The 55,555-nt window shown below is 70.8% G+C and carries 50 protein-coding genes, 5 tRNA genes and 3 pseudogenes; 24 read left to right on the top strand and 34 right to left on the bottom strand.

Translation table 11 applies throughout. The annotated features are described in order from the left end of the window. Positions 1-77: 77 nt before the first annotated feature. On the top strand, positions 78-1,154 hold the full coding sequence (gene purM / locus ACFY00_RS32845; RefSeq protein ID WP_388036445.1) for a phosphoribosylformylglycinamidine cyclo-ligase: 1,077 nt from the start codon (positions 78-80) through the stop codon (positions 1,152-1,154). Positions 1,155-1,293: 139 nt separating this feature from the next. Here purM and ACFY00_RS32840 read toward each other — a convergent pair whose 3' ends face one another. Both ACFY00_RS32840 and ACFY00_RS32835 read right to left on the bottom strand, forming a co-directional pair. Next, a complete protein-coding gene (locus tag ACFY00_RS32840; protein WP_033217334.1) occupies positions 1,294-1,533 on the bottom strand; it encodes a DUF3073 domain-containing protein in 240 nt (79 codons plus the stop codon). Between the two features lie 372 nt (positions 1,534-1,905). Further along, positions 1,906-3,048 carry a Glu/Leu/Phe/Val dehydrogenase dimerization domain-containing protein gene (locus ACFY00_RS32835; RefSeq protein WP_388036442.1) on the bottom strand — a complete coding sequence of 381 codons (1,143 nt, stop codon included), beginning with the start codon at positions 3,046-3,048 and terminating at the stop codon, positions 1,906-1,908. Positions 3,049-3,218: 170 nt separating this feature from the next. On the opposite strand from ACFY00_RS32835, the gene ACFY00_RS32830 reads away from it, so the two are divergent. Both ACFY00_RS32830 and bldC read left to right on the top strand, forming a co-directional pair. Next, positions 3,219-4,121, top strand: a complete 903-nt coding sequence (locus tag ACFY00_RS32830) for a hypothetical protein (RefSeq protein WP_388036439.1) — start codon at positions 3,219-3,221, stop codon at positions 4,119-4,121. Positions 4,122-4,618: 497 nt separating this feature from the next. Further along, the gene (bldC, locus tag ACFY00_RS32825; RefSeq protein WP_030459248.1) at positions 4,619-4,825 is read left to right on the top strand and encodes a developmental transcriptional regulator BldC; all 207 of its coding nucleotides are present in this window, start codon (positions 4,619-4,621) and stop codon (positions 4,823-4,825) included. Between the two features lie 359 nt (positions 4,826-5,184). Here the strand turns inward: bldC and ACFY00_RS32820 are convergent. Continuing rightward, positions 5,185-5,258, bottom strand: a tRNA-Asp gene (locus tag ACFY00_RS32820). Positions 5,259-5,386: 128 nt separating this feature from the next. Continuing rightward, positions 5,387-9,358 carry an ATP-dependent RNA helicase HrpA gene (gene hrpA / locus ACFY00_RS32815; RefSeq protein WP_388036437.1) on the bottom strand — a complete coding sequence of 1,324 codons (3,972 nt, stop codon included), beginning with the start codon at positions 9,356-9,358 and terminating at the stop codon, positions 5,387-5,389. A gap of 216 nt (positions 9,359-9,574) precedes the next feature. Between hrpA and ACFY00_RS32810 the strand changes: the two genes are divergently transcribed. The 3 genes from ACFY00_RS32810 (at position 9,575) to ACFY00_RS32800 (ending at position 11,684) form a co-directional block, all read left to right on the top strand. After that, positions 9,575-9,919 carry a hypothetical protein gene (locus ACFY00_RS32810; RefSeq protein ID WP_388036434.1) on the top strand — a complete coding sequence of 115 codons (345 nt, stop codon included), beginning with the start codon at positions 9,575-9,577 and terminating at the stop codon, positions 9,917-9,919. Positions 9,920-9,961: 42 nt separating this feature from the next. After that, positions 9,962-11,080, top strand: a complete 1,119-nt coding sequence (locus ACFY00_RS32805; RefSeq protein ID WP_388036432.1) for a hypothetical protein — start codon at positions 9,962-9,964, stop codon at positions 11,078-11,080. 169 nt (positions 11,081-11,249) lie between these two features. Beyond that, positions 11,250-11,684, top strand: coding sequence for a PGPGW domain-containing protein (locus ACFY00_RS32800; protein ID WP_388036429.1), 435 nt, complete (start codon positions 11,250-11,252; stop codon positions 11,682-11,684). 238 nt (positions 11,685-11,922) lie between these two features. Here the strand turns inward: ACFY00_RS32800 and ACFY00_RS32795 are convergent, their stop codons facing one another. The 4 genes from ACFY00_RS32795 to ACFY00_RS32780 are packed head-to-tail and all read right to left on the bottom strand — an operon-like array spanning position 11,923 to position 14,834. Beyond that, positions 11,923-12,603, bottom strand: a complete 681-nt coding sequence (locus ACFY00_RS32795) for a DUF2236 domain-containing protein (protein WP_388036426.1) — start codon at positions 12,601-12,603, stop codon at positions 11,923-11,925. Further along, positions 12,600-13,832, bottom strand: coding sequence for an MAB_1171c family putative transporter (locus ACFY00_RS32790; RefSeq protein WP_388036423.1), 1,233 nt, complete (start codon positions 13,830-13,832; stop codon positions 12,600-12,602). Before ACFY00_RS32790 ends, ACFY00_RS32795 begins: the two co-directional genes overlap by 4 nt. Then, complete coding sequence (locus tag ACFY00_RS32785; protein WP_388036420.1) at positions 13,825-14,382, bottom strand: hypothetical protein; 558 nt, start codon at positions 14,380-14,382, stop codon at positions 13,825-13,827. The genes ACFY00_RS32790 and ACFY00_RS32785 overlap by 8 nt, the downstream gene beginning before the upstream one ends. A gap of 14 nt (positions 14,383-14,396) precedes the next feature. Next, the gene (locus ACFY00_RS32780; RefSeq protein ID WP_388036418.1) at positions 14,397-14,834 is read right to left on the bottom strand and encodes a helix-turn-helix domain-containing protein; all 438 of its coding nucleotides are present in this window, start codon (positions 14,832-14,834) and stop codon (positions 14,397-14,399) included. Between the two features lie 452 nt (positions 14,835-15,286). Between ACFY00_RS32780 and ACFY00_RS32775 the strand changes: the two genes are divergently transcribed. Further along, positions 15,287-16,318 carry a glycosyltransferase family 2 protein gene (locus ACFY00_RS32775; RefSeq protein ID WP_388036415.1) on the top strand — a complete coding sequence of 344 codons (1,032 nt, stop codon included), beginning with the start codon at positions 15,287-15,289 and terminating at the stop codon, positions 16,316-16,318. 7 nt (positions 16,319-16,325) lie between these two features. Here the strand turns inward: ACFY00_RS32775 and ACFY00_RS32770 are convergent, their stop codons facing one another. The 3 genes from ACFY00_RS32770 to ACFY00_RS32760 form a co-directional block, all read right to left on the bottom strand. Then, on the bottom strand, positions 16,326-16,961 hold the full coding sequence (locus tag ACFY00_RS32770; protein ID WP_388036412.1) for an SMI1/KNR4 family protein: 636 nt from the start codon (positions 16,959-16,961) through the stop codon (positions 16,326-16,328). A 38-nt stretch (positions 16,962-16,999) separates the two neighbouring features. Next, positions 17,000-18,856: an N-acetylmuramoyl-L-alanine amidase gene (locus tag ACFY00_RS32765; protein ID WP_388036483.1), complete on the bottom strand. Its 1,857-nt coding sequence runs from the start codon at positions 18,854-18,856 to the stop codon at positions 17,000-17,002. Between the two features lie 175 nt (positions 18,857-19,031). Further along, positions 19,032-19,418, bottom strand: coding sequence for a VOC family protein (locus ACFY00_RS32760; protein ID WP_388036409.1), 387 nt, complete (start codon positions 19,416-19,418; stop codon positions 19,032-19,034). Positions 19,419-19,527: 109 nt separating this feature from the next. Between ACFY00_RS32760 and ACFY00_RS32755 the strand changes: the two genes are divergently transcribed. Further along, positions 19,528-20,301 carry a TetR/AcrR family transcriptional regulator gene (locus ACFY00_RS32755; protein ID WP_388036407.1) on the top strand — a complete coding sequence of 258 codons (774 nt, stop codon included), beginning with the start codon at positions 19,528-19,530 and terminating at the stop codon, positions 20,299-20,301. On the opposite strand, the gene ACFY00_RS32750 is transcribed toward ACFY00_RS32755, so the two are convergent. From ACFY00_RS32750 to ACFY00_RS32715, 8 genes and pseudogenes are all read right to left on the bottom strand, one after another. Beyond that, positions 20,298-20,465 carry a hypothetical protein gene (locus ACFY00_RS32750; protein WP_388036405.1) on the bottom strand — a complete coding sequence of 56 codons (168 nt, stop codon included), beginning with the start codon at positions 20,463-20,465 and terminating at the stop codon, positions 20,298-20,300. The genes ACFY00_RS32755 and ACFY00_RS32750 overlap by 4 nt on opposite strands. Before the next feature lie 110 nt (positions 20,466-20,575). After that, positions 20,576-21,226 carry an SMI1/KNR4 family protein gene (locus tag ACFY00_RS32745; RefSeq protein WP_388036402.1) on the bottom strand — a complete coding sequence of 217 codons (651 nt, stop codon included), beginning with the start codon at positions 21,224-21,226 and terminating at the stop codon, positions 20,576-20,578. Between the two features lie 435 nt (positions 21,227-21,661). Beyond that, positions 21,662-22,318, bottom strand: a complete 657-nt coding sequence (locus tag ACFY00_RS32740; protein ID WP_388036399.1) for a YdcF family protein — start codon at positions 22,316-22,318, stop codon at positions 21,662-21,664. Positions 22,319-22,666: 348 nt separating this feature from the next. Next, entirely contained in the window at positions 22,667-23,047 is a 381-nt protein-coding gene (locus tag ACFY00_RS32735) for a hypothetical protein (protein ID WP_388036398.1), read from the bottom strand. A 389-nt stretch (positions 23,048-23,436) separates the two neighbouring features. Then, a complete protein-coding gene (locus ACFY00_RS32730; protein WP_388036395.1) occupies positions 23,437-28,296 on the bottom strand; it encodes a DEAD/DEAH box helicase in 4,860 nt (1,619 codons plus the stop codon). A gap of 176 nt (positions 28,297-28,472) precedes the next feature. After that, complete coding sequence (locus ACFY00_RS32725) at positions 28,473-28,988, bottom strand: NUDIX domain-containing protein (protein ID WP_388036393.1); 516 nt, start codon at positions 28,986-28,988, stop codon at positions 28,473-28,475. Beyond that, entirely contained in the window at positions 28,985-29,362 is a 378-nt protein-coding gene (locus tag ACFY00_RS32720) for a hypothetical protein (protein ID WP_388036390.1), read from the bottom strand. Before ACFY00_RS32720 ends, ACFY00_RS32725 begins: the two co-directional genes overlap by 4 nt. Before the next feature lie 323 nt (positions 29,363-29,685). Further along, positions 29,686-29,769: pseudogene (locus ACFY00_RS32715) on the bottom strand (hypothetical protein); the annotation flags it as partial. Between the two features lie 156 nt (positions 29,770-29,925). Here ACFY00_RS32715 and ACFY00_RS32710 point away from each other — a divergent pair. After that, on the top strand, positions 29,926-30,576 hold the full coding sequence (locus tag ACFY00_RS32710; protein WP_388036387.1) for an HAD family hydrolase: 651 nt from the start codon (positions 29,926-29,928) through the stop codon (positions 30,574-30,576). Next, on the top strand, positions 30,573-31,415 hold the full coding sequence (locus tag ACFY00_RS32705; protein WP_388036384.1) for a DUF1932 domain-containing protein: 843 nt from the start codon (positions 30,573-30,575) through the stop codon (positions 31,413-31,415). The genes ACFY00_RS32710 and ACFY00_RS32705 overlap by 4 nt, the downstream gene beginning before the upstream one ends. On the opposite strand, the gene ACFY00_RS32700 is transcribed toward ACFY00_RS32705, so the two are convergent. Both ACFY00_RS32700 and ACFY00_RS32695 read right to left on the bottom strand, forming a co-directional pair. After that, positions 31,412-31,975, bottom strand: coding sequence for a guanylate kinase (locus ACFY00_RS32700; RefSeq protein WP_388036381.1), 564 nt, complete (start codon positions 31,973-31,975; stop codon positions 31,412-31,414). The genes ACFY00_RS32705 and ACFY00_RS32700 overlap by 4 nt on opposite strands. Beyond that, entirely contained in the window at positions 31,972-32,937 is a 966-nt protein-coding gene (locus tag ACFY00_RS32695) for an AAA family ATPase (protein WP_388036379.1), read from the bottom strand. The genes ACFY00_RS32700 and ACFY00_RS32695 overlap by 4 nt, the downstream gene beginning before the upstream one ends. 361 nt (positions 32,938-33,298) lie before the next feature. On the opposite strand from ACFY00_RS32695, the gene ACFY00_RS32690 reads away from it, so the two are divergent. From ACFY00_RS32690 to ACFY00_RS32675, 4 genes are read left to right on the top strand one after another with little or no spacing between them, the layout of a single operon-like run. Beyond that, entirely contained in the window at positions 33,299-34,300 is a 1,002-nt protein-coding gene (locus ACFY00_RS32690) for a hypothetical protein (RefSeq protein WP_388036376.1), read from the top strand. Further along, positions 34,297-35,298: a hypothetical protein gene (locus ACFY00_RS32685; protein WP_388036373.1), complete on the top strand. Its 1,002-nt coding sequence runs from the start codon at positions 34,297-34,299 to the stop codon at positions 35,296-35,298. The genes ACFY00_RS32690 and ACFY00_RS32685 overlap by 4 nt, the downstream gene beginning before the upstream one ends. Next, a complete protein-coding gene (locus tag ACFY00_RS32680; RefSeq protein ID WP_388036370.1) occupies positions 35,295-36,206 on the top strand; it encodes an NAD-dependent epimerase/dehydratase family protein in 912 nt (303 codons plus the stop codon). Before ACFY00_RS32685 ends, ACFY00_RS32680 begins: the two co-directional genes overlap by 4 nt. Beyond that, a complete protein-coding gene (locus tag ACFY00_RS32675) occupies positions 36,190-37,233 on the top strand; it encodes an NAD(P)/FAD-dependent oxidoreductase (protein ID WP_388036367.1) in 1,044 nt (347 codons plus the stop codon). The genes ACFY00_RS32680 and ACFY00_RS32675 overlap by 17 nt, the downstream gene beginning before the upstream one ends. 12 nt (positions 37,234-37,245) lie before the next feature. Here the strand turns inward: ACFY00_RS32675 and ACFY00_RS32670 are convergent, their stop codons facing one another. Beyond that, positions 37,246-38,268: a tryptophan--tRNA ligase gene (locus tag ACFY00_RS32670; protein WP_388036365.1), complete on the bottom strand. Its 1,023-nt coding sequence runs from the start codon at positions 38,266-38,268 to the stop codon at positions 37,246-37,248. A gap of 32 nt (positions 38,269-38,300) precedes the next feature. Between ACFY00_RS32670 and ACFY00_RS32665 the strand changes: the two genes are divergently transcribed. Beyond that, complete coding sequence (locus ACFY00_RS32665) at positions 38,301-39,560, top strand: hypothetical protein (RefSeq protein WP_388036363.1); 1,260 nt, start codon at positions 38,301-38,303, stop codon at positions 39,558-39,560. An 8-nt stretch (positions 39,561-39,568) separates the two neighbouring features. On the opposite strand, the pseudogene ACFY00_RS32660 reads toward ACFY00_RS32665, so the two are convergent. Then, a pseudogene (locus ACFY00_RS32660) lies at positions 39,569-40,075 on the bottom strand (transposase); the annotation flags it as partial. A 691-nt stretch (positions 40,076-40,766) separates the two neighbouring features. Between ACFY00_RS32660 and ACFY00_RS32655 the strand changes: the two are divergent. Then, positions 40,767-41,549, top strand: a complete 783-nt coding sequence (locus tag ACFY00_RS32655; RefSeq protein ID WP_388036360.1) for an HNH endonuclease — start codon at positions 40,767-40,769, stop codon at positions 41,547-41,549. A gap of 154 nt (positions 41,550-41,703) precedes the next feature. Here ACFY00_RS32655 and ACFY00_RS32650 read toward each other — a convergent pair whose 3' ends face one another. The 5 genes from ACFY00_RS32650 to ACFY00_RS32630 all read right to left on the bottom strand — a co-directional run bounded on the left by ACFY00_RS32650 (position 41,704) and on the right by ACFY00_RS32630 (position 43,929). Beyond that, complete coding sequence (locus tag ACFY00_RS32650) at positions 41,704-42,138, bottom strand: SMI1/KNR4 family protein (protein ID WP_388036358.1); 435 nt, start codon at positions 42,136-42,138, stop codon at positions 41,704-41,706. 1,041 nt (positions 42,139-43,179) lie between these two features. Further along, positions 43,180-43,256, bottom strand: a tRNA-Phe gene (locus ACFY00_RS32645). A 27-nt stretch (positions 43,257-43,283) separates the two neighbouring features. Next, positions 43,284-43,357 (bottom strand) — tRNA-Asp (locus ACFY00_RS32640). Positions 43,358-43,399: 42 nt separating this feature from the next. Further along, positions 43,400-43,472 (bottom strand) — tRNA-Glu (locus tag ACFY00_RS32635). A gap of 115 nt (positions 43,473-43,587) precedes the next feature. Continuing rightward, the gene (locus ACFY00_RS32630; protein WP_285734396.1) at positions 43,588-43,929 is read right to left on the bottom strand and encodes a metallopeptidase family protein; all 342 of its coding nucleotides are present in this window, start codon (positions 43,927-43,929) and stop codon (positions 43,588-43,590) included. Positions 43,930-44,032: 103 nt separating this feature from the next. On the opposite strand from ACFY00_RS32630, the gene crcB (ACFY00_RS32625) reads away from it, so the two are divergent. Further along, positions 44,033-44,512 (top strand): fluoride efflux transporter CrcB, encoded by a 480-nt coding sequence (gene crcB / locus ACFY00_RS32625; protein ID WP_388036356.1) that lies wholly within the window; start codon positions 44,033-44,035, stop codon positions 44,510-44,512. Beyond that, on the top strand, positions 44,509-44,868 hold the full coding sequence (gene crcB / locus ACFY00_RS32620) for a fluoride efflux transporter CrcB (protein WP_388036354.1): 360 nt from the start codon (positions 44,509-44,511) through the stop codon (positions 44,866-44,868). The genes crcB (ACFY00_RS32625) and crcB (ACFY00_RS32620) overlap by 4 nt, the downstream gene beginning before the upstream one ends. A gap of 293 nt (positions 44,869-45,161) precedes the next feature. Here crcB (ACFY00_RS32620) and ACFY00_RS32615 read toward each other — a convergent pair whose 3' ends face one another. Beyond that, positions 45,162-45,389, bottom strand: a complete 228-nt coding sequence (locus ACFY00_RS32615; RefSeq protein ID WP_388036351.1) for a hypothetical protein — start codon at positions 45,387-45,389, stop codon at positions 45,162-45,164. Between the two features lie 344 nt (positions 45,390-45,733). Between ACFY00_RS32615 and ACFY00_RS32610 the strand changes: the two genes are divergently transcribed. Together ACFY00_RS32610 and ACFY00_RS32605 are read left to right on the top strand one after the other, a co-directional pair. Further along, positions 45,734-48,052 carry a DEAD/DEAH box helicase gene (locus ACFY00_RS32610; protein ID WP_388036348.1) on the top strand — a complete coding sequence of 773 codons (2,319 nt, stop codon included), beginning with the start codon at positions 45,734-45,736 and terminating at the stop codon, positions 48,050-48,052. Between the two features lie 111 nt (positions 48,053-48,163). Next, positions 48,164-48,982 carry a TIGR02452 family protein gene (locus ACFY00_RS32605; RefSeq protein WP_388036346.1) on the top strand — a complete coding sequence of 273 codons (819 nt, stop codon included), beginning with the start codon at positions 48,164-48,166 and terminating at the stop codon, positions 48,980-48,982. Positions 48,983-49,054: 72 nt separating this feature from the next. Here the strand turns inward: ACFY00_RS32605 and ACFY00_RS32600 are convergent, their stop codons facing one another. Further along, the gene (locus tag ACFY00_RS32600; protein WP_388036343.1) at positions 49,055-49,354 is read right to left on the bottom strand and encodes a hypothetical protein; all 300 of its coding nucleotides are present in this window, start codon (positions 49,352-49,354) and stop codon (positions 49,055-49,057) included. Positions 49,355-49,470: 116 nt separating this feature from the next. Between ACFY00_RS32600 and ACFY00_RS32595 the strand changes: the two genes are divergently transcribed. Continuing rightward, positions 49,471-50,691 (top strand): low temperature requirement protein A, encoded by a 1,221-nt coding sequence (locus ACFY00_RS32595; RefSeq protein WP_388036340.1) that lies wholly within the window; start codon positions 49,471-49,473, stop codon positions 50,689-50,691. Positions 50,692-50,737: 46 nt separating this feature from the next. Here the strand turns inward: ACFY00_RS32595 and ACFY00_RS32590 are convergent, their stop codons facing one another. Next, complete coding sequence (locus tag ACFY00_RS32590) at positions 50,738-51,436, bottom strand: tyrosine-protein phosphatase (RefSeq protein WP_388036337.1); 699 nt, start codon at positions 51,434-51,436, stop codon at positions 50,738-50,740. 139 nt (positions 51,437-51,575) lie between these two features. Then, the gene (locus ACFY00_RS32585; RefSeq protein ID WP_388036334.1) at positions 51,576-52,337 is read right to left on the bottom strand and encodes an SDR family oxidoreductase; all 762 of its coding nucleotides are present in this window, start codon (positions 52,335-52,337) and stop codon (positions 51,576-51,578) included. A 100-nt stretch (positions 52,338-52,437) separates the two neighbouring features. Between ACFY00_RS32585 and ACFY00_RS32580 the strand changes: the two genes are divergently transcribed. From ACFY00_RS32580 to ACFY00_RS32570, 3 genes are all read left to right on the top strand, one after another. Continuing rightward, entirely contained in the window at positions 52,438-53,055 is a 618-nt protein-coding gene (locus tag ACFY00_RS32580) for a transglutaminase family protein (protein ID WP_388036332.1), read from the top strand. A gap of 414 nt (positions 53,056-53,469) precedes the next feature. Then, positions 53,470-54,141, top strand: a complete 672-nt coding sequence (locus ACFY00_RS32575) for a DNA polymerase beta superfamily protein (RefSeq protein ID WP_388036329.1) — start codon at positions 53,470-53,472, stop codon at positions 54,139-54,141. Between the two features lie 123 nt (positions 54,142-54,264). Next, a tRNA-Lys gene (locus ACFY00_RS32570) sits at positions 54,265-54,337 on the top strand. Between the two features lie 133 nt (positions 54,338-54,470). Here the strand turns inward: ACFY00_RS32570 and xerC are convergent. Together xerC and ACFY00_RS32560 are read right to left on the bottom strand one after the other, a co-directional pair. Further along, positions 54,471-55,463, bottom strand: a pseudogene (gene xerC, locus ACFY00_RS32565) (tyrosine recombinase XerC); the annotation flags it as partial. 5 nt (positions 55,464-55,468) lie between these two features. Further along, a complete protein-coding gene (locus ACFY00_RS32560; protein ID WP_388031919.1) occupies positions 55,469-55,537 on the bottom strand; it encodes a hypothetical protein in 69 nt (22 codons plus the stop codon). Between the last annotated feature and the right edge of the window lie 18 nt (positions 55,538-55,555).

Below are 55,555 nucleotides of genomic sequence, written 5' to 3'. Positions count from 1 at the left end.
CCCGGCACGGGGCCGGGGGCACCCTCCCGGCCGCGGCCGGGGGAGGCAGCACCACCACTTCGAAAGGGCCACATCGAGTGACCAGCAACGAGACCGGGGCGACCTACGCCGCCGCGGGTGTCGACATCGAGGCCGGCGACCGTGCCGTCGAGCTGATGAAGCAGTGGGTGAAGAAGAGCAACCGGCCCGAGGTGGTCGGCGGGCTCGGCGGCTTCGCCGGACTGTTCGACGCCTCCGCCTTCAAGCGCTACGAGCGCCCGCTGCTGGCCACCGCCACCGACGGCGTCGGCACCAAGGTCGCCATCGCCCAGGCCATGGACAAGCACGACACCATCGGCCACGACCTGGTCGCGATGGTCGTCGACGACCTGGTGGTGTGCGGCGCCGAGCCGCTGTTCATGACCGACTACATCTGCGTCGGCAAGGTCGTCCCGGAGCGGGTCGCCGCGATCGTCAAGGGCATCGCCGAGGGCTGCACGCTGGCCGGCTGCGCGCTGGTCGGCGGCGAGACCGCCGAGCACCCGGGCCTGCTCGGCCCGGACGAGTACGACGTCGCGGGCGCGGGCACCGGCGTGGTCGAGGCCGACGCGCTGCTGGGCCCGGACCGGGTCCGCGCGGGCGACGTGGTGATCGCGATGGCCGCCTCCGGCCTGCACTCCAACGGCTACTCGCTGGTCCGGCACGTGCTGCTGAACCAGGCCGGCTGGTCGCTGGACCGCCGGGTCGAGGAGTTCGGCCGCACCCTCGGCGAGGAGCTGCTGGAGCCGACGAGGATCTACTCGCTGGACTGCCTGGCGCTGACCCGCGCCACCGAGGTCCACGCCTTCTCGCACGTCACCGGCGGCGGCCTGGCCGCCAACCTGGCCCGGGTCATCCCGGACGGCCTGCACGCCCGCCTGGACCGCGGCACCTGGACGCCGCTTCCGGTCTTCCGCACCATCGCCGAGGTCGGCGCGATGCGGACCCTGGAGATCGAGAAGACCCTCAACATGGGCGTCGGCATGGTCGCCGTCGTCCCGCCGGAGTCGGTCGACACCGTGCTCGCCGTCCTGGAGGACCGCGACGTGGAGGCCTGGCTGCTGGGCGACGTGGTCGAGCGCACCGACGAGCACGAGGGCGGCGCCGCGCTGTACAACGCCTACGAGGCGTTCTGAGCCGAGGCACGTCGAGGGGGCCCCGTCGCGCTGCGGCGGGGCCCTCCGCGTCCGCCCTCCGGCCGGTGCCCCGCGCGGGGACGCCGAAAACCGGCCCGGCGCTCACGGGGAGCGCTCGGACCGGCCCGGTCGGAGAACGTCAGGCGCGGCGACGAGCCGGAGGGGTGTCCTCGTCGTCATCGTCGTCGTCGTTGTACCTGTCGGCGTACGCCGCGTAGGGGTCGTCCTCGTCGTCGTCCTCGATCGGTTCAGGCTCGATCGCGGTGGACGGAGATACACCCAGCTCGTGAGACAGACGGTTAGCGTCGAACCCGCCGCTGTTGTACTTCAGCTCGCGGGCGACCTTCGTCTGCTTGGCCTTGGCCCGGCCGCGCCCCATGGGTCGACCCCCTCAACGGTGGGGCTCACGGCCCCGAGTCTGACACGTGTTGATGATCAGGTCCGGTCTGCCCGAAGTGGGAAACCGTCCCTTGGAGCATTAACGGTACCTGTTTCCGCCGCCGGACGGTACGTCGCCGGTGTCACGTGGCGCGCACCCTGGCCCCCCCGAACCGGGTCGGCCCAGGTCAGAGGGGAATTACGGGGCTTTCGCAGGCTGTCCGGCACGTGGCCGGACCCGTCGTTCCTGCAGAGATTATCCCCCGAAGGGGGCGCGGTATCGCCCGATCGGGGGACGGACTGAGAATCCGGTTCCACATCGTGATGCGCGGGGCCGGGCGGTGCCGGCCCCGCGCGCACGGGCGGTCGCGGGTCAGCCCCGGCGGGCGCCCGGGAGCAGCACCGAGCGGAGCGCGCTGATCTCGCGCATCCGCTTCTCGGCGAGCCGGTCGGCGGCCACCGCCGGGGGCACGCCGTCGGCGGCGGCGCGGGTGAAGATCTCCAGCGTGGTGTCGAAGATCCTCGTCGCCTTGTTCTTCGCCCGGTCGAAGTTGAAGCCCTCGATCTCGTCGGCGACCTGGATCACGCCGCCGGAGTTCACCAGGTAGTCGGGGGCGTAGAGGATGCCGCGGTCGGCGAGGTCCTTCTCGACGCCGGGGTGGGCGAGCTGGTTGTTGGCCGCGCCGCAGACGATCGAGGTGCCGGCCGCGCCGAGCGCCGCGACGCTCTCGTCGGTGAGCGCGCCGCCGAGCGCGCACGGGGCGTAGACGTCCAGCGAGGCGTTCAGCAGGGCGGCGGTGTCGGCCACCACCTCGACCTCCGGGTGGGCGGCCCGGACGCGGTTCACGGCGGCCTCGGAGACGTCCGTGACGACCACGGTGGCGCCGTCCTCCAGCAGGTGGCCGACCAGGTAGTGGCCGACCTTGCCGACCCCGGCCACGCCGACCCGCCTGCCGCGCAGGGTCGGCTGGCCCCAGCGGGCCCGGGCGGAGGCGCGCATGCCCTGGAAGACGCCGAAGGCGGTGAGGATGGAGGAGTCCCCGGCGCCGCCGTGCTCGGGCGAGCGGCCGGTGACGAACTCGGTCTCCCGGGCCACCACGTCCATGTCCTGGACGTAGGTGCCCACGTCGCAGGCGGTGACGTAGCGGCCGCGCAGGGACTGCACGAAGCGCCCGTAGGCGCGCAGCATCGCCTCGTTCTTGTCCTTGTTCGGGTCGCCGATGATGACGGCCTTGCCGCCGCCGAGGTCGAGCCCGGCGAGGGCGTTCTTGTAGCTCATCCCGCGCGAGAGGTTCAGCGCGTCCTGCAGCGCCTCCTCCTCGGTCGCGTACGGGAAGAAGCGGGTGCCGCCGAGGGCGGGGCCGAGGGCGGTGGAGTGGACGGCGATGATCGCCTTGAGGCCGGAGGAGCGGTCGTGGCAGAGCACGACCTGCTCGTGGCCCTCGCCGTCCCGGTCGGTGCCGAAGACTCGGCCCAGCACGCCTGGTGCGGGGTGCGTGGTGTGTACGTCGGTCACTGTGGTGACTCCAGTAGGGATGGCCCGCGGCGGTGGTGCGGGCGTCTGGACAGAAGCCTAGTGCCGGGGTCGCCTTCGAATCTGCCCCCGGAGGCCCCGGGAACACAACGACCGAAGCCGTTCGCACGACACCCTGACGGTTCCTGCGGGCGCGTGCGACGATGCGGAGCGTGACCGCTTGGCGCACGACCGTGCTTCCTCCGTACACCGCGCAGCTTCGGGTCTACGAGCCGCTGGCGGCCTTCCCCGAGCCCGACCGCGCCCGCTGGCAGGCGTACGCCGCCGAGCACGGCCCCGACGCGGAGGGGCCGGGGCGGCCGGTCACCGCGGCGGCGCTGGCCGAGCAGCGGGCCGCGCTGGCCGGTCTGGCGGGCCTGACGCCCCGTCCGCTGCCCGAGAAGGAGGACGAGCGGGCGTACGTGCGGGTGCTGGACGGGGTGGTCTACGTCTGCCCGTGGACGACCCGGCTGCGCGGCTGGCTGGCCCTGCAGGAGCTGCAGCGGACGCTGCCCGCGCACCTGGTGGACACCGTGCTGCCCCCGGCCCTGCGGGCGGCCGCGGAGGCGGACCGGGCGCAGTGGCAGCTGGAGCACCCGGACGCCCGGCCGTGGATCGCCACCAGCCGCTGGGAGGTGCCGCTGCGCTGGTTCCTGCCGTTCGGCGAGGAGGACCGGCAGCACGTGCCGGAGGGCGAGTACGGCTCCTCGGGGGAGGGCGAGCGGCCGGAGCCGGCCGCGCTGTTCTACCTGACGTCGATGGTGCAGGCCCGCCGCCGGGTGGCCCGGGCCTACCGGGTGCTGCGGGAGCGGACGCCGGGCGGGTCGCTGGGGGACGGCGCGGAGGAGGTCGGGCGGTGGCTGGAGGAGTTCCACCCGCGCTCGCTGGTGGAGCTGGACTACGGCGGCCTGGCCCGGCTGCTGGGCCCGCGGGGGCTGGCCCAGGAGCGCTCGGTGGGCGAACTGGCGGACGGGCTGGGCTCCTTGCGGGCCGGGGACACCGGGGCGGCGCTGCGGGCCTACGAGGGGCTCACGGCGCGCTGGCGGCGGGTGCTGGCGCTGCGGCAGGCCTCCTGAACCGGCCGGGGGAGGCGGGGCGCGGGAGGGCGGCGGGGGTGACGGGGCGTCAGGAAATTGCCCCTGGCCGAATGTCGGTGCGGCGGGGGAGGATGGTCCGTACCATTGCCACGGTTTCCGGGACCATGGTCCCGGATCGGGTCAATCCCCATGGAACGTGATACAACTCACCGTTGACGCGAACTCAGACCTATGTGCCAAAATGGGACAACCAACCCAAGGCCGTACAGCGTGTCGCACCGTGACCGGACGTCACCACTGCGTGACTGTCCGCTATGGGGTGGTCCGGGGCCTTCCGTCGCTCTTGAACCCGTGAGGGGTCAATTTTGACGGTTTGGCCGATGGGGCTGGACGGATGGTGTAGTTGTAGACACCAGGACAAGCCGTTCGTCCTATAACCGACTCGGCCCGTCCGTGCCATTTCGGGCATCGCGGGCCAAGGTGCAGAATTTGAAGGATAGAACCGCCCTGGTTCGGTTCTCCCGAGGAGGCCGCTCATGACCGCTCGTACCCCTGACGCCGAGCCCCTGCTGACGCCGGCAGAGGTCGCCACCATGTTCCGCGTGGACCCGAAGACCGTGACCCGCTGGGCCAAGGCAGGCAAGCTCACGTCGATCCGGACTCTCGGCGGCCACCGCCGCTACCGCGAGGCGGAGGTGCGTGCCCTGCTGGCCGGTATTCCGGCCCAGCGCACCGAGGTCTGATTCCCGTTCTTCCAGGCAGCCCCCCGACTCCGCCGGGCCGGGGTGCCGCCGACAGCCCGAGGGCCGCGCCCTTCCGACTCCGCCGGGTCGGAAGGGGCGGCCCTCGGTCGTGTCCGGGGCCGGCCGGACGGGCGGCCGGGCGCGGAACGCGCGATTCCCTTTGGGGTGACTGGGGAGGGGGGGATTACTGGGAAAGCTAGTACAATTTTATATATTAAATCAGGGTACTTTGCGGAGTTGCTCCCCGCGTCACATCGCGAAAGGTGTTCAGTGACGGTGATCACAGCCGCGTTATCTTGTGCGGCGCCCGAAAACGCTATAGGGCCCGGAACCTCACGGTTCCGGGCCCTGCGCTACTGCGATCCCGACGGGACTTGAACCCGCGACCTCCACCTTGACAGGGTGGCGAGCTAACCAACTGCTCCACGGGACCAGTGTTCTGATCCTTGCCCGCCTGCTCTCGCCTGCGAACAAGACAGACTGTACTGCATCGCGACCCCCCAGGTCGAACCGGCTCCGGAGCACCCCGGAGCCGGCCCGCCACCCGGCCCGACCCGGGCCTCAGAGGGTCGCCGCGGCGGCCTCCATCGCCTTGAGGATCCGCTTCTCCGACACCGGGCTCGGCGTGCCCAGCCCCTGCGCGAAGAAGCTCACCCGCAGCTCCTCGATCATCCAGCGGATCGCCTTCACCTCCGGCGACGGCTCCCGGCCCGCCGGGACCCTCGCCAGCAGCTCCCCGTACGCCTGCTGCACCGCCTGCACCTTCTGCAGGTTCTGCAGGTCCCGCTGCGGGTGGTTGGGCAGTGCCTCCAGGCGGCGGTCCACCGCCAGCAGGTAGCGCTTCAGGTCGCCCAGGCGCTGCCAGCCGGTGTCGGCCACGAAGCCCGGGTGCACCAGCGAGGCCAGGTGCAGCCGCACGTCGTTCACCGCGGACAGCAGCACCGGGCTGGAGACCGACTTCAGCCGGGTCGAGGCCTTGTGGAAGGCGATCAGCGCCGAGGCCGTCTTCAGCGTGGTGTCCGCCGACAGCTCGTACAGGTCCGCCCGGACCTTGTCGTACAGCGCGGCGAACGCCTCCGCGTCCCAGACCACGCCGCCGTTCAACTCCATCAGGCGGTCGGTCGCGGCCGCCACCACGTCCTCGAACAGGGCCGGGATCGAACCGTGCGGGTTGTACGACAGGGCCAGCTTGGCCTGGTTGCCCAGCCGCCCCTGGATCGACTTGGCCGGGGAGTTGACCCGCAGCATCAGCAGGCGGCGGGTGCCCGCCCACATCGCCCGCCGCTGGGCCTCCGGGGTGTCGAACAGCTTGATGCCCACGCTGCTGCCCTCGTCCACCAGCGCCGGGTAGGCGCGCAGCGAGTGCCCCTTGGAGCGCTGCTCGAAGGTGCGCTGCAGGACCGGCAGGTCGTCCGGCCAGGCGGTCAGGCCGGTGCGCTCGATGCCGCGCCCGGACGCGGCGCTGGACAGCGTCGCCGACAGCTTCGGCCGGAGCTTGCGGCGCAGCTCCTCCAGGTCCTTGGACTCGGCGAGCTTGCGCTTGCCGTCCACCACCCGGAAGGTCACCTTCAGGTGGTCCGGGATCCGCTCCTCGTCCCAGGCCTCCGGCGGGATCGGCAGGCCCGACATCCGGTGCAGCACCCGCTCCAGCGTCGGCAGCAACGGTTCCTGGCGGTCGGTCAGCTCGCGCATCGCCGCCCGGGCGTAGTCCGGGGCCGGGACGAAGTTGCGGCGCACCGCCTTCGGCAGCGAGCGGATCCAGGCCGTCACCAACTCGGCGCGCAGGCCCGGGATCTGCCAGTCGAAGCCCTCCGAGACCACCTGGTTCAGCACCGCCAGCGGGATGTGCACCGTCACGCCGTCCGCGTCGCTGCCCGGCTCGAACTGGTACGTCAGCGGGAAGCGCAGCTTGCCCTGCTGCCAGAAGTCCGGGTAGTCCTCCTCGGCGATCCCGTCCGCCGAGTCGTTGATCAGCATCGACTTCTCGAAGTTGAGCAGGTCGGGCTGCTCGCGGCGGGCCTTCTTCCACCAGGCGTCGAAGTGCCGCCCGGAGACGACGTCCTCGGGCAGCCGGGCGTCGTAGAAGTCGAACAGGGTCTGGTCGTCCACCAGGATGTCCCGGCGGCGGGCCCGGTTCTCCAGCTCCTCGACCTCGTCGAGCAGCTTGCGGTTCTCCGCGAAGAACCGGTGGTGGGTCTCCCAGTCGCCCTCCACCAGCGCGGTGCGGATGAACAGCTCCCGGCACAGCTCCGGGTCGATCCGGCCGTAGTTGACCTTGCGCTGGGCGACGATCGGCAGCCCGTACAGCGTCACCTTCTCGTACGCCAGCACCGCGCCGGCCTTCTTCTCCCAGTGCGGCTCGCTGTAGGTGCGCTTGATCAGGTGCGCCGCCAGCGGCTCCACCCACTCCGGCTCGATCTTCGCGTTGATCCGCGCCCACAGCCGGGAGGTCTCCACCAGCTCCGCCGACATCACCCAGCGCGGCGGCTTCTTGAACAGCCCCGAGCCCGGGAAGACCGCGAACCGGGCGCCGCGGGCGCCCGCGTACTCGCGCTTCTCCGCGTCGAACAGGCCCAGGTGGGAGAGCAGGCCCGACAGCAGCGCCTGGTGGATCCGGTCCGCGTCCGGCTCGGCGTCGTCGTGGGGCTCGTCGATCGTCACGCCGAGCTGCTTGGCGATGGTGCGCAGCTGGACGTAGACGTCCTGCCACTCCCGTATCCGCAGGTAGTTGAGGAACTCGGACTTGCACATCCGGCGGAACGCGGAGGAGGACAGCTCCTTCTGCTGCTCCCGCACGTAGCGCCAGATCGACAGGTAGGACAGGAAGTCGGAGGTCTCCGACTGGAAGCGGCGGTGCCGCTCGTCGGCGGCCTGGCGCTTCTCGGCGGGGCGCTCGCGCGGGTCCTGGATGGAGAGCGCGGCGGCGATCACCATCACGTCGCGGACGCAGCCGAGGCGGTCGGCCTCCAGCACCATCCGGGCCATCCGCGGGTCGACCGGGAGCTGGGCGAGCTTGCGGCCCAGCTCGGTCAGCCGCTTGCGGTGGTCCTTCTCGTCCGGGTCGAGGGCGCCCAGCTCGTGCAGCAGGTTGACGCCGTCCTTGATGTTCCGGGAGTCCGGCGGGTCGAGGAACGGGAAGGCGGCGATGTCGCCCAGGCCCGCAGCGGTCATCTGCAGGATCACCGAGGCCAGGTTGGTGCGCAGGATCTCGGCGTCGGTGAACTCCGGGCGGGAGAGGAAGTCCTCCTCCGAGTACAGCCGGATGCAGATGCCGTCCGAGGTGCGGCCGCAGCGGCCCTTGCGCTGGTTGGCGCTGGCCTGGCTGATCGCCTCGATCGGCAGCCGCTGCACCTTGGTGCGGTGGCTGTAGCGGGAGATCCGGGCGGTGCCCGGGTCGATCACGTACTTGATGCCGGGGACGGTCAGCGAGGTCTCGGCGACGTTGGTGGCCAGCACCACCCGGCGCTGCGAGGAGCGCTGGAACACCCGGTGCTGCTCGGCCGAGGAGAGCCGGGCGTAGAGGGGGAGGATCTCGGTGGACCTGAGTTTCAGCTTGGTCAGCGCGTCGGCGGTGTCGCGGATCTCGCGCTCGCCGGAGAGGAACACCAGGATGTCGCCCGGCCCTTCGGCCTGGAGCTCCTCGACGGCGTCGCAGATGCCCTGGATCTGGTCCCGGTCGCGGTCCCGGTCGGTCTCCTCCTCGTCGGGCTCGTCGTCGTCGACCAGCGGGCGGTAGCGGACCTCGACCGGGTAGGTGCGGCCGGAGACCTCGATGATCGGGGCGTCGTCGAAGTGCGCGGCGAAGCGCTCCGGGTCGATGGTCGCGGAGGTGATGACCACCTTGAGGTCGGGGCGGCGGGGCAGCAGCTGCTTGAGGTAGCCGAGCAGGAAGTCGATGTTCAGGCTGCGCTCGTGCGCCTCGTCGATGATCAGGGTGTCGTACTGGCGCAGGTCCCGGTCGGTCTGGATCTCGGCCAGCAGGATGCCGTCCGTCATCAGCTTCACCAGGGTGTCCTGGCCCGCCTGGTCGGTGAACCGGACCTTCCAGCCGACCGCCTCGCCCAGCGGGGTGCCCAGCTCCTCGGCGACCCGCTCGGCCACCGTGCGGGCGGCGATCCGGCGCGGCTGGGTGTGGCCGATCAGGCCCTGGACGCCGCGGCCCAGCTCCAGGCAGATCTTCGGGATCTGGGTGGTCTTGCCGGAGCCGGTCTCGCCCGCCACGATCACCACCTGGTGGTCGCGGACGGCGGCCAGGATCTCGTCCTTCTTCTGCGCGACCGGCAGTTCCTGCGGGTACCTGATCACCGGCACGGCCGCCCGGCGGGAGGCCACCCGGGCCTCGGAGCGGTCGAAGTCGGACGCCAGCTCGGTCAGCGCCTTCTGTCGGCCCTCGGCCGACCTGACCTTGCGGGTGCCCTCCAGGCGGCGGCCGAGCCGCTGCGCGTCGCGCAGCATCACGCCGGGCAGCCGGGCGGCCAGCTCCGCGAAGGTGGGGGCGGGCTGCGGGGCTACGGGAGAACTCACTGCGGGCATCCCTCTAGGTTGCAAAAAGTGGGGGCCGGGGCGCACCTCGGTTTTCGAGCACGTCCAGTGTCACAGGCACGGCGGGCCGACCGCGAACAGCCGCCGCCGGGCCCGCCGGGCGGAATCGACCGGGTACCCACCCATTTCGTCCGGGCCACGTACTGGCTAGCCTGGGGGGAACAGGCTTTCGGGGAAGAGTCGCACGGGGAAACAGGGGGACGGGTCATGGACCTGATCGGAGACGTCAAGCACCTCGTCGGTGACGTGGCGAAGGTCGCCGAGGACATCGTCATGGCGCCGGCCGAGATCGCGCACTGGGCGCTCGGCAAGATGTTCGGCGACGCCGACGCCGAGCTGAACAAGATCGCCCAGGAGCTCGCCGAGCTGGGCAAGCAGGTCGACGGCCTCGGCCGCGAGGTCAACAGCCTGCTCGGCAGCCTGACCTGGCACGGCGCGGCCGCGGACGCGTTCATCGCGCACGCGCAGGGCCGGGTGCGCGAGCTGAACTCGGTGGCGGACGAGCTCGGGCAGCTCGGCGACTCCGTCAAGCAGCTCGCCAACGTCCTGTAGCACCGCCCGGTCGGGGTGACGAGAAAGAGGGGGAACACCGCGATGGCGGGGAACCAGTTCGGCTTCCAGCCGGGTGAACTGCTGAAGATCCAGCGGGACTTCGAGCAGATCAACCAGCGGATGGAGGAGATGTCCGGCCAGCTCGGGCACATCAAGGCGACCGTGGCCAAGGCGGCGGCGACCGACGTGTTCTCGGGCTGGATCATGGGCGTCCTCGGCGCGGGGAAGATCCTGGCCGAGGTCACCCGGGACGTCCACGAGATCAGCGCCCGGGCCGAGGCGCTCGCCAGGACCAAGGAGAAGCTCACCAAGGAGCTCGGCGAGGACGCGGCGAAGATCAAGAAGCTGATCGCCGACTACGAGGCGGTCGAGCGGAAGATCGCCGAGGACCTCAAGCGCAAGCACGACGGGCAGGCCCAGCCCACCTCGCCCAAGTCGCCCAGCACCGGCATCGACGGCGCGGGCGGCGGCCACGGCGGCGGCGGTGGGACCGGCGGCGGCCACGGCGGCGGCGGTGGCGGGGGCCACGCCGGGCAGCCCTCCTCGCCGCACACCGGCACCGACACCAGCGGCAACGACGGGACGGGGGTCATCAGCGGTCCGGGCGGCAAGCACGACGGCCCCAAGCTGAAGGACCGCTCGACCGGCGACTGGAAGACCAAGATCGTCAACGGCAACAGCTGGGACGCCTGGTCCGACCACCGGCACCCGCGCAACGGCGAGGGCGTCGGCGTGAAGGCCCAGCCCAAGCTGGACGGGGTCTCGGACGAGCGCCGGGCCATGGTGGAGCGGGCGATGGAGCGCGTCCAGCGCAGGCTCGGCTACAGCCAGGGCGCCGTGACCAACGGCTACCGGGTCGACTGCTCCGGCTTCGTCTCCGCCGCCTGGGGCCTGCCCGGCCCCGGCACCACCACCGGGCCGCTGATCAGCGAGTCCTCGGGCATCGCCCACCACATCGCCCGCAGCGACCTCCAGCCGGGCGACGCGCTGGTGGTCGACAACCGCCGGGAGCAGCACGTGGTGCTGTTCGGCGGCTGGGCGGACGCGGCGCACACCAAGGCGATCATCCTGGAGGACTCCGGCAGCCAGGGCTGCATCTCGCACGAGGTGCAGATGTCCAAGCTGGCCGAGTACACCCCGATCCGCAAGAACGGGATGTGACGAGCGGCTGAGCGGCTCGGTGGCTGAGCGGCTCGGCGGCTCGGCGGCTCGGCGCGTGACGGGTGGGGCGGCACGGCGTCCGGGCGCTCCCTGGTCGTTTCCGGGGGGCGCCCGGCGTACCGGGGCCGGGTGCGGCGGGAACCGCGGGCCGTCCGGTTAGGGTGGGCTGATGAGCGAGCAGCGGCGCCCCCGGTACGAAGCCGACCCCACCTCGGTCCATCCGGTGGCCCGGGTCGCCTTCGGCGTGGCCGGGGCGGTGCTCATCGCGGTGGGCGTGGTGCTGCTGATCCTGCCCGGCCCCGGCATGCTCCTCCTGCTGGCCGGCCTGGTGCTCGTCGCCCGTGCGGTGCCGGCCTTCGCCCGCTTCGTGGAGCCGGTACGGGCCAAGGCCATGCAGGGCGTCGAGGCGAGCGTCGCCTCCGGCTGGCGGATCGCGGGCTCCGTCCTCGCCGGGCTCGGCCTGATCGGCGCGGGCGTGGTCGCCGTCCTCGTCCCCTCGCTGCCGTTCGCGGGGTGGCCCACGGGGACGAGCCTGGTGCTCTCCGGGCTGATCCTGCTCGGGCTGCTGGGGTGGAGCTACCGCCGGGTGCACGGGGGTCGGTAGGGCTGCGACCTCAGGGGTCCGGTGAGAACGGCGAGGCGCGACATCAGGGGCCCGGGGAACGGCGGGCTCGGGGCTGCTCACGGTTCACTGCCGTTGCGTGCCGTTGCTTCGGGTTCTGTTACTACGGCCCGAAGCAGCACGGACCTTCGATGGGCTCCGGCCACCAGCAGCACGGACTCGCCGTTCCCCGAGCCCCTGACGGGGCCACCGCCGTTCTTCCCGAGCCCCTGGAGGGGCCCTAGCGGGTGAGGTGGAAGGCCAGGCGGGCGGCGGCGCGGAGCGGGAGGGCGGGGCGGGGGAGGGCGAAGGCGGCGCGCAGCGGGGGGTCGAGGAGGGCGGCGGCGAAGGCGGGGGCGTGGCGGGCGAGGGGGCCGGGGAGGCGGGCGGCGAAGAGCGGGGCGACGGCGTGCCAGAGCTGGCGTCCGGCCGCGCTGGGAGCGAACCTGGCGGCTTCGAACTCCCGCATCCAGGCGGCGGTTTCGGCCAGGGTGGGCCCGGGGAGCGGCGGGAGCCGGAGGGCCGCGGCGAGTGCGGCGGCGAAGGCGGCGGCCGCTTCGCGTTCGGCCGGGGTGGCGGCGGCGAACTCGACCGGGCAGACGGTGAAGCAGGCCAGCACGTAGCGCATCAACTCCTCGTCCACGCCGGGGAGCCGGTGCATCGCGGCGAGTTCGGCGACGATCCCGCGCCCGGCGGGGCTGTCGACGCCGTGGCCGATCAGGGCGAACATCATGGCGCCGGTGGCCTTCGCCCGGGCCTTCGGGGCGGACGTCAACCTGCCCGTGCCGGACAGGACTTCGGCGATCTCGGGGACGGCGAAGGTGCGGACGAAGCCGAGGGTCAGGCCGACCCGGGCGCGCTGCGGGCGCCGCCGTAGGACGAGGGCGGCGAAGGCGTCCCGCGGGGGCGGCGGGATGGTCACCCGAGGGGTTCCAGGGCGCGGTCCAGCAGCGGGGAGCGCAGGTAGGCGGCGACCAGGACGAGGTGGGCGCGCTCCTCGTCGGGCGCGGTGTCCAGGCCGGGCAGGACGGGCTGCTCCTCGCGGGGGCGGGGGACGGCCCCGGCGGCGAGGGCGGTGACGGCGGAGCGCAGCGCGGCGGCCACGACCAGGGCGTCGCGGTGGGTGGGGGCGAGCGAGGCGCGTCCGGCCAGGCGCTGCGCGGCGTGGACGGCGGCGGGGTCGACGAACGGACGGAGGGTCAGCTGGCCGTCGCGGATCTCCAACCCGCGCCGGGTGGTGCGCCATTCGAGGTCGCGCAGGGCCAGGCGCTCGCGCCAGGCGGGGGAGGGCGGGCCCTCCAGGGCGAGGCGGCGGTCGGCCCGGTAGACCAGCTCCCAGAGCGGGCGCAGGGCGCGGAAGTCACGGCGGCGGGCGCTCCAGGCGGCCGCGGCGGGCCCGGCGAAGCCGCAGGTGATGCCGATCGCGCCGAGGGCGGCGAAGGCCGGGCCGAGGGCGGTGCTGAGCCACTCGGCGCCGTCCACGCCCGCGTGGGCGAGCGCGATCGCGGCGATCTTGCACAGCACGTAGCCGCAGGCGGTGAGCGCGCCGAGGGCGATCCGCCGGATGCCGCGGCGCAGCGGGCCGAGCGGGAGGCGGGCGGCGTGGCCGAGGCAGACCCGGCCGATGTCGACCAGCGCGTAGGCGAACAGGCCCTGGTAGAGGGCGAGGAACAGGGCGGTGGCGGTGCGCGGGGCGAAGGTGGTGTCGAAGGTGAGCGGGGTCTCGGGCCGGTAGGGGCCGCCGGCCAGGAACAGGGCGACCAGCACCGGGACGAGGGCGGCGAAGACGGCGGTGCGGCGGCGCACCCGCTGCCGCAGCCGCTCGTCCAGCGGGGCCCAGACCCGGCTGTCGGCGCGCTCCTCGGGCGGGGTCCAGACCAGGGCGAGGACGACGGCGGCGGCGGAGAAGCCGACGATGCCGAGGTAGACGAACAGGGTGGCGAGGTTGCCGACGCCGGTGAGGCGCCCGATCGCCCGGTACAGCACCGGGGAGGCGAGCAGGAAGGCGGTGGCGGGGGAGGCGATCGCCAGGGCGACCACCAGCAGCCCGAAGGACGGGTCGCGCCGCCAGGCCCGCAGCTTCAGCGCGGCGACCAGCCAGGCGCCGCCGCCGATGCCCAGGTAAACCAGGTCGTACGGCAGTTCAGACATGCTGTCCCTTGCGGTGCTCCAGCGCGGGGGCGAGTTGCGAGGTGGTCCCGGCGCCGGGGGCCAGCACCAGGACGCGCATCAGTTCGGCGCCGAGCACCTCGGCCTCCTCCTCGGCGGCGTCGTCGTAGTGCGAGCGGCCGAGCACCAGCCGGACCATCTCCGGGTCGAGGGTGGGCAGTTCGACCCGTGCGGCGTCCGGGTCGTGCGGGGCGGGCTCGGGCAGGTGGCCGCAGAGCAGGTGGGCCAGTTCGTGGCAGACGATGTGCGCCCGGTGCAGGCCGGAGGTCTCCTCCTCGACGTGGACGACGTCCTCGGCGGGGAGCCGTTCGACGAAGCCGGAGGGCTCGCCGACCCGCATCCGGCGCGGGACGATCCGGACGCTCCGGCCCAGGTGGGCGGAGACCGCGTCGCAGAGCTCCTCGACGGTGCTCAGCGGCGGCAGGCGCAGGTCGCGCGCGACCGCCCGCATCCGGCGGCGGGTCCGCCCCAGTCCGCTGCCCGCACCCCGCACGTCGACCTCCTCCGGCAGCCGCCAGTGTCCCAGCGGCACCTGCTGACGCTCCGTCACGTCGTCGGGCCGGCCGCGTCCGGCGGCCCGTCGGTCAGGCCCACGGCCCGCCGCAACTGCTCCACAATAGTGAGTGCGGCGTCCTGCATCTCGGGGGGCAGTCCGGCCGCGCGCATCGCGATCCGCTCGACCCGGGCGTCCCGCAGCGCCTCGATCTTGCGCAGGTCCTGCTCCACCGCGCGGGCGGTCGCGGAGTCGGAGAAGTAGTCGAGCGGGACGCCGAAGAACTTCGCGATCCGGACGGCGTTCTCCAGGCTCGGCTTCTGGGTGCCCTTGCGCAGGTTGCCGATGTAGGTGCCGCTCAGCCCGGTGCCTTCGGCGATTTCGGTGTCGCGCCAGGGACGGCCGAGGTCCTTGGGGTAGATCACCGCTATCAGGCGCCGGAAGCGGCTGGCGAAGTCCGGGGCTTCGGCGCGGGGGGTGTCCTGGGGCATGTGCCGGATCATAGAGGTTCCGTACCCCCGGGCGTATCCCTCGTCCGTCCCCTTCTGCACGATCGTTGGCGGAATCGTGCGGAAAGCGTGGGGATCGCCGGTATGCGACGTGCGGGGCGGCGTCGGAGAATCCACGATAGTTGACACGCCGTGGACGAGGTCGGCAGGATCGGCATCCGGATGCTCGGGCGCCGTTGCCCCACGGGGGTGGGCAGCGGCGCTCGGTTGTTCCGCGCCCGCCGCGGTGCCGTTCTCCCACCGCCTCTCCGCCACTTTCCGCGGCCTTCCCGCAGCGCCTCGTCCGCCGCGGGTCCGGAGCCGGGAATTCCGCTACTTCCCATTCACCGTCCGTTCCCCGTACGGCAGTTCCACTCCGATACGCTTCGCGTGTCCGCGCCCGGCGGCATTCCCGCCAGCCACTCCGGGCGCCAGCCCGAAAGGCCGCGCAGCCGATGGCTCCCCGTCTCTCCGTCGTCGTCCCGGTGTACAACGTCGAGCGCTACCTCGCCGCCTGCCTGGACTCGATCGCCGCCCAGGCGTTCACCGACCTGGAGTGCGTCATGGTCGACGACGGCTCCACCGACTCCAGCGCCGCCGTCGCCGAGGAGTACGCCGCGCGCGACCCGCGGTTCCGGCTGGTCCGGCAGCGGAACCAGGGCCTCGGCGCGGCCCGCAACACCGGCGTGCGCCACCTCGCCCCGGGCACCGAGTACCTGGCCTTCGTCGACAGCGACGACGTCGTGCCGCCGCACGCCTACCGGCTGATGGTCGACACGCTCGACGGCACCGGCTCCGACTTCGCCGCCGGCAACGTGCTGCGGCTGCGCTCGGCCGGCCTGGAGCCCTCGCACGTGCACCGCCGCCCGTTCGCCGAGAACCGGCTGCGCACCCACGTCGGTGAACTGCCCGCGCTGGTCACCGACCGCACCGCCTGGAACAAGGTCTACCGGCGCTCCTTCTACGAGGCCGCGGGCCTGGAGTACCCCGAGGGCATGCTCTACGAGGACGCCCCGGTCAGCGTCCCGCACCACTTCCTGGCGAAGAGCGTCGACGTGCTGTCCGAGCCGGTCTACCACTGGCGGATCCGCGAGGACGGCGACCGCTCGATCACCCAGCGCCGCACCGACCCGCGCGGCCTGGCCGACCGGATCCGCTCGATCGAACTCGTCCGCGGCTGGCTGCTCGACCGCCCCGAGCCGGTCTTCCGCGAGCACCTGCGGGCCTACGACCACAACACCCTGGTCGAGGAGGTCCCGATGTTCTTCTGGACCGTCCCCGACGGCGACCGCGCCTACCGCTACGCCTACCACCGGCACGTCACCCGGCTGGTCAGCGCGATAGGGGGCGACCGGATCGACGCCCTCCCGCCCTTCCTGCGCCTCAAGTACCGGCTGACCGTGGCCGGCCGGGTGCACACCCTGGCGAACGTCCAGCGACTGCACCGGTGGGTGCGCAACACCCGCAAGGCGCTGCGCCGGAGCTGACCGGGCCTCAGCGGTGCCCGCGGGCCTCGACCTCGGCGCGGGCGAGCCAGTCCAGGTACCAGGTGCGGAAGTCCGGGGCCAGCCGCGCCATCAGGCCGTCCCCGGCGAATTCGTCCACCCACACGCTGCCCCGGTGCGGGCCGGAGACCACCAGCCAGGAGGAGTAGCCGCAGCCCTGCTCGCTGATCCGCACCGAGCCCGCCGTCATCCGGCGGCGCAGCAGCTCCCACTCGTCGTCCCAGGCCCGGAACGCGGTCAGGTGGGCGTCGGCGTCGGGGAAGTCCGCCTCCCGGGGCTCGCGGGCGGCGTGCTCCGCGTTCAGCCGTTCGCGCTCCGCCTCCGAGAGGAACTCCGCCGCCAGGTCCGCCGGTTCGTCGTCCTGCTCCGGCCAGCCCCAGCCGGACCGGGTGCGGGTCAGGGTGAACAGGCCGTAGTCGGGACCCGCGCCGCCCGCGCCGACGGCGCCCAGGAAGGAGCGGTACTCGGCGGGCAGCACGATGCCCAACCGCCGTTCCGCCTCGGCGATCCGGGCCTCGTCCAGCCGGTCGGCCAGGGCGAAGCGGTGCCGACCGGAGCCGAACACCCGGCCGCTGTGGGGCCGCAGCGCGGCCACCCGTTCGCGCACGCCCGTCCAGTTCGTCATGCGGTGGATCCTAGGCGGCCGGTCGGTCGGGCGGCAGCTCAGTTTCCGGCGCAGGCCGGGGCGGCCGAACCGCCCTGCACGTCGGTCGACTTGAGGTACGCCAGCCGGTGGTTGTAGCGGATCGGGTAGTACGCGTCGCAGCCGACCACCAGGGTGCGGTCCTCCGGGGCGTCGCCGTCGATGTTCCGGGCGTAGTAGAAGTCGCCCCGCACCGGCTCGGCGTCCGCGGCCGGGTACGCCTGCCCGGCCGGGACGGTCGCCGACAGCGGGACGACCTGCTGCACCGGGATCGACGGGTGGCCCCGGTACGCGGCGGCCTCCGGGTAGGCGCGGCCGTACACCGGGGCGGAGGCCAGGCCGGGCCGCGGGGTGAGCACCGTCCGGCCGGGGCGGGGGTCGCGGACGGCGGCGGAGCCGCCCGGGTTCGCGAACCAGGCCTTCTGCCCGTCGTACCAGATCGCCGTCCAGTCGCCCGCGACCTCCGCGACCACGTAGCGGGCGCCGGTGACGGCCTTGTCCCGCCAGTCGGCGGCGTCCCGGGTGCCGCCGTTCAGCAGCGGGGCATCCGGGGACGGGCCGGTGCGCAGGTAGACGAAGTTCTCCGGGCGATCCGAAGTGCCGTTCACCGCAGGGCGGTTGGCGTCGAACGCGGGGGAGATCACGACCGTGTCGCCGACCGCGGGCGGTTCGGTCGGGCCGGGCAGCGGGGCGCCCAGCAGCTCCAGGTAGTGCGCCCAGTCCCAGAACGTGCCCGGGTCCCAGTGCATCCCGGCGACGTTCGCCTGCACCGGCCCCGGCACGTCGTCGTGCCCCAGGACGTGCTCCCGGTCCAGCGGGATGCCGTAGCGGGCCGCCAGGTGCCGCACCAGCGCGGCGGAGGACTGGTACAGCTGCTCCGAGTACCAGGTCGGCCGGTCCTTCGGGAAGGCGTAGCCCTCGTGCTCGATCCCGATGCCGTGCATGTTGAAGGTCTTGTTCCCGGCGTGCCAGGCCACGTCCCGGTTGTCCACCAGCTGCGTCACGTGCCCGTCCGAGGAGCGCACCAGGTAGTGCGCGCTGGCCTGGCTGCTCGGGTTGCGGAAGGTGGCGAGCGAGCCGTCGTAGCCGCCCTCGGTGTCGTGCAGCACGACGTACTGGATCCGCTGGCCGTCGGCCGGACGGTTCGCCTTGGTGTAATTGCCGTACGAGGTCGGGTCCTCGGGGTCGGTCAGCGCGTACGCGGCCGGGCGGACGTCGCAGTCCAGCCCGGCCGGGCAGTCGGCGGCGGCCGTGGCGCCCCGGGGCCCGGCGGTGCCCCGGGTGTCCGCGGGCCGGTCGACGCGCAGGGCGGGGGAGGCGGCCAGGCGGACGTGGTGGCCGTCGGCGGTGGTGCGTTCGGCGCCGGTGCGCAGGGTCGCGAACACCCGGTCGGCGAACGGGCTCCGCGCGTTCCCGCCGAACCGGGCCACCGCCCGGTACCAGTCGCCCGGATCGCCGCCCACCGCCCGGCCGGACTCCCGCTGGTAGTGCGCCAGCAGCGCGGCGGCGCCGCGCAGGTTCTGCGCCGGGTCGGCCGCCAACTCCCCGGCGGGGCGGCCGATCAGCGCGGCGGCGGCGTCCAGGGTGTGCAGCTGCGGGTCGTCCGCCCCGGCCGGGACGGCGGCCGGATCGACCCGGGTCAGGCCGGTCACCCCGTAGTTGCCGGTGGTGCTGGGCGCGCCGCCGTGCGACTCCCACCGGGTCTGCTGGTAGGCCAGCGCCAGCAGCAGGCCCTCCGGGACGCCGAACTCGGCCGCGGCGGCGGCGAACCGGCGCTGCAGCGGGTCGCCGTCCGGGGCGGCGGTGGCGGTCGGGGCCGCTCCCAGCACGGTGGCGACCAGGGCCGTCGCGGCGGCCGCGGTGACGGCCCTGGGCATCCGGAACACCGGGACCTCCTGCTCGTGGGTGCGCCCGCGGACGTCCCCGGGCGGTCGCGACGCTACCGGCCGGGGACGGGCGGACGGCGGTGCGACCCGCCTCCGGAAGGGTGGCCGCCCGCCCGCGTCGCTGACGGCCCCCGGCCGCGCCGGGGGCGCCGCCGCAGCGCGCCTGTCAGGCCTCGGGGGTCAGCCACTGGACGAACTGCACGACCAGCCCGTTCGGGTCGGTGACCTGGAACAGCCGCTCGCCCCACGGCTCGTCCAGCAGCGGCATGGTGATCTCGACCCCGGCCTCCTTCAGCCGGGCCTCGGTGGCGGCCGCGTCGTCCACCGTGAACGCCAGGATCAGCCCGGCCGCGTGCTGGTCGCGGAAGCCGACCGGCAGCACCTCCAGGCCGCGGCGCAGCAGCACCACGTTCATCCCGGCGTCCGGGTGGCCGAGCGAGACGAAGCCGTCGGCGGACATCTCCTCGCGGAAGCCGAGGTGCTCGGAGAAGAAGGCGGCGGAGGCCGCGACGTCCTCGACGGTCAGGGACACGGCGGAGCGGTTGATCTTCAAGGTGAGGTCCTCCCGGATCGTGTGGGCGTGCCGTACAGCGGGTGCCAGAATCTCTGTACGTCGTACAGTATACACAGTACGGAGATTTCTGCGTGGGAGAATCCCCCGCATGGCCAGCAACCGGAGCAGCGCCGGAGACCCCGCGCACACCCTCGCCCTGCTCTGGGGCGTCCCCCTCGCCCCCACCGCGGGCCGCCGCGGACCCCGGAAGGCCCACTCACCGGCCGAGATCGCCGCCGTCGCGATCCGGATCGCCGACGCCGAAGGGCTGGACGCCGTCACCATGCGCCGCGTCGCCCAGGAACTCGGCCTCTCCCCGATGGCGCTCTACACCTACGTCCCCGGCAAGGCCGAGCTGCTCGACCTGATGCTCGACACCCTCTACGCCGCGATGCCCCGCACCACCCCCGCCGACCAGGGCTGGCGCGCCCGCGCCACCGCCGTCGCCGACGACAACCGCGCCCTCTACGCCGCCCACCCCTGGACCGCCGCCGTCCCCACCACCCGCCCCCCGCTCGGCCCCGGCCTGATGGCCAAGTACGAGTACGAGCTCCGCGCCCTCGAAGGCACCGGCCTCGACGACGTCCGCCTCGACGCCGCCCTCACCCACCTGCTCGGCTTCGTCCAGACCTGCGCCCGCGCCGCCGCCGACGAACGCGCCGCCCAGCAGGACAGCGCCATGAACGACCAGCAGTGGTGGGAGGCCAACGCCGAACTCCTCGCCCGCGTCCTCGACCCCGCCCGCTACCCCGTCGCCACCCGCGTCGGCGCCGCCGCCGGCCAGGCCCAGGGCGGCGCCTACAACGCCGACCACGCCTACGAGTTCGGCCTCCCGCGGGTCCTCGACGGCCTCGCCGCGCTGATCGAGCAGACCTCCCGCTAGGCCCCCGCCGGGCCCTCGGGCCCTCGGGCCCTCGGGGTCTGCCGGGCCTTCGAGGTCTGCCGGGTCTTCGGGCCGAGCGCGTCGACCGGGTCGCTGCGGAGCGCCCGTCCGCCCCGGTCGCCGCCGCGGGCCTCGCGCTGCTCGCCGTCGCCGCGTCCGCGCACGCGGCCACCGGCACTCCGCTCGTGCCGACCGACCCGTACAACGAGTACCAGACCTGCTCGACCTGACCTGCCCTGCCCGCCCCGTCCGGGGCGGGCGGGGCGAGCGGCGTTCAGCGGCCGTGGGCCTCGCGGGTGGCCTCCTCCAGCCAGTGCAGGTACCACTCGCCGAAGGTGGTGCGGTCGTTGCCGCCGCCGGGCGGCGTGAGCGGTTCGATGCCGCTGCCGCACGCCCGGAGGTCGTTCCAGAGGGTGCCGCGCTCCGGCCCGGTCACGACCAGCCAGGTGTAGTAGCCGCACCCCTGGTGGCCGAGGCAGAACGCCCCGGAGGTCATCCGCTCGTCGAGCACGTCCCACCCGTCGTCCCAGGCGCGGTGCGCCGCGCGGTGGGACGCCTCGTCGGGGAAGTCCGCCGCGACCGGCTCGGCGGCGTCGAACTCGGCCTCCCAACGGGCCCGTTGCTCCGCGGAGGGGAACGGCTCCGTCAGGAACGTGCCGTGGTTCCGGACCTTGCCGTCCAGCCAGTGCCAGCCCCGCTCGTCCCGGCACAGCGGGAAGACCCCGTAGTGCGGCCCCGCCCCGCCCGCGCCCACCTGCAGCAGGAAGCCGCGGTAGTCGGCGGGGAAGCGGACGCCGAACTCCTCCTCGACCTCCGCGACCTCGGCCTCGGTGAGCGGCGGCCGCAGCCGGTAGTCGTGCCCGAAGCCCTGGAAGCGGGCCCCGAACACCTCCCCCGCGAACGGCGCCTCCCCCAGGGCCGTCACCCGCTCCCGCACCCCCGCCCAGTCGGTCCCCCGCCCGCCCGGCCCACCCACGTCGTCCCCCACGATCGCCCCCCGGTTCGGCGCCCCGACGGTGCCGGGACTGACCGGTTGAGCACGCTATCAGGGGATCGCGGAGCGGTTTTGGCCGGTGTCCTGCTTGGTCTGATCCGATCATGATCGAGGGCCGTAAGCTGTTGCGACTCGGTCAGGGCTCTTTGGACCTGATCGCAGGTCCCCGTTCTTGCTCGGTGCGGGGACCGTCCTGGCAGGTGGGTGAAACCGTGAAGTCGCCCGCCCTGGCCACGATGGCGTGTTGGGCCGCAACCACCCACGACCGTCCGTCCGCCTTGCGCGGTCGGCCGCTGCCTCACCCGGGCGTGTAGCGCCCGTGGTCCCGTAGGGAAAGGATCGACGCAGAAGCTGAAGGCGGTGGCCTTACGTCGCTTCAGTGACGAGGCGGCTCGTGAACCCGTCCCGAATCAATCGCTCGTGGGCGGAGGCCGCGTCGTCAGGAACGGGCAAGCTGATCATGAAGCCCTCGCGCGGGTAGATCAGAAGACGCTGCAAGGTCCCGACCAACATGTCGATGACCAGGCGCACGTCTCCGATGGACGCCACGTACTCCTCGAACGAGAGCGGAGTGGATGCGCTGACGAACTCCACTTCGGGCCACAGCTTGCACGCCGTGGCGTATGCCCGCCTCTCCTCGTACGGCTTGCTGACCAGGAGGACGGACGAGACGCTGACGCCGGCGTCTTCGAGCAGCTCGCGCGAGAAGCGGATGTTCTCGCCGGTGTTGCGGGCGTTCGGTTCGACCAGGATCGCCGAGGCCGGTACCCCCAGCTCGACCGCCCGTTCGCGGTAGTGCACTGCTTCGCCGCGGGGCATCAGTTGCTGGGTCGTTCGGCTGGTGGCACCCGTGAAGACGATCAGCGGTGCCATCCCGCGCCGGTACAGTTCGGCGGTGGTGTCCGCCACTCCCAGGTCGTGGCTGCCGAGCCCGATGGCGACCGAGCACGGTCGAAGCTCGTGGTGCATCTGGTGGAAGTCCCACAGAAGCTGAGCATCGGCGAGCACCCGGCGTGAAGTCATGCCTCCAGCTTTCCATCCTTCGCGGCGGCCGGACGGCCAGCGCTCCGCCGCGGCGTTGCCGGACGCAGCGTACGTGCGAGCCGCGGAATGTCCGCACCGCGCCGAGCGGGTTCGAGCCGAGGTGCGGGTGACGAAGCCGACCGCTGGCCATCGACGGGGAAGCGAGCCGGTGCGAGGCCGAGAACCGCGTCGCTCGTGAGCAGGTGACCCGCTACGCCGCCGCCGTGGCTCTCCTGGCCGAACTCCGTGACGCTTGTGACCACGTCGGATGCGGCCTTCAGCTCTGGCAACGGTTGGCCGCGCTCCGCGAGAGACAGCGGGCCCCAGGTGGCGAGCCAGTTGCCGGTGTCAGCGGCCTTCGGTCCAGAACTGCTGGAGCCGCGCGATCCCCTGGGCCCTGTCCAGCTCGGCGACCTGGTCCTCGGTGAGTCCGACGCGGTTGATCAGCATGAAGACCAGATCCACGGGAAGTGCCTCGCCTGGTGCTACAGGCGCGCCTCGATCACCTCGTCGACGGCCTCGTCGAACGTGCCGTCGTCCGCGGCGACCACCTCGGCCTTGGACGGGCACAAGCAGCGTGAGCGCGTGGCGCAGCAGCCCCGCGTCGACCACCGCTGCGTACTCGGTGCTCCGGCGGACGGTCGCGACCCGGCCCTGCCCGGCTGCGTCCAGCAGATCCTTCAGGTGTGCGCGGGCTTCGGTGTAGCTCTCGTAGTGGACCGCTGCCACGGGGAGCCTCCTCGTCCGAGAACCAGGGTCGCGCCCGTACGTCGAGTACGTCACGTACTCGCCCTCTGGCGGGATGCCATGACCGTCTGCTGCGCCGTTGGCGGCGAACCACGCAGAAATGCCCCCGAAGCGGCTGCTTTGAGGGCATCGTGCCTGGTCGTACGTGGTGGCCAGGGCCGGGGTCGAACCGGCGACCTTCCGCTTTTCAGGCCAAGCCGAGGCGGTGCGATGCCCCGTTTTGGGTGATTCTGCCGTCCGTGGAAGGCTGCCGTCGGACGCCATTGTTCGGGTCGGTTGGCGTCAACCGGGGCGTGACCGGTCGGCGCTCTGGCAGGGCCCACAGCCCTGACAGAACGCCGACTAGAACGGGTGAGGGGTCAGCTCTCCCGCTACTCGACGATGTCGAGTGGCGGGAGGGCGTCGACGATCTTCATCGTCTCAAGGCTGACCGTGACGATGCGCTTGAGTAGGTTGACGATGTAGCGAGGGTCGTCGGACCAGTCGTTCGGGTCGTTGACGATCCCCGAGTCCTTGTCCGTCTTCAGCCAGTACCGGTCCATGAGCCACTCGATCGCTGAACGGGCGCCGAGCTGGTAACGGTATGCCTCCTCCGGGATATTGGTGAGGGTAACCCGGGGGTTGAAGATGATGGTGGTGCGGTCGAGCTGGCCGTTCAAACGGGGGAACTTCATCTTCTTGCCGACTCGGTACAGCTCGCTCGGTGAGGTTGTCGAGGTCGCGCCCGAGATCTTCTCGACGATGCCGGCGTACGGCTCGACGTGCTCATAGCCGAGGTGGAGGGTGAAGAGCGAACGTCCAGCCGCAGCAAAACCAAAGAAGTCCTGCGCCATGGGGATACGCGGCAGGGACTTCTTCAAATCGGCTGCATACTTCTGACGATAGGTCGGGGAGTGGAGCAGGGCGTATGTGTAGAAGAAGATGTCATCCCGAGAGATGTTGTCGTCGCCGTAGGCTTTGCGGTATGAGGACAGTGCCGCATCAGTAATGTTCTCTACTCGTTCAAAGCCTTCGGTGGCTTCATCTTCGGCAGCGGTGAACAGATCTTCACCTGTGGTGACCTCTCGGAAGGTGTAGCGTGGAAAGAAGTATCCGCCTTTGCCGAATACGTCAAGGCAGGGAATGCCGTCGGTTGCCAGCAGTGCGAATTCGGCGGTTGCGTGGAACCCGTTGATGTAGAAGCCGTAGTTCTCCTGCTGGGGGGTCGGGAACATCAGCGGCAGCTTCCCGGGCCTGTGGTTCAGGTCCGGGTCGAAGTAGACCATCTGTCGGTTAAATGGCCGGTAGGTGCTGGACGCGATCCGATCCGAAGAGAACGAGATCTTCTTCCTGCGCGCAACCTTGGGGATCAGGCTCGAGGACCAGCTGATTTTCTTTTCGTCGCGGTCGATGAACTTCTCTGCATCGGCGGCCTTCGGGTCGATGATTCCATGGGTGGTGCAGTGCTGGGAAAAGCCGTCCACCTGCTCGTTATAGAATTCGATTGTCGATTTTACGTTCTCGGCGACTCGCCGGGTGGAATAGTTGTACACCCAGGCATCGCGGTTTGTTCCGAGGCCGAGTGAGTGAGTCGAGAAAATTGCGGGAGCGGGATCCCCCTTGCCTGCGACGAGAGATTGATAGCCGGAGAAATCCTCGTTCCTCTGGTCGATCCAATCCCCGTCGGCGTTTGGAATGATGGACTGCCATTCGACCGTGTCGAGGCTCTGCCGCGCCAGAATCTGGAGCTTATCCTCGCGACTCAGATAGTCGCCAATGTCCCGGTAGTGGAGTCCACCGGGAGAAGTGACCTTGCTGCCCTTGATAAGAATCAGGATGGCGACAGTATTGCGGCTCCCGGACCCGAAGATCTTCCCGCCCTCTCGCCGTGCCTGCTCGCCGGCCGTCCGCTGATTTCCGCGGAGGTTGTAGCAGTAGATGGCATCGAATTCGTTGGCGAGAGCCTTGCGCAGACCGTCGTAAGTGTTGCCTTCGATGTACCCGCCATTGGAGACGTAGGCAACGATCCCCTCTTGGCTGATTCGGTCTGATGCCCAGCGAATTGCCCTGATGTACGAATCGTACAGAGTGCGGACAGAGATTGCCGTGGAATATTCGGCATACGTATCCTTAATTCGAGTATCGAGTGTCTCGTACTTGAGATTCTGGTTGTCGTCATTCTGATTGTCCTGTCCAACCGAATATGGCGGGTTGCCGACGACGACCATGATCGGCTGGGTCTTCTGCTTCTTCGCCCGTTCGCTGTTGCCCTCCAACACGTCCATGCCATCGAGCTTTGCGGCCCCGCCTTCGGCGAGCTGAAACGTGTCGGTCAGAACGATGCCTTCGAATGGCTGATAGTCGCTGCCGTTGGTAAGGTCATGGAACGCCGCCTCGATGTTGACGGCAGCGATGTAGTAAGCGAGCAGGACGATCTCGTTTGCGTGCAGCTCGCTGGTGTACTTCCGCAGCAGGTCTTCGGGTTTGATGAGCCCAGACTGCAGAAGTCGTACCGGGAAGGTGCCGGTCCCCACAAACGGGTCGATAATATGGACCCCTTCGCCCGTCAGTGAGCGACCGAAGTGCTTGACCAGTGCCTGCTCTGTGGAACGGATGATGAAGTCGACCACCTCGACCGGGGTGTAGACGATTCCAAGCGCGTCAGCAGTCTTCGGCAGGGCGGTCTTGAAGAACTTGTCGTAGAGCTCAACGATGACCTGCTGACGGCCGGCATGGTTGTCGATGCCCTCGGCGCGCACCCGCACCGAATCGTAGAAGCCTGCCAGGTCCTTGCTCTCCGCTTCCAACCCCTGGTCGCCGAGCTGGTCAAGCATCTTCTGCATGGCCTGCGAGACAGGGTTGTGCTCAGTGAACGCATAACTGCCGAACAGTGCGTCGAAAACGGGCTTGGTGACGATGTGCTGGGCAAGCATGTCGATCGCATCGGACTCGGTGACACCGGGGTTTATCGTCGCCCGCAGTTCGTCGAGGAACTCCTCGAACGCGGCCCGCTTGTCGTTGAGCTTCAGCGCGGCCTTGATCCGAGTGACGTGCGCCTGCGCGATCGACGCGACGTCCTTTGCCCACTTCTCCCAGTACGTGCGCTCGCCGACCTTCTCGACGATGCGGGCGTAGATGGCTTGACGCCAGTCTTCGACCTTGAGCAGGGCCTCCTGGATGTACTGAGCCGCCTGGGCTTCCTGCTGCTGCGCGTTCTGGGCGTCCGCGGGGGTGGTGGATCCGTCTTGGTCGCCGATCTGCTCGTCGCCCGGGCCGACGTGGCCGATGCCGATGTTCTGCGGCGCCTCCTGGTTGAGCCTGATCTGGTTCACTGTCGCGTTGAACCGGTCATCGTGGGCGCGCAGAGCCTGGAGTACCTGCCACACGGTGCGGAAGCGCTGGTTGTCCGCCAGAGCCTTCTCCGGGGACGTGCCGGCAGGGACGGCGACCGGCAGGATGATGTAGCCGTACTTCTTGCCGTTGGCCCGGCGCATGACGCGGCCAACCGACTGCACGACATCGACCACCGAGTTGCGCGGGTGCAGGAAGAGCACTGCATCGAGGTCGGGGACGTCGACTCCCTCGGAGAGGCACCGCGCGTTGGACAGGATCCGGGCGTTGGCTGGCCCTGGGTCCTGCTTGAGCCAATCCAGCTTCTGGTTGCGCCGCAAGGTGTTGAAGGTGCCGTCGACGTGGTCCACCTCGCAGTGGAGCACCTCGTCGTCCGCGTCGTCGTAGGCTTCGACGATCGCGTTGAAGTTCTCGGCGATGAGCTTCGAGTCGGCGACGGAGCGAGCGAACGCGACGGCGCGCTTCATGGGAGCTTCGTCGGTGCCGAAGCCAGTGCCGTCGGTGAAGGTGCCAGTGCGCTTGGCCATGGCGTTCCAGCAGCCGATGATCTTCGCGGCATCGTCCAGGTCCAGCTCGGGGGCGCCACCCGCGAAGCCTTCCTGCAAGGTCTTGGCGACGACACCCTCGTCGACCGTGAGGATCAGGACCTTGTAGTCCGTGAGCAGGTTCTGCTCCACGGCCTTGCCGAAGCCGAGGCGGTGGAACTCCGGACCGTAGAGGTCCTCACGGTCCATGGAGACGACAGCAGCACTTGACTCCTTCGCCTGCTGCTGGGTCTCCTCGCTGTAGATGCGAGGTGTCGCTGTCATGTAGAGGCGGCGGTCGCTGCCCAGATATGTGTCGTCGTGGACGCGTACGAACGCCGACTCATCCGCACCAGCGAGGGTGACTCCCGTCGTGCGGTGAGCTTCGTCGCAGAGGATCAGGTCGAACTTACCGAGACCGTTCTTCTGCGCTTCTGCGATCGTGTCAATCGACTGGTAGGTCGAGAACACGACGGTCAGCCCCGGACCCTTCGCCACGCTGGCCATCTGCTTGATCAGCTTGCCTGGGTCGGTCGTGGCCGGCAGCGCCAGGTCGTGGGTGGCCATGTCCACGTTGTCGTTGACGATCTGCTGCTTGCCGACCTTCGTGTCGGAGCAGACCGCGAAGGGACGCAGCGTGACCTCGCTCTCCGAGGACCACTCACGGAGGGTCTGCGACAGCAAGGCGATCGACGGAACCAGGAACAGTACCGTGGTGTGCTCGTGACCTGCTGCCGCCCGCTCGTGCTGCAGGCGCTCGGCGATCTTCAGGCTGGTGAAGGTCTTCCCGGTGCCGCAGGCCATGATCAGCCTGCCGCGGTCGCTGCCAGTGAAGCCGGCGAACACGGCGTCGATTGCTTCCCGCTGATGCGGTCGCGGCGACTTCTTGTCGTGCAGCTTCAGATCCGCAATGAAGGTCGGCCCGGAAGATGGGAAGAACCAGTCGATCGGGCTCGCTGCGATGTCGGACAGGCCGAGGCGAGTGACCGGAGGTTGCTGCCCCCTCATGATTTCTTCGGCGTTGGGGCCCCACTTCTCAGTCGTCGAGATGATCATCCGGCGGCTGAAGTCACCCTTGCCCGAGGCCGAGAGGAACGAATCGATGTCCGGCTTCTGGACAGTGTACTTGGGTTCGTAGAACTTGCACTGGATCGCACAGAAGCCGCCGGTCTCCCGGTCTTGTGCGACGAGGTCGATGCCGAGGTCCTTCTTGTTCGACGCGGCTCCGGGCCAGTCAACCCACCGCCAGACCTGGCTGAACTGCTCTTTCCACTGGGGATCGGTGCGTAGGAACTTGACCATGAGCTGCTCGAAGCGACTACCGAGTTCATAGTTGTCCTTCGAGGTCTCGCGGATCGTCTTCAGGACCTCGTGCACCGTAGTCGCCACTGCTCTCCGCTTCCTGCCGCTGCCTAGGAGACGACTGCCTGGGCTGTCGGCCCAGTCGTCCGTTTACGAGAGAGGTTAGCCTGAGCGACCAATGCGATCTTGGGAAAAGGCCAAGGCGGACTTGCGAGGCAGACTCGGTGCTGAGCCTGGACAATGAAGGGAAGCTAGCGATCCTGCTTCTCTGGCACTACTTGCACCAGATGCGGCCTACGGGCGGGTCGCTCCGTGTTCCAGGTAGACCGTCTCGGACTGCTTCCTGGCGGCGCAGGCGGCGTGGACGCGCCGGGCGAGGCGCGGGATGAGGAACTCGTCGAACTGGTCACTGGGGTGGAAGGCGTACTCCCCGATCTCCACCTGGTCGACGGCGATGTGGTCGAGTTCGTGGCCCGGGAGGACGCCCCGTCGAAGACGAAGAGAAGCTTGTCGCCTTCGGTGGGGTGCGGCGCCCAGTCGGCGACCAGGAGACGGCCGATCGGCAGGGTGATGCCGAGTTCCTCCTTGACCTCCCGGGCGGCGCCTTCGCTCGGGGTCTCTCCGGCGCGCAGGTACCCGCCGGGGATCTCCCAACCGGGCTTGTAGGTCGGCTTCACGAGGAGGATGCGGTCGTCCTCGTCGAAGAAGAGGACGCCGGCGGCGGTGCGGGGTTGGGCCACGACCTCTTCGGGCTGGGAGTCGCTCATGGCAACGACTGTAGTCGTCCGTCGCGATCACGCGACGATGCTGAGCCGTTGGGCGACGACGGCGAGCAAGTGGCTCGGCCTGCCTCGTTGTTGGCGGACCCAGGCGGTGACGAGGTGTCGCGGGATGAAGTGGTAGCGGACTTGCTCGGGGCGAGTTTTTTGGCGTCCAGGACAAGGGCGAGCGCCTCGTCCATGCGGTTCTGCGCGCTGTAGGCGCGGGCGATTTCGAGCGTGTGCCGGACGCGGCGTTCGAGCGGGAGGGTCGAGGAGTCCACGCGGGGGCCCTGGCCGGCGGCGATCTGGATGTCGCCGAGTTCCATCGCGGTCGAGATCCGGTGGATGGCCACGTTGGTGGGGCCGAAGGCGGTCCACATGTGGTTGGCGTCGTGGCCGAGGCGCTGTGCGGCCCTGTTCGCTTCGGCGAGGATGTCGAGGACGAGTCTGGTCGCTCGGGAGTACCTGGCGTCCTGGTAGGCGGACCAGGCGGAGCCGACTTCGGCGCGCAGGATGTTGAGGTCGGGCGGCTGCGCGGTGTCGGCGATGGCCAGGAGCGGTTGTAGTCCATGAGCGCTTCGCGGGGCTTCGTGACCGCCCTGCCCTGGGAGTCGGCGGCCCCGTCGAGGAGCGACGGTTCGGCCAGCAGATCGCCGAGTTGGACGACGAGTGCGCTCGTGAGTGACTTGATGACCGTGAGCTGGTCGAGTTCGATCCGGCCGTTCTCGACCTTGCTCAGCCAGTCGGCGGTCCGCCCGACCAGGCCAGCCAGGACCTCCTGCGGCATGCCACGTCGGCGGCGGTACCAGCTGACGCACTCGCCGCATCGGAAAATCGGGAAACGTTCGTGCCAAAAGCCGCCCCAGTTCCCGGCGCTACTCCAGGAAGGGCATCGTTGCTCCAGACCCGAACAACCGTCCTTGCCCACAGTAGAGTTGCCGCCGTGCAGCGACTGGCCTTCTTCGATCTGGACGACACCCTCGTCGATCGCACGCAGGGGTTCCGGGCGTGCGTCCGCAGCTTCTGCTCCGATCTCGGCTTCGCCGAGGACGTCGAGGAGTGGCTGCTGGACGCGATGTACGAGCGTGCCTATCGCAGCGACTTCGACCGCCTGCGCAGTGAGTTCGCCCTCTCCGCTCCGACCGAGGAGTTGTGGCAGCGCTACTGCAGCGGCATGGCAGCCGCCGTGATCTGCCCACCCGCGGTTCTGTCCGGCCTGGAGGAGCTGCGCGCGGCCGGTTGGCGGTTGGCGGTGGTGACCAACGGTGCCGGCGACATACAGCGGGCCAAGCTCGCGAGGACCGGGATCGATCGGAGGGTGGACGCCGTGTGCGTCTCGGAGGAGGTCGGCATCCGCAAGCCGGAGATCGGCATCTTCACCGAGGCGGCCCGCCTCCTGGGAGCCGACGGGCTCTCCGGCGGGTGGATGATCGGCGACAATCCCGAGAAGGACGTGGCCGGTGGGCGGGCTGCCGGTCTGAGGACGATCTGGGTGTCCGGTGGTAACGGCAACGCTGTCGAAGCGGATCACGTCGTCTCGGACGCCGGCGAAGCCATCGAGCTGTTGCTCGGGATGAACGGGGTTCACGCATGAACAGCGGTCGGCCGGTGGTCGGAATGCTGCACCCGGGCAGCATGGGTGCAGCGGTCGCGGCGCAGATCCGCCAGGCCGGGACGACTGTCCTCTGGTGCTCGGCGGGTCGGAGCGAGGCCACCCGGAGTCGCGCGGTCGAGGCTGGCCTCACCGAGGTTCCGAGCCTCGACGAGTTGGTTCCGCGGTGCGAGGTCCTGCTCTCCGTCTGCCCACCTGCCGCTGCCGAGCAGCTTGCCGCCGAGGTCGCGGAGCACGGCTACGGAGGGGTCTACGTCGAAGCGAACGCCGTGACCCCGGAACGGGTCAAGCGGATCGCGTCGGCGCTGCCCGACGCGACGGTCGTGGACGGCTCGGTGGTGGGTTCGCCTCCGCGTGGCGGCAAGCAGCCTCGCCTGTTCCTGTCCGGTCCCGAGCAGGCGGTCGACCAGGTGGTGCGGCTCTTCGCCGGTACCGACGTACGCGCCCGTGTCCTCGGAGCCGAGCTCGGACAGGCCAGCGCGCTCAAGCTCTCGTACACGAGCTATCAGAAGGCGTCCCGGGTGCTCGCGGCGCTGTCGTACGCGCTGGCGGCTGACCACGGTGTCGAGGACGAGCTGCTGGAGATCGCCGCCGGTCGCTCGGGAAGCTACCTGGTGGAGACCGGCTACATTCCCAAGACAGCTGGCCGGGCCTGGCGTTGGGCGCCCGAGCTGGTGGAGGCCGCCGAACTGCTGGAGGAGTGCGGGCTGCCGGGTGAGCCGATGCGCGGCGCGGCCGAGGCACTTCTCCGTTGGGAGGGTGCGCGGGACGCGGAACTCAGCCTGGTGGACGCACTGGACCATCTCCACGAACGCCGTTAAAAGACCGGCTCATCGGCTGGCTTCAGCGCCTCGATGATGACGTGCGCGGACTCCTCGATCGACTGCCGGTCAGTCCGCAGACGGAGGCCCCACCCCACGGAGGGGTGGGCCAGGACGTCGGCTTCGGTGGCGTCCCAGGCGGCGAGGCGGGCCGGGGTGTCGGTGTCGCCGCGCAGGACGGACCGCTGCTCGGTCACGTGCCGTGGGCACGAGAGCTGCACGGTGAGCCAGGATGCCGGGTAGCCCGTCGTGAGGGCGCCGATGCCGGCGATCTGGCCGAGGTGGATGATCGGGGTTCGGCCGGCGGCGAAGACTGCGTCGAGGCCCGGTCGGTCGATCAGGTAGGTGTTGTTGTAGCGGTCGTTGCGGTAGATGACGCCGCCGCTGGCTTCTAGCTGGTGGAGTTGCTCGGGGGTGCCCACCCGGTAGCCCTGGCTGCGGCCGTCACCGATCTTGAGCCGGGCGAACTGGGCCAGCCCTGGGTCCTGCTCGATGAGGGCCGCGGTGATGGTGTCCTTGCCGCTGGCCGGCGGTCCGTACAGGATGATCCCGGTCTTCATGCGCGTGCCACTCCCAGGGCGTATCGGGCTTGGTCGGCGACCGCGATGGCCGATCCGTAGCGGTTGTCGACGACGAGGTGCGGGACGACCGGGCGGAGGGCGAGGTCGATCCCGTCGACGTAGTCCGTCCAGTTGCTGAGCTTCCAGGCGTCGCGGGCGGCGGAACGGAAGGCGATGTACTCGCGCATCGAGTCCGCGTCGCACTCCAGCCAGATCGGCGTGACCTCCACCTGGTGCGCCGCACAGCGGTTGGTCAGGCGCCGCATCCACACCGGATCGGTCATCTCGCTGATGAACGGGGCGGTGGCCACGGTGGAGATGCCGCACTCGACGTTGGCGAGGATCGACTCCATGAGGCACTGGTACTCCAGCGGCCGGACCTCGGTCCGGTAGGTCTCGGATTGCCGGTCGTTGGGGTCGCACCCGAGCTCGGTCAGCAGGCGCTCCACCAGCGGCCGGGTGAGCGGGTCCTTGTCGAGGAGCGGCCAACCGGTCAACTGGGATATGAACTTGGCGAATTCGGACTTACCACTTCCAGCGAATCCACCGATCAGCAGGAGTGAGGGCTGGTTCGTATCGCCACCGGTGTGTCGGCTGCGCCAGGCGTCGAGGATTCGCTGTTGGGCACCCTGGATGCCGCCCTTCGCCGAAGTGGGCACCAAGTGCTTGAGCGCCCGGGTGACAGCCTGGACGTGCTCGCTCTCCAACTGCTCTTTGGAGTAGGAGACTTGATGACCGACTTGCTCGGCCGGGAGTGCCTTGCGGAAGCCGAGTTCGGGCTCGGTCGCCCGGTAGAGCAGGCAGTACGCGCGCCGGTAGTGCGGCCCGGGAAAGACTTCACCCTGTTCGTGCTGCCACAGCGTCTGGAAGTTGGCGGCGGGTGCGGAGAGTCCTGCGCGGCGCGCGGTCTCACGGAGGCGTTCCCCGGCCGCCTCCAGGGTGAGCCCGTGGGCTTCTCGCATCTCCCGCAGCTTCTCGGGCCGCCAGCCCGATCGGTCCCTGCTCAAGTCCCCCACCAGCTCACGGTTCGTCAGCATGATTCCGAGCCTAGGTCCGAGGTCGGCGATCCCATGTGTAAGCGGATGTTGAAGTCACGTTGAGCGGGACGGCGAACGGCCTCGACAACTCGGAGTGATACAGCGATCACGCTATGTCCGGTGTGATGTCCGTGGCAACAGTGCCCACCGGTACGAACGAACTGGAGGCCGCACTATGTTCCACCCCGCATCACGCTCAGATGTACAGGCAACTCCCTTCATTCCGCGTCAGGTTCGCAGGACGACCACGCCTCCCGGAGTCTCCGACGGCTCCTGCTCGGCGGACATGCAGCAATTCGTCGAGGCCCTTCGCGGTGAAGGGGACGAGGCCGACGAGAGCTGGCGCGATTGGGCCCGCCGACTGCTCGACGGCGACGGCCTCACCCCGGTCCTGCTCGCCCGACTCTGGGACGAGGTCGTCGCGTTCGACGACAGGCTCGCCGAGTTCCTGGCCGATCCGGTGCTCGTGCCGGACGGCACGGTGACCGTCTCGGGCAGCGGGAAGGAGACCTTCAAGACGTTCAACGTCTCCACGGCCGCCGCCCTGCTGGCCGCCGCCAGCCGTGTGCACGTCGTCAAGGGCACCTCGTCGTCGGTCTCGGCCGTCTCGGGCGCGTCCGACGTCCTGACCGCACTCGGCGTGCCCTCGCTGACCGATCCCGCCCGCATCTCCGAGTTCACCGCCACGTACGGCATCGCCTTCGTCGACTACGCGTCCTTCTGTCCGCGTTACGCGGCCCGCTACGACGGCCGGTTCGACTTCCTCAGCCCGATGAGCTTCTTCATGCCGGCCGCGACCCTGGTCGTGTCGGCCGACGCGTTCCTCCACGGGCTGGCCCACGACGACGTGCGGACCGCCGCGTTGGGCATCCACTCCGTGCGCCCGGACATCGCCCGCGGCCGGGTCGTGACGACCTGGATCGGGCCCGGGCAACGGATCGACGAACTCGCCTCGTTCGGGACGAGCACCAGCGCGGTACTGCAACACGGAGCCGTCCGACTCGTCAGTCAGCACAGCGACGGTGCCACCGGTCCGTGGCGGCGGGCCGTGAGGCACCGCACCGACCACGCCACCAACGCGGCCGCTCTGGTCGAGTCCCTCCGCCCGAACGGTGACCCGGCTATCACGGACCTGGTCGAGCGCAACGCCGCCGCGATCCTCGCCACCGCGCGCCCGGGAGTTGCTGACGACGAGGCCCTCCAGCTGGTCCGGGAGGCCCGCCTGGACGGCCGCGCCGAGCGGCTCCTTCCCCGTCTCCGCACCGCCGCCTCGAAGGGCCTCCGATGACTCCGCAACCGCTGCCCGTCAACGAGAACTGGGTCGGCAGGACGCTCGGCCCCCTCACCCGCCGGTTCACCCACCACGACCGGCTGCAGGACGTCCTCCCCCTCGACTCCGACCGTCCGCTGGCCGTCGTGACCGGCTTCGGACCGACCAACGCCCCGACCGCCGGCACCCTGTCGGTGATGCTCGGAGTGATCGAGCTGCAGCGCCACCTGCGGGTGCCGATGACCGTGGTCGTCTCCGAGCTGGGCGCGTGGAACTCCCGCAACGTGCCGTGGCACCAGCTCACCGCCGTCCGCGACCAGATGTTCAGCTTCATGCGGGCGATCGGCCTGGACTCGCAGGCCGAGTTCGCGCCGGTCCGGATGCGCTCGCACACCGACACCGCCAACCTCGTGCGGTGCGGGCGCATCGCCCGGTTCCTCAGCCGCCAGGACTTCCTCGACCACCACGAGGACCTGGTCGAGCTCTACCAGGACCACGGTCTGCTCGGGAGCGAGGTCGGTCTCACCGTGGACGCGCTCTACACCGTCGCGGACATCCTCGGCCCCGCCGAGGAAGGCGCCGCCCGCGTGTTGATGCTCTCGGGCCTGGAGGAGAGCTACTTCACCGAACTGTCCCGACTCGTCCTCGACCGGCAACGGGAGGCCGGCGAGCTGAGCCTCGGCTGGCAGGTCGAGCTCGGGGCGCTCTACTTCCGCGTCCTGGAGGGCCTGGGCGACTACCCCAAGATGTCCAAGAGCATCCCCGCCTCGGGCATCCACCTCGGCATGGCGGACGAGGAGATCGCCTCCCGCGTCCTCGCCGACGACGAGGCCAGCCAGCGTCCCCTGCTCTCGGCGATCGAACTCAGCAGCGGCTGGACCATGGTGGAGATCGACCAGGCACGGGCGGCATTCCGGCGCAGGCGACAGGAGGCCGTCGGGTGGGAGCGGGCCAAGCACCGGTTCGCCGAGACGTTCTCCACCTTCGCCAGGATCTGGCGGGAGTGCGGCCGGTGACCGCAGGTCGGACGTTCGTCGTGCTGGGAGGTACCGGCCGTCTCGGTCGGCACCTCCTGCCGATGCTCCGCACGCAGGGGCACCGAGTCATCGGCGTTTCCCGAAGCCCTGCCGACGACCCGCCGCCGGACGGCTGGATCTGCGCGGACCTGACTACGGCCGCCCAGTGGGCATCGGTGCAGGACCGGCTGCTGGACCTGCCGGGCGGTGCGGGGGAGGTCGTCCTCGTCGATCTCGTCCTCGACCGGACGAGCGTCGTCTCGATGCGACGGTCGATCTCTGCCGCCACCACCTTCACGGTACGAACCCGTCGGCTGCTGGCTGCCGAGGGACATGCGGTCCGGGTCCTGGCCGCAGGTACGACGGCCGCGCTGGCACCGCCGGTTTTCCAGACGCCCTACGGCAGGGCCAAGCGCCAACAGGCTCTCCACTACGCCCGGTTGGAATGCGTCGACCTCGTTCTGCTGCCCCAGCTCGTCGACACCGCCAAGCCCGACCGGTCCGGGGACCGTCCCGGCGCGGTCGTCGGCAACAGCTGCACCTACGAGGCTGCCGCGGCAGCTCTGCAAGCCATCGGCCACCACCCGGCGCGACGCTCACTGTGGGTCGTTCGAGGAAGTGATCCGCAACCGTACGTCCACCGCGGGATCACCGGCTTGCCCGGCGCACTGGGCTCACTCGTCCTCTCCCGCACGGTGGGCCGGAACAGCCCCACCGCGCACCGGCGTGCCAGCCGCGAACGGCTCGCGCTCCTGCCTCCCCGTATCCGCGCCGGGGTGGACCACCACGGTGCGCCCGAGCGGCTCGTCCGCGCCTTCGAGAGGTACCTGGACATGCCCCGAGCCCGGACCGTCATCGCGGGTGATCAGCCCGCCCGATCGAAGGAAGACGATGAGCAGTACCCCTGACACCGTCGTTCTCGGCACCGGCTTCGCCGGACTCACCGCCGCCACCCGGCTGGCCGAGGAAGGGCACCACGTCCGCTGCCACGGCGACGGCGCCGTCGGCGCGTCCCTGCAGAACTTCGGCCAACTCCACTCGGGAGCCGTCTACGCCCCCGTGCTCCCCGAGGTTGCGGCCGCCTGCTGGCAGCACCGCTCCCGCTGGTCCGGTCTGATCGGCGAGGACGTCCGACTCGCGCCGGGTTTGGCCCTCTTCGGCTCGCTCGGCGAAGTCGAGCGCTATGCGCAGGCGTGGTCCGACCTCGGGATCCCCGCACGACCACTGTCCGCTGCAGAACTGGACGGCTACGGAGCTCGGCCGTCCGTTGCCCCTGCCGCCGCCTTCGCCCTGCCCGACCTCTCGGTGGACGTGGCCGCCGTGCACTCCAGGACCATCGCGCACGCGGCGACCCGCGGGGTCGGCTTCGCCCGTCCGGCGTCGTGCGCGCCGGTCCTCTCCGGGACCGAAGTGGTCCTGTGGAGCGCGGATGCCGGGTACTACCGGCCCGACACCCTCGTACTGGCGGCCGGCCACCGCACGGCTCATCTGCTCGACCTGCTCGGCATCCAGCACCCGTTGGCGATCATCAACCTGCCGTACGGCGTCCTGGAGGAACCGGTCCCCCGACTCCCGCTCACCTACTGGCTCGACGGCGACCTGCTCGCCGTAAGCCCCCAGCGCAACGAACTCCGTGTCGCACTTCCCGGACGTCCCGGCGGTCCTGCCGACGACGCCGTAGAGCACTACCGGATCGCGGCGGCCCTGTCGGCGCGGTGGCCGGGTCTGCCCGCAGAGCGGGTCCGTCTGCAATGGGGCCAGGTCGCGGAGCCGGTAGGCACCCGACCCGACCCGGCGGCGGTCGTGGTCGATCTCCGTCATCCGCCTGCCGGCTGGGGACAGGTCGCGAACCTGATCGTCTGCCTGCCGGGCAAGTGGACCACCGCCTGGCACGCAGCCGACCAGGTCGCCCGGGCCGCGGCTTCCAGAAGCTGACAGACCGGGGGATCAGCCGCCGATCCCGATCGCCTTCCGCACCTGCTCCAGCACCGGCTGGGCCCGCCTGCGCGCCTTGGCCGCGCCGATCGCCAGCAGCTCCTCCAACTCGCTGCCCGGCTGCATCAGCGCGTCGTACCGCTCGCGCAGCGGGCCCAGCTGCTCGTTCAGGACGACGTACAGCTTGTCCTTCAGCTCGCCCCAGCCCATTCCGCCGGCCTCCAGCCGCGCGCGGACCTCGGTCGTCGTCGCCGGATCGGCGAAGTGGGAGAGCAGCTGGAACACCGCAGAGGAGTCGGGATCCTTGGGCGCCTCAACTGGCGTGCTGTCCGTCGGAATCCGGCGCACGGTCTTCCGCAGCTCCGCCTCCGGCGCGAACAGCGGGATCGTGTTGCCGTACGACTTGCTCATCTTCCGGCCGTCGGTACCGGGCAGGGTGCGGCCGCTGTCCTCGGTCGGCACGACGGCCTTCGGGATCTTCAGCCGGAAGGCGTCTCCGTAGACGGCGTTGAACGCGCCGGCGATGTCCGCCGCGTACTCCACGTGCTGCAACTGGTCCTTGCCGACCGGGACGAGGTCCGCCTCCATGATCAGGATGTCCACGGCCATCAGCACGGGGTAGTTGAACAGCCCCATGTTGACCCCGGCGTCCAGATCCTCGACCCCGGCCTCACGGTTGCGGTCCCGCGCCGCCTTGTACGCGTGGGCGCGGTTCATCAGTCCCTTGGCGCTGAAGCACGAGAGCACCCAGTGGAGTTCGAAGATCTCCGGGACGTCGGACTGGCGGTAGAAGATCGTGCGCTCGGGGTCCAGCCCCGCCGCGAGCCAGGTGGCTGCCACCGAACGGGTCCACCGGCCGAGCAACTCCGGATCGCGTACCGACGTCAGCGCGTGGTAGTCGGCGATGAAGTAGATCGACTCGGCCCCGCCGGCCAGCTCCAGGGCCGGCTTGATGGCCCCGATGTAGTTGCCGAGGTGCGGTTCTCCGGTCGGCTTGATGCCCGTGAGCGACACCTTCGGTTCAGCAGTCACCATGCAGGGAGCCTACCGGCGCGAGCACCACGGGGATGGCGATTCGCGACAGCGCCGACCTGTGGTTCGTCCACCAAGATGCCCGGGCGCACCTGCGCCGTAGAGTCATGCGGCTGTTCGATGATGAAGGAGATCGGATGAGTTGGACGACTGTCCGGGCAACCACGGGAAGCTGGGCGACAGGGAGGGCGGTGACGCGGCGCCGCAGCCAGGAACTGGTCTCGGTGATGAGGATGGCGCGGACCTTGGTCCCGTTGGTGGGCTCCTCGGCCTCCGACCGGGATGCTTTCTCCCCGGTCCGAACCGCGATCGAGAAACGTGTCGCGGTCGGGCACCGTCTCTACTACCAGTGGCTGTCGCCCTGGCTCGTCCCGATCGCCCTGCCGCCGTTGCTCGTCGTGATGGGAGGCAACGCGCGCGCCTCAGCCTTGATCGTCGCCTTGGTCTGGACGTTCGGAGCAGCGCTGTGGCTGCCCAGCGTCCGGTACCGGGTTCTCACGGCCCGGATCGCCGTCGCCTTGGCCACCGGCCTGACCACCTTCACCTGGGTCATGGTGTTCAGAGCGCCGAAGCAGTGGGTGTCGCCGTGGCTGTTTCCGCAGATCGGCCACGCAGCGCTCTTGATCGTCGTAGCCGTCGAACTCCCCCTACTGATATGGCGACTGATGGTTCATCGGCGCAAGGTCAGTCAGGAGTGCCATTCGTACGACGCCTTGGTCGTCCGGATCGTTTGGGTCGCCCACCGGATCCACAGCGAGCGCAGCACGTGGCGCTCGTCGGCTGCTTGCCGCCGATGGGCCGAGGCCGTGGAGACACTTGCGGTCGACGCCGCTCGCTGTCTCGCCCTCACCGATCGGACCGATGCCGCGGACGGGCAGCTTCGCAAGGAGTTGCGTGTTGAGGCCGACCGCATCGCCGAAGGAATCCGACTGTTGAAGGCCGACCTGGTGAGGGCGAGGTCCGAAGCAGAGGTGACAGCCGTGGTCGAGTCCCTGGTGCGAGGCATGCTGCTGGTCGCACGCGGTGACCGGGCTGCGCTGCTGGCGACGGCTCCTCCACCTGCCGCCGCTCCCGGCCTCGTGTCTCGTGTACGGGCCAGGGTCGTCCCGGCAGCCCTGTGGTTCGCCGCGGCCTGGCTGGTCCCCCTGATTCCTCCCGTCGCGCGCCACCCCGCCTTGGCGCAGACCGCGATGTGGTCCCTCATCGTCTCCGGCGCGACGGCTCTGGCAACTGCCAACCCCGAAGTACGCTCGCGGATTCAGGAGGTCGTGGCGAAGGCGCTCCCACCGACTTAGCTTGATCTTTAACCTCGTGCGGCGAGGTGGGCCTGGAGCGTGGGTTCGCGCTTGACGGTCTTGCCGACGTCGTGGCGAGGTGCTGGCTGGCGGTTCTTCGAACCGGGGGGCCGTCCGGGACCGGGTCGAGAAGGTTTCGGCACGCGGGCTGGGGTGAGGGCCTTCGCGCGGATGTTGCGGAACCCGCGGCGGACCCGGGAGGGGGTCAACTTCGCTGCGGGCAGTGGTCGTTCCCAGGGGCGGCCGAGGTCTGCGGCCAGCGGGCGGGCCAGGCGGAGCTGGGTGTGGGCGACGATGACCAGCCAGGTCCACAGGTCGGCGGTATCCGGCGCGCGGAAGTGCGGCGTGGTCCAACCGAGGGTGCCCTTGAGCAGGCGGAAGGTGTGTTCAAGGTCGAATCTGCGTAGGAATGTGCGCCAGATCCGGTCCAGGTGGACGGTGTCGATGCCGGTGGCGGAGGACCACAGCCACAGCGGCTTCGCTTCGCGTTTCCTGGGAAGGTGGTCGACCTTGAGGCCCCGGTCCAGCGCGGCGTACATCGCCCCGTGTCCGCGCCGGTGCTCTCCCGCCAGCGACGGGTCCACCAGCGTCTTGACCGGGCCGTCCGTGCACAGCAGGGCGTCGGTGAGCTCGAAGAGCACATCCGCCCGCTTGTACAGGCTTTCGTAGAACTCGACCCGAAAGCGGGACAAGATGCCCAACGCGCCACCTGTGGGCGCGTCGACGGGAAGACTCATGAGCAGCGGCCGTTCTCTGGTTCTTCGTGACTCGACATCTCGAAGCGTGGAGAACGGCCACCTCTGCTGTCCCGGGAAGAATCGCAGATCAGCAGGTCGAGTGACCTGCGAGGTTAAACAACAAGCTGAGACATACGGCCCCAGCGGTCATCTCGTCGTTGAGCTTCTCCCACTCGTTGTCCCAGGCGTGGTACGCCGCGAGATAGGACTGCTCGAGTCGCAGCAGCTTACGGCCCCCCGATCATGCTCGACCCCAGACCGGACAGGACACCGGCCAAAACCGCTCCGCCGCCCGCGCTGACCCCGAAGCATCCGCACCGAGGCATGAATCTCGATAGTCTGAACACCGGGTTGATCTCGGTGGAGGGGAACCGTGTCAGGGAATAGCCAATGGATTGAGCACGAGTACTTTCGTACGTACAGGATTGCGACGCGAGTCGAGGCTATTTGCCTGAATCCGGTCAATTACTTGCGGGAGCTGGAGGCGCTGTTTCTTGAGGATGGCATTCTTGCTTTCGCCCCCAGTTGGCAGAAGGATACGGCCCTTCATCGGATCATCAGGTATGTTGCTGACGATTTTTTCGCGGAAGACACCAGCGGGCCGGTGTGTGTCCCATGGGGGCCTGATCCTGTGCATCCCCAGTGGATTCTTCCTGTCGATTTGGCCCTTCATTTGTATGGCCTGGTCGAGGAGCCGGAATTCTTCATCCCGGAGGAACGTGAACTCATCCGGGGGGAGGATGGGATCCTTCGGCAGCGCACGCCCACGTGGGTGGAAGACGCATGCTATGAGCACCATCAAGACATGATGCTGACTCAGGTATATGAAGACCTCCTCATGAGGATTGCTGAAGAGGTCTTCTTCGTTATGTTCCTCAACCGTCGAGCCCTAGAGGGACTCAACAGGCATCTTGCCGGTCGCCTGCAAGATGTAGATCCGGGGTACCTGGCGGAGGAAGATGAGGAAGTGGCTCGACTGTTCTCTGGTGCCGGCGAACTTAAGCGGGTGCGTCCTCCAGTGTGGGCCAAGAGGGCAGTATTCTATCGCGAGCGAGGGCGCTGCGCATCGTGTCGAACGGATCTGTCAGGTCTTATTGACACGTTTCCGGACGCGAACTATGACCACATGGCCCCCCTGGCGAAAGGCGGACTCAACGACCTGACAAATTTGCAGCTACTATGCGGCAGGTGCAACCTCAAAAAGTCGGATAAGTCGATGGTTTCAAGTAATCGCTATCGACGTTGGTACTGACCGGCGCGATCTCCTGGCGGGCTGACTGGCGTGCCACAGGCGTGCCAGATCGGGCGGTACGTGGCGGTCAGTCGCGGACGTCGGCGGCGTGGCGGACCGGGAACCGGCGGAGTAGGAGTACCACGGGTCAGGCAGGGTGCGGCACGCCAAGCCGTCAGAGAAGTGGTCCTTGACGAGCTCGCGAGCGTCGAGTTCCTCCGCCCAGCGAGCCCGCTCCTCCGTGGAAGGGAACGGCTTCCCTAAGGAGCGTGTTGTCGCTTCGGACCTTGCCGTCCAACCAGTGCCAGCCTTGCTCGTCGCGCCGCAGAGGGAAGGCCCCGTAGAAAGAGCCGGCTCCGCCCGCGCCCACTTCGAGGAGGAAGGTGCGGTAGTCCGGCGGAAGGGAAACGCCGAGTTCTTTCTCGGCTTCCGCAAGATCGGTCTCGCTGAGGGGCGGCTCCACTGGGAAGTCATGCCCGAAACCCTGCCAACGAGCCCCGAAGACCTCACCCGCGAACGGGGCGTCCCGCAGGGCCAGAACCTGCTCACGAACTCCCGACCAGTCCACTCCTGAGTCGGCGATCTCCGCCCCTCGTGCGTTGCCCGTCATGATCGAGTCTCCCCATGATCCCCGTTTCGGGACTGATCTTTCGAACGCCCGTGCAGGCTGCCAGCGAACCGTCAGCGGCGAGGAAGACCACGAAGTGCCATGAGCCGTCCGGACTGTCGATGGACCCCACCAGCTGGACAGGCTGAGCACCGTGCTCCCTCAGGGCCGCCACGGTCTCGGGCAGCCCGATAGTCTCGATGTTCGCGGCCCTGGTGTGTTCGAGCCGGACAGCGTAAGTACCGGCCAGCACCTCCGCGGGGACCACTCCGTCCCCGATCCTGCAGGCACCGCCTGTAAGTACTGCCTCCCGTGCCGTCCTGCAGACCTGAGTCTGCTCCGCAAGGATGCGGAGCATGGCCTCGGACGTCGGGTCGGTGTCCGGTGGATCAAGAACCAGGTCGTCTTCCCAGCCCCCCCGGCAGCCTGGCTGCCCGTGACGACCAGATCATCAGCCAGAGCGAGGATCCGAACACTTCCAACCTGGAACGTCACCTTGAAGCCGACGCGGCTGTCGATGGACCGCTGTCGGATGTGCCGGATGGAGACGACCCCGCTGCCTGCGAACGGTGCGAGAGGGAACTCATCCGGTGCGGCACTGACCGTGACATGCCCGAGCATGTCCATGTCGTAGCAGTCGTGGGGCTCGCCGATCCGAAGATCAAATATGTGGTCCAGCGTGTGGAACCGGACCGGGCCGAGGTCCTCCACATGCAGCCACATGTGCAACGGCTCGGGCTCGCCACCGCTGTCGCGGGCGTGGAACCACGAGCACGTCACGCGTTGCACTTGCCGACCGACGAGGTCCTCCGGATTTACCGCAGGGCGATCGTGTCAGCCTTGGCTGGAGGGGATCAACGGGATCCTGCCGACGCCGGTCACCCCCTGCGGAGCAGTGCCCTGTGATTGGCGTCACGTGCCCCCATTGCTGGGACCAGCCATCTTGGCTGCTCAGATCCAGAGCGATTCGGGGCCGTTGGCGTCAAACGGCACGAAAATGCCCCCGAAGCGAGCTGCTCCGAGGGCATCGTGCCTGGTCGTACGTGGTGGCCAGGGCCGGGGTCGAACCGGCGACCTTCCGCTTTTCAGGCGGACGCTCGTACCAACTGAGCTACCTGGCCGTACTGCACCGTCTCTTGCGAGACGAGCGATCCCGACGGGACTTGAACCCGCGACCTCCACCTTGACAGGGTGGCGAGCTAACCAACTGCTCCACGGGACCTCATGCGGATCGCTCCGCACAGGACCTTACTACGGTACTGCGTACCCCCAACGGGATTCGAACCCGTGCTACCGCCTTGAAAGGGCGGCGTCCTGGGCCACTAGACGATGAGGGCTTGCGGCCCTTCCGGCCGGATCATCCGGCGTTCGGGGACGTCGAGAAGCATATGGGATGCCGGGCGGGAACGCCAAAACGGTTTCCGGTGGTCGGCGCGGCGGGCGGGGCGTGGGTCAGGACCAGCCGAGTTCGTGGAGTTCGTCGTCGTCGAAGCCGAAGTGGTGGGCGACCTCGTGGATGACGGTGGTGCGGACCTCGTCGACGGCCTCCTCGCGGGTCTCGCAGAGGCGGAGGGTCGGGCCCATGTAGACCATGATCCGGTCGGGGAGGACGCCGGCGTACCACTCGCCGCGCTCGGTGAGCGGAATGCCCTCGTAGAGGCCGAGCAGGTCGGGGGTGCCGGGGGCGGGCTCGTCCTCGACGAAGACGGCGACGTTGTCCATCATCGCGGCCAACTGCGGCGGAATCTGGTCCAGTGCGTCGGACACCAGCGCCTCGAACTCGTCCCGGGTCATCTCCACGGGCCCCATTGTCGGAGTTCCGCCGACGGGACGCCAGGCCACCGCGGGGTGTCGGGGGCCGGGTCGGCGGGGTCGCGGCGGGTGCTTCACTGGCGGCATGACGACGAGGGAACCGGTGCTGCGCGGGCAGGGGCGGGTGGTGGCGGCGGTCTCCGCGGGCGGGGTGCTCGGGGCGGTCGCCCGGTACGGGGCGGGGCTGCTGTGGCCGACCGCGCAGGACGCCTTCCCGTGGACCACGCTGGGGGTCAACGTCCTCGGCTGCGCGGCGATCGGGGTGGTGCTGGTGCTGCTCACCGAGGGGCCGCGCCCGCCGCACCCGCTGCTGCGGCCGTTCCTGGCGACCGGGATCCTCGGCGGGTTCACCACCTTCTCGACGTACGCGGTGGACGCGCAGCAGCTGTTCGACCACGGGCTGCCCGGCAAGGCGCTGCTCTACCTGGGCGGGACGCTGCTGGCCGCCATGGCGGCCGTGTGGGCGGCTGCGGGCGCGACCCGGGCGGTGCTGCTGGCGCGCAGCGAGCGGGCGGCGGCGGACGGGCGGGCGGCGGGGACGGACGGACGGGGGGCGGCGGGATGAACTGGCTGCTGGTGGTGGCGGGGGCCGCGGTCGGCGCCCCGCTGCGGTACCTGACGGACCGTGCGGTGCACGCCCGGGTCGGCTTCGGCTTCCCGTGGGGCACGTTGACCGTCAACGTCGGCGGCTGCGCGCTGCTCGGCCTGCTCGCCGCGGTCGCCCCGCCGGACGTCCGGCTGCTGCTGGGCACCGGCCTGTGCGGGGCGCTCAGCACGTACTCGACCTTCTCGTTCGAGACCCTGGGGCTGGCCCAGAACGGCGCGCGCGGCGCGGCGCTGGGCAACGTGGCGCTGTCGCTGGGCGCGGGCCTGGCGGCGGTGTACGCGGGGGCGGCCGTCGGACGCGCGCTCTGGGGGTGAGTGGGGCGCCACCCGTGTCCCGGTGGGCGGCCGCGCGTTGGGCACCGGAAAGGCGGCGGCCCCCGGGCGGGCCGTGCGGGAGGTGGCTCGATGGTGGCGGGTTGGTCGGTGCGTCGGCGGCGTGCGGCGGCGGGTTCGGTGGCGGCGGCGCTGGCCGTGCTGGGGCTGGGCGGGTGCATGTCGGTGGGCGCGGACGCCCCCGGCGGGGCGGTCGAGGTGAAGCCGTCCGGGACGGGCGGCACGGCGGCGGCGAGCACCAGGCCGGGCGGCGGCCAGGGCGGGCGGCAGGGCGGTCAGCACGGGGAGCACGGCGGCTCGTTGAGCCTTGACGGTGCGTCACCGGCCGCGTCGCCCCCGGCCGGGGCCCCGGCGCCCGGGTCCACGCCGCCGCCGGGGTCGGCGGGGGTGCCCGGCGCGCCGGTGCAGGTGCCCGCCCCCGCGGAGAGCAGCACGCCCCCGTCCGGGACGGCGAGTGGGCCCGCCTCGCCGCCGACCGACCGGCCCACCGGCGGGAGCGGCACGACCGCCCCGCCGACCCCCCAGAGCAGCCCGTCGGCGCCCGCGCACTCGCCGTCGCCGTCGGCGACGCCCAGCGGTTCGGGGACGGAGGGGCCGAGCGACCCGTCTTCGGTACACTGAGGGAGCGGTCCACACCTTCGTTCGAAGGCGATGACCAGGGGATTTGCCTCCGATCCCGAGGTTCCCCTATGGTGGTAGATCGTTCGTTTGATCCTATTTGGCTGGCGCTCCTCATACACCTTTGAGCGCCCTTGGCGCGTTCCGGCGATCCGTGGCTGACCGCATAGAGGCGGTTTTTCAACAGACCCACCGGACTTTGGCGCGTGCCACTTCCGGAAGGTTTTGCATGTCTCTCGTTGACGACGCCCGCTTCGCCATGCCCGCGAACGGGTCCGACGCCGACTCCCTCGACACCGACACGCTGGACGCGGAGCTCGCCGAGCTCACCGACGCCGACGTGGACACCGACTTCGACGCGGACACCGACGCCGCGGACGACACCGACACCGCGGACGCCGCGGACGACACCGACGCCGAGCCCACCGTCACCTTCGGCGACCTCGGTCTGCACGAGGACGTGGTCCGGGCCCTCGCCAAGCGCGGCGTCACCACCCCGTTCCCGATCCAGGCCGCGACCATCCCGGACGCGCTGGCCGGCAAGGACGTCCTCGGCCGCGGCCGCACGGGCTCCGGCAAGACCCTGAGCTTCGGCCTCCCGCTGCTGACCCGCCTCGCCGGCGGCGAGCGCACCAAGGCCAAGCACCCGCGCGGCCTGATCCTCGTCCCGACCCGCGAGCTGGCCATGCAGGTCGCCGACGCGCTGGAGCCCTTCGGCTCGGTGCTCGGCCTGCGCCTGAAGGTGGTCTGCGGCGGCACCTCGATGTCGAACCAGATCTACGCCCTGGAGCGCGGCGTCGACGTCCTGGTGGCCACCCCCGGCCGCCTGCGCGACCTGATCAACCGCGGCTCCGCCAAGATGGACGAGGTCGAGATCGCCGTCCTGGACGAGGCCGACCAGATGGCCGACATGGGCTTCCTGCCCGAGGTCACCGAGATCCTCGACCTGGTGCCGGCCGGCGGCCAGCGCCTGCTGTTCTCCGCCACCCTGGAGAACGAGATCGACAGCCTGGTCAAGCGCTACCTGAAGAACCCGGTCACCCACGAGGTCGACCCGTCGGCCGGTGCGGTCACCACCATGACCCACCACATCCTGGTCGTGAAGCCCAAGGACAAGGCGCCGATCACCAACGCGATCGCCGCCCGCAAGGGTCGCACCATCATCTTCGTCCGCACCCAGATGGGCGCGGACCGGGTCGCCCAGCAGCTGATGGAGGCCGGGGTGAAGGCCGACGCGCTGCACGGCGGCATGACCCAGGGCGCCCGCACCCGCGTCCTCGGCGACTTCAAGGACGGCTACCTGAACGTGGTCGTCGCCACCGACGTCGCCGCCCGCGGCATCCACGTCGACGGCATCGACCTGGTGCTGAACGTCGACCCGGCGGGCGACCACAAGGACTACCTGCACCGCTCCGGCCGCACCGCCCGGGCCGGCCGCTCCGGCATCGTCGTCACCCTGGTGCTGCCGCACCAGCGCCGCGGCGTGTTCCGCCTGATGGAGGACGCGGGCGTGGACGCCTCGCGTCACATCCTCGACCACGCCTTCGACGCCGAGGTGGCCCGGATCACCGGCGCCCGCTCGCTGGTCGAGGTGCAGGCCGAGAGCGCCTCCGGCATCGCCGGTGCCGCCGAGCGCGAGGTCGCCGAGCTGACCCGCGAGCTGGAGCGCGCCCAGCGCCGCGCCACCGAGCTGCGCGAGGAGGCCGACCGCCTGGCCGCCCGTGCCGCCCGCGAGCGCGCCGAGCTGGGCATCGAGGACGAGGAGCCGGCCGCCGAGGCCGAGACCGAGGCCCCCGTGGCCGCGGTCGCCGCCGAGGCCGAGCCGGTGGCGGTGGCCGAGGAGCGCGCCCCGGCCTACCGCGAGGCCCGCAGCGAGCGCCCGGCGTACAACAACCGGGACCGCGGCGACCGTGAGCGTGGCGGGTTCAACCGTGACGACCGCGGCGGCGACCGTGGTGGCCGTTCGTTCGGTGACCGTGAGCGTGGCGGGTTCAACCGTGATGACCGTGGTGGTCGCTCGTTCGGTGACCGTGAGCGTGGCGGCTTCAACCGTGATGACCGTGGTGGCCGTTCGTTCGGTGACCGTGAGCGTGGCGGTTTCAACCGTGATGACCGTGGTGGCCGTTCGTTCGGTGACCGTGAGCGCGGTGGTTTCAACCGTGATGACCGTGGTGGCCGTTCGTTCGGTGACCGTGAGCGTGGCGGGTTCAACCGTGATGACCGTGGTGGCCGTTCGTTCGGTGACCGTGAGCGCGGTGGGTTCAACCGTGACGACCGCGGCAGCCGCTCGTACGGCGACCGCCCGGCCCGTCCCTTCGGCGCCGGCGGCGACCGTGACCGCGGCCAGGCCGGTGGCGGCAGCCGTCCGTTCGTGCGGCGTGACGACCACCGTTCCGGCGGGCGCCCGCAGGGTGGCTTCAACCGTGACGACCGCGGCGGCGACCGTGGTGGCCGTTCGTTCGGTGACCGTGAGCGTGGCGGCTTCAACCGCGACGACCGCGGCGGCTACAACGGCGGCGGCGACCGCAAGCCGCGCTGGAAGAACTGACGCACAGTCCGGTACGGGCCCGCTCCACTTCGGTGGGGCGGGCCCGTCCGCGTTTCCTGGGCGGTGAAAATCGCTGGTGGGAGCGGGAGTTGGGGATTAGCGTGCCGAGGCATGAGCAGTAGGCAGCGGGCCGTGGCCACGCAGAACGAGGAGATCGCCGACCGGGGGGAGTACCGCAGCCCGGCCGGGGCGGTGGTGCGGATCGCCGAGGAGCTGGCCGAGGCCCGGGCGGGCACGGTCTCGTACCGGGCGGACGCGGAGTTCGGGCCGGGCCCGGGGCCGCTGGCGGCCGGGGCGGTGGTCGAGGTCACCGGGGAGGGCAGCATGGCGGCCGCCCGGCGGCTGGTGGCGGACGGCGGGCGGGGCGTCGCGGTGCTGAACTTCGCGTCCGCGCGCAACCCCGGCGGCGGCTACCTGCGCGGCGCCCAGGCCCAGGAGGAGGACGTCTGCCGCTCCTCGCTGCTGTACCGCTGCCTGCTGGAGGCCCCCGACTACTACGAGGCGCACCGGGCCTCCACCGACCTGCACTACAGCCACCGGGTGATCTGGTCGCCCGGCGTGCCGGTGATCCGGGACGACCGGGGAGAGCTGCTGGAACGCACCCACCGGGTCGGCTTCCTGACCTCGCCCGCGCCCAACGCGGGCCAGCTGGCGCTGCGTTCGCCCGGCCGTCCGCTCGACCTCGGCCCGGTGCTGGCCGAGCGGGCCGGGCGGGTGCTGGCCGTCGCCGCCCGGCACGGGGTGCGGGAGCTGGTGCTGGGCGCCTGGGGCTGCGGGGTGTTCCGCAACGACCCGGTCGAGGTGGCGGCCGCGTTCGGACAGGCCCTGGACGGCTGGGGCGCGGCCTTCGACCGGGTGGTGTTCGCGGTCTGGGACCGCAACCGCCCCTCGGCGAACCGGGCGGCCTTCGAGGCGCGCTTCGGCGGCTGAGCCGGCCCCGGCTCCGGGTCTGGTCCTGCTCCTGGCTCCGGTGCTGGCCCTGGCCCTGGCCCCGGCCCGGGCTCAGTCGCCGGTGGCCAGCGCCGAGGCCGCGGTGACCACGCCCGTCACGGTCAGCACGGCCGGCCAGGCGCCGATCTTCTTCGCCAACGGGTGCGAGCCGCCGAACGCGGCCAGGTACAGCGCGGTCAGCCCCGCCGCGGCCGGCACCCCCGACCGCCGCCCCCACCGCACCGCGGCGGTCGCCCCCGCCGCGGCCAGTACGGCACCGCCCAGCTCGCGACGACCGCTGAACCGCGCGGTCGCGTACCCGCCGATCAGTCCGGTGGCGGCAACGGCGGCGGTGACGGGGAAACGGGCCATCGGACGTACTCCTTCACGACTTCGGGACTGCACGGCTCCGGTGCGCGCGCCGTCCACGGTAACGCTCCTAACGAGCTGCCCGCCGCACGGGGAACGGGGATTGGGATACTCGGGCGGTGACCGATCGAGAGCTTGCACCGACGGGGGACGGGGAGCTGCGGGCGAGCCCGCTGGAGCTCTTCTTCGACCTGGTCTTCGTCTTCGTCATCACCCAGCTCACCGCGAGCCTGGCCCACCACCTCACCCCCGGCGGCCTCGCCCGGGTGCTGGTGATGCTGGCGGTGATCTGGTGGATGTACGACGCCTACATCTGGGTCGCCAACGCCGTCCCGCCGCGCACCCACGGGCGGCGCGCCCTGATGCTGCTGGGGATGGGCTGCTTCCTGGTCATCGCGCTCAGCGTGCCGCGGGCCTTCGACGGCGGCGGCGAGGCCTTCGGCTGGGCGTACCTGCTGGTCATCGCCGTGCACACCGGCATGTTCGCCAATGCCGGGGTCCGCCCCGGGCCGGTCGCCCGGATGGGGGCGCTCAACCTGCTGGGCGCCGGACTGGTGATCACCGGCGGGTACCTCCGCGGCGGGCCCGAACTCCTGCTCTGGACGGCCGCGTTCGGCCTCCAGCTGGCCATCCCGTACCTGGTCGACCTGCCGCGCTTCCAGCTCCGCTCCGACCATTTCGTGGAGCGCCACGGGCTGGTGGTGATCGTCGCCTTCGGCGAGTCGGTGATCGCCATCGGCGTCGGCATCGGCGAGAACGAGCTCACTGCGGCCCCGGCCGCCGCCGCGATGCTGGCCCTGGCGGTCTGCGTCGGCCTGTGGTGGGCGTACTTCGGCGCGGACGACGAGGAGCGGGCCGTCCACGCGATGGCCCGGTTCGACGACGCCCGGCGCAACCTGGCCGCGATCAAGGTCTACTACCTGGGCCACTACGCCCTGCTGCTGGCCGTCATCCTGTTCGCCACCGGCGCCAAGACCGCCACCGCCCACCCCACCTCGCCCCTCCACCTCCCCGAAGCGCTCGCCCTGTCCGGCGGCACGGCCCTCTTCCTGGGCGCCAACGCCGCCGTCCGCCGCATCCTCGTCCTCGGGCCCAGCCGCTTCCGCCTCACCGCCGCCGCCCTCGTCCTGGCCACCACCCCGCTCGGCGTCCGGCTCGGCCCGCTCGCCCAACTCGCCGCCACCGCTGTCGTCCTGGCCCTCCTCTTCCACGCCGAGGCCCGCCGGCAGGGCGTCGAGCAGCCGACCGCGGGGCAGCCGACCGCAGGTCAGTCGACCACGGGGCAGCCGACCGGCCGCCGAGGCTCCCCGGTGGCCCTGGCCGCGGACGAAACGGGGTGACGCCGACGCCGGTGCCGTCAGCTGCTCGTGCGGTCGTCGGCCGTCGTCACACCGGGCCCAGGGTGCGGAGGGTGGCGAGGTCGGCCTCGGTGGCGCCGTGGTTGCGGAGGTAGGCGTCGAGGGAGCCGTGGGTGGTGGTGGCGTGGTCGAGGGCGGCGTGCAGGTGGGCGGCTTCGACCGGGCGGGAGAGGCGTTCGACTCCGGCGGCGTCGTAGTAGGGGACGGGGCCGCGGTCGAGGCCGAGGCCGGGGTTGGAGCGGAGGAAGTCGGCGGTGACCGCTTCGAGGGGGAGCCCGGCCAGGAGCTGCAGGACGGCGACGGTCAGGCCGGTGCGGTCCTTGCCGACGGCGCAGTGGACCAGCAGCGGGGCGCCGTTGGCCAGGGCGTGGACGGCGGCGGCGATCGCGACGCCGCCGGTCTCGGCCATGAACGGGTAGAGCGCGGCCTGGTCCTCCGGCCAGACCCGGGCGGTGGTGGTCGGGTCGGGCAGCAGCGGCAGGTGGAGGTAGTGGACGCCGTCCGGGAGGCGGTCGGGCCAGTCCGCGACCTCGGGGGTGCTGCGCAGGTCGAGGACGGTGCGGATGCCGAGCTCCGCGAAGCGCCGCAGGCCCTCGTCGGTGAGGCGGTTGAGGGTGGCCGAGCGGTAGAGCAGTCCGGGGCGGTAGACACCGGCCCCGGCGTCGCGGAGGTTGGGGACGTCGGGGATGTCGAGGAACGGCGCGGCGGCGATCTCGGTCTCGGTCATGCGCTCCACGGTAGGTGCAGGGCCCGGCGCCGGGCCGGTGCGTTCACCGAACCGGTATCGAGGGGGCGGGGCGGTGTCGAGGGGGCCGGGCCGGTGCCGAAGGGCCGGGGCGGTGTCGAGGGGGATCGGACAGGGCCGGTCAGCGTCCGCCGGCCGCGTCCAGGAAGGCGCCGGTGACGTACGAGGCGGCGGGGGAGAGCAGGTAGAGGATCGCCTCGGCGATCTCCTCGGGCTGCCCGCCGCGCCCCATCGGCAGGTTCGGGCCGACCCGGTCGACCCGGCCGGGCTCGCCGCCGAGGGCGTGGATGCCGGTGTGGATCAGGCCGGGGCGGACGGCGTTGACCCGGATGCCCTCGGCCGCGACCTCCAGCGACAGGCCGGTGGTCATCGAGTCGAGCGCGCCCTTGGACGCCGCGTAGTCGACGTACTCGTTGGGCGAGCCGAGCCGGGACGCCGCCGAGCCGACGTTGACGATCGCGCCGCCGCGGCCGCCGTACCGGGTGGACATCCGGCGCACCGCGGCGCCCGCGCACAGGAACGGGCCGGTGACGTTGGCGGCCCAGATCCGCTGCAGCCGGTCCTCGTCGAGCTCGTCCAGTCGGCACTGCCGCTCCAGCGTGCCCGCGTTGTTCACCAGGGCGGTGAGGGTGCCGATTTCGCGGTCGACGGTCTCGAACAGCCCGTTCACCCCGGCGGTGTGCGAGACGTCGGCGCGGACGGCGATCGCGGTGCCGCCCGCGGAGCGGATCCGCTGCACCACGGCGTCCGCCGCGTCCGCGTCGCTGCGGTAGTTGACGCACACCCGGTAGCCGCGTTCGGCGGCGAGCAGTGCGGTGGCCGCCCCGATGCCGCGACCGCCGCCGGTGACCACCAGCACCTCGTCCGCCTCGCCCTGCGCCATGCCGGTCAGCTCCTTCGTCCACGACGGTGTCGTCCCGACGCTATCCCACCGGGTGAAATTCCTTTGCGGGCGGCGCAGTCGGCGGCCGAGCATCACTGCCATGGACCTCTCGCTCTCCCCCCACGGCCCGCTGCGGGCCGACCGGCCGGACCTGTCCGCGTACCTCGCCGCGGACGAGGTCGTCGACCACGACCACCCCGCGATCGTCGCCCTGGCCGCGCAGTTGCGGCAGGACGACCCGGTGCGGACCGCCGAGGCGGTGTTCGAGCACGTCCGCGACCGGATCGACCACTCGGCGGACATCGGCCGCTGGTCGGCCGCCTACCGGGCCTCCGACGTGCTCGCCGCGGGCAACGCGATCTGCCACGGCAAGTCGCACCTGCTGGCCGCGCTGCTGCGCGCCAACGGCATCCCGGCCGGGCTGTGCTACCAGAAGCTGGACGTGCTGCACGGACTCAACGGCGTTCTGCTGCCCGGCACTTCGTGGTGGGTCCGGCTGGACGGCCGGGGCAACCGGAACGGCGCGGACGGGCACTTCGCCACCACTCCGGCGCAGGAGCGGCCCGCCTGGACCAACGACCCGGCGCTCGGCGAGCACCACTACACCACCGTGTACGCGACGACGCCGCAGCCGCTGCTGGCCGCCCTGCGCACGGCCGTCCCGAACTCGACCGGCTACGGCTACCTGCCGCGCGAAATGCCGGACGCGGTGCGGTAGTTCACTGATCCCGCAGGCGGCGGGTGGCGATCCGCGGGTCGGTTTCCCCTCGCAGTCGGACGGGTAGCTTCTGTACGGTCAACGGCCGTGTGGGGAAGGGCAGTTCGGCCACCAATGAGCCGATCTGCCCGATCCCGTCCGGGGGCGCACCGAGGTGCCGCGTCACCGCCGACACCTGTGTCGCCGAGGCCCACCGAGTACGCAACTCCGCTGCCGGTGGCCGCCGTTCACCATCCGCCCGATGGCGGCCGGGGTGGCCGTGTCGGCCTGTACGCCGGGTTCTGTCTCCTCCCCCCACCTGCCCCCTTCCTCCCCCGCCCCGTTAAATCGCTCGCCCGGACGGCCCGCCCCGGGCGAAACTGCACACCCACCCGCACCCGCACCCGCCCGCGTCCGCCGAGGAGGCGTCCGCCCGTGAACGTCCTGCTCTCCGGCATCGTCGGCTCCACCGCGTACGGCCTGGCGCACGCCGGCTCCGACCTAGACCGGCTCGGCCTGTTCGCCGCGCCCACCGTCGCCTTCCACGGCCTGCACCGCCCCGCCGAGTCGCACGTCACCACCGCCCCGGACCGCACCCTCCACGAGGCCGCCAAGTGGTGCCGCCTCGCCCTCGGCGGCAACCCGACCGCCACCGAACTCGTCTGGCTGCCCGAGGAGTTGTACGAGGTCCGGACACCGCTCGGCGAGGAGCTGATCGGCCTGCGGGAGGCCTTCCTGTGCGGTCCGGCGGTCCGCCGCGCCTACCTGGGCTACGCCGAGCAGCAGTTCCGCAAGCTCACCGCCCGCGACCGCACCGACCCGACCGGCCGCGCCAGGGCCGCCAAGCACGCCCGGCACCTGGTCCGCCTGGTCCGCCAGGGCGTCACCCTGCACGAGACCGGCCACCTGGAGATCCGCCTCCCCGACCCCGAGCGGGTCCGCGCCCTCGGCGAGCGCTACGCCGACCACCCCGAGGAGGCCGCCACCCTCCTCGCCGACGCCGAGACCCGCCTCGGCCGCCCCGGCGTCCTGCCCGCCGCTCCGGACGAACGCCCGGTCGAAGCCTGGCTGCACCGCGTCCGAACCGCCCACCTGCCCACCCCCTGACCCCTCGCCGGTCCCCGCCCCCGACCTGCGCGACCCACCCGGCAATCCACTGGTCATCCCCCACCGGGCACCAGGTAGGATCACCCCGGCAGGCGCTGTCCCCTCCGGGTCCACGCCTACCGCGGGCCGCTAGCTCAATTGGCAGAGCTGCGGACTTTTAATCCGTAGGTTCAGGGTTCGAGCCCCTGGCGGCCCACGTACGGCGAGGGGGTTGAACCCCCTCTGACCTGCAGCGCAGCACCCCGGCTAATTTGAGTAGCCGGGGTGCTGCTGCGTTTGCGGGCCGTCTGCGTGAGCGATGCGTGAGCGGACGGCAGATCAGTGCCTGGTCAGCTGGCGGACTGGGCGTCCTTCGGCGACCTCGCCCGGGGGACGAGCGCGGCGGCGGCCTCGGCCTGGGCGAAGGCCAGCTCGGGCAGGACGCTGGCGTAGATGTCCGCCGTGATGGTGATGGAGGAGTGGCCAAGCAGCTCCTGGACCACCTTGAGATCGGCGCCGGCCGCGAGGAGAAGCGTCGCCGCGACGTGGCGGAGGTCGTGCAGGCGGATCGGCGGAAGGCCGGAGAGGGACACGAGCCGCTCGAACATGTCGGTGACCTTGCCAGGGTGCAGCCAGCCGCCGTCCTCGTCGGTGAATACCCGGCCGGTGTCCTGCCAGGCCGGTCCCCACTTCTCACGCTCCGCCTGCTGGCGGACGCGGTGGGCACTGAGGGCGCGGACGGTCTGCTCGTCGAGCGGCACGACCCGGAAGCCCGCGTCCGACTTCGGTATGGACTCCTCGACGCCCCAACCGTCCTGGACCAACTGGGTGGTGACGGTGAGGGAGGAGGCATCGAGGTTGGTCTCCGACCAGCCGAGGCCACAGGCTTCGCCCCGGCGAGGACCGCGGAAGGCCATGAGGTGCCACATCGCGTACAGGCGGTGGTCCGCCACGAAGTCGAGGAACTCGCCGGTCTGAGCAGGTGTCCACACCATGACGGGCGACGGCTTGCTGCCGGTCTCGCGCCACTCGGCGACGCGCTCCGGCGTCCAGAGGAGGGCCTTGGGCTTGCTCGCCGGGTCGATCTTCACGTGGGAGGCCGGGTTGAAGGTGATGAGACCATCGGCAATCGCGTCGTTGAGCGAGACGCGGAGGGTGCGTCGGATGTGCTGGCGCGTGGTAGGCCCGGTGACGCGCCTGAACGGCGGCATCTCGGCGATGGTGGCCTTCAGCGCCGCTCGGCGGGCGCGATTCTCCTCGCCCTTCCAGGAGGACGTCCGGAGCTCTTCCGTTGCCGCGCGCCGAAGGGCGTTCGCCTCCAGGATCTCCTCGTTGGTCTCAGAGGGCGTTAAGTCCGTTTTTGGTAGAGGCCTCGTCGGGGCTGGATAAGCGTGCCTTGGCGGACGAGTCTGCCCAGACGGTTCCGGGTGACGTT

Source organism: Kitasatospora sp. NPDC001540, from assembly GCF_042894345.1.
Classification (GTDB): domain Bacteria; phylum Actinomycetota; class Actinomycetes; order Streptomycetales; family Streptomycetaceae; genus Kitasatospora; species Kitasatospora phosalacinea_C.
This window is presented reverse-complemented; position numbering and strand designations above follow the sequence as displayed.

Excerpts from the sequence above, each read along its gene's own strand:
- ACFY00_RS32665 (WP_388036363.1), top strand. The coding sequence starts at position 38,301 with ATGGCGATTCGCGACAGCGCCGACCTGTGGTTCGTCCACCAAGATGCC.
- crcB (WP_388036354.1), top strand. The coding sequence starts at position 44,509 with ATGAACTGGCTGCTGGTGGTGGCGGGGGCCGCGGTCGGCGCCCCGCTG.
- ACFY00_RS32650 (WP_388036358.1), bottom strand. The coding sequence starts at position 42,138 with ATGACGGGCAACGCACGAGGGGCGGAGATCGCCGACTCAGGAGTGGAC.
- ACFY00_RS32700 (WP_388036381.1), bottom strand. The coding sequence starts at position 31,975 with ATGAAGACCGGGATCATCCTGTACGGACCGCCGGCCAGCGGCAAGGAC.
- ACFY00_RS32605 (WP_388036346.1), top strand. The coding sequence starts at position 48,164 with ATGAGCAGTAGGCAGCGGGCCGTGGCCACGCAGAACGAGGAGATCGCC.
- ACFY00_RS32705 (WP_388036384.1), top strand. The coding sequence starts at position 30,573 with ATGAACAGCGGTCGGCCGGTGGTCGGAATGCTGCACCCGGGCAGCATG.
- hrpA (WP_388036437.1), bottom strand. The coding sequence starts at position 9,358 with ATGCCCGCAGTGAGTTCTCCCGTAGCCCCGCAGCCCGCCCCCACCTTC.
- ACFY00_RS32805 (WP_388036432.1), top strand. The coding sequence starts at position 9,962 with ATGGCGGGGAACCAGTTCGGCTTCCAGCCGGGTGAACTGCTGAAGATC.
- ACFY00_RS32810 (WP_388036434.1), top strand. The coding sequence starts at position 9,575 with ATGGACCTGATCGGAGACGTCAAGCACCTCGTCGGTGACGTGGCGAAG.
- ACFY00_RS32780 (WP_388036418.1), bottom strand. The coding sequence starts at position 14,834 with ATGCCCCAGGACACCCCCCGCGCCGAAGCCCCGGACTTCGCCAGCCGC.
- ACFY00_RS32670 (WP_388036365.1), bottom strand. The coding sequence starts at position 38,268 with ATGGTGACTGCTGAACCGAAGGTGTCGCTCACGGGCATCAAGCCGACC.
- ACFY00_RS32600 (WP_388036343.1), bottom strand. The coding sequence starts at position 49,354 with ATGGCCCGTTTCCCCGTCACCGCCGCCGTTGCCGCCACCGGACTGATC.
- ACFY00_RS32585 (WP_388036334.1), bottom strand. The coding sequence starts at position 52,337 with ATGGCGCAGGGCGAGGCGGACGAGGTGCTGGTGGTCACCGGCGGCGGT.
- crcB (WP_388036356.1), top strand. The coding sequence starts at position 44,033 with ATGACGACGAGGGAACCGGTGCTGCGCGGGCAGGGGCGGGTGGTGGCG.
- ACFY00_RS32775 (WP_388036415.1), top strand. The coding sequence starts at position 15,287 with ATGGCTCCCCGTCTCTCCGTCGTCGTCCCGGTGTACAACGTCGAGCGC.
- ACFY00_RS32630 (WP_285734396.1), bottom strand. The coding sequence starts at position 43,929 with ATGACCCGGGACGAGTTCGAGGCGCTGGTGTCCGACGCACTGGACCAG.
- ACFY00_RS32685 (WP_388036373.1), top strand. The coding sequence starts at position 34,297 with ATGACTCCGCAACCGCTGCCCGTCAACGAGAACTGGGTCGGCAGGACG.
- ACFY00_RS32590 (WP_388036337.1), bottom strand. The coding sequence starts at position 51,436 with ATGACCGAGACCGAGATCGCCGCCGCGCCGTTCCTCGACATCCCCGAC.
- ACFY00_RS32790 (WP_388036423.1), bottom strand. The coding sequence starts at position 13,832 with ATGTCTGAACTGCCGTACGACCTGGTTTACCTGGGCATCGGCGGCGGC.
- ACFY00_RS32610 (WP_388036348.1), top strand. The coding sequence starts at position 45,734 with ATGTCTCTCGTTGACGACGCCCGCTTCGCCATGCCCGCGAACGGGTCC.
- ACFY00_RS32840 (WP_033217334.1), bottom strand. The coding sequence starts at position 1,533 with ATGGGGCGCGGCCGGGCCAAGGCCAAGCAGACGAAGGTCGCCCGCGAG.
- ACFY00_RS32770 (WP_388036412.1), bottom strand. The coding sequence starts at position 16,961 with ATGACGAACTGGACGGGCGTGCGCGAACGGGTGGCCGCGCTGCGGCCC.
- bldC (WP_030459248.1), top strand. The coding sequence starts at position 4,619 with ATGACCGCTCGTACCCCTGACGCCGAGCCCCTGCTGACGCCGGCAGAG.
- ACFY00_RS32675 (WP_388036367.1), top strand. The coding sequence starts at position 36,190 with ATGAGCAGTACCCCTGACACCGTCGTTCTCGGCACCGGCTTCGCCGGA.
- ACFY00_RS32690 (WP_388036376.1), top strand. The coding sequence starts at position 33,299 with ATGCAGCAATTCGTCGAGGCCCTTCGCGGTGAAGGGGACGAGGCCGAC.
- ACFY00_RS32765 (WP_388036483.1), bottom strand. The coding sequence starts at position 18,856 with ATGCCCAGGGCCGTCACCGCGGCCGCCGCGACGGCCCTGGTCGCCACC.
- ACFY00_RS32580 (WP_388036332.1), top strand. The coding sequence starts at position 52,438 with ATGGACCTCTCGCTCTCCCCCCACGGCCCGCTGCGGGCCGACCGGCCG.
- ACFY00_RS32740 (WP_388036399.1), bottom strand. The coding sequence starts at position 22,318 with ATGACTTCACGCCGGGTGCTCGCCGATGCTCAGCTTCTGTGGGACTTC.
- ACFY00_RS32725 (WP_388036393.1), bottom strand. The coding sequence starts at position 28,988 with ATGAGCGACTCCCAGCCCGAAGAGGTCGTGGCCCAACCCCGCACCGCC.
- ACFY00_RS32695 (WP_388036379.1), bottom strand. The coding sequence starts at position 32,937 with ATGCGAGAAGCCCACGGGCTCACCCTGGAGGCGGCCGGGGAACGCCTC.
- ACFY00_RS32720 (WP_388036390.1), bottom strand. The coding sequence starts at position 29,362 with ATGTGGACCGCCTTCGGCCCCACCAACGTGGCCATCCACCGGATCTCG.
- ACFY00_RS32755 (WP_388036407.1), top strand. The coding sequence starts at position 19,528 with ATGGCCAGCAACCGGAGCAGCGCCGGAGACCCCGCGCACACCCTCGCC.
- ACFY00_RS32800 (WP_388036429.1), top strand. The coding sequence starts at position 11,250 with ATGAGCGAGCAGCGGCGCCCCCGGTACGAAGCCGACCCCACCTCGGTC.